This window comes from Azoarcus indigens (genome assembly GCF_004361735.1).
Lineage (GTDB): Bacteria > Pseudomonadota > Gammaproteobacteria > Burkholderiales > Rhodocyclaceae > Azoarcus > Azoarcus indigens.
Genome location: NZ_SNVV01000029.1, coordinates 1 through 57,671 on the forward strand (window position 1 = coordinate 1; position 57,671 = coordinate 57,671).

General features: G+C 70.7%; 42 protein-coding genes and 1 riboswitch (1 of these 43 running past the window's edge). Of the genes, 15 read left to right on the forward strand and 27 right to left on the reverse strand.

Features of this window, described 5'->3' with window-relative positions:
- Positions 1-337: hypothetical protein (locus C7389_RS25205; protein ID WP_211342531.1), on the reverse strand; the 337-nt coding region annotated here is incomplete at its 3' end.
- Between the two features lie 439 nt (positions 338-776).
- Here C7389_RS25205 and C7389_RS22050 point away from each other — a divergent pair.
- The gene (locus tag C7389_RS22050) at positions 777-1,349 is read left to right on the forward strand and encodes a hypothetical protein (RefSeq protein WP_133594826.1); all 573 of its coding nucleotides are present in this window, start codon (positions 777-779) and stop codon (positions 1,347-1,349) included.
- A gap of 251 nt (positions 1,350-1,600) precedes the next feature.
- Here the strand turns inward: C7389_RS22050 and C7389_RS22055 are convergent, their stop codons facing one another.
- Entirely contained in the window at positions 1,601-2,197 is a 597-nt protein-coding gene (locus C7389_RS22055; RefSeq protein ID WP_133594827.1) for a substrate-binding domain-containing protein, read from the reverse strand.
- Between the two features lie 47 nt (positions 2,198-2,244).
- Complete coding sequence (locus tag C7389_RS22060; RefSeq protein ID WP_133594828.1) at positions 2,245-2,535, reverse strand: hypothetical protein; 291 nt, start codon at positions 2,533-2,535, stop codon at positions 2,245-2,247.
- A 420-nt stretch (positions 2,536-2,955) separates the two neighbouring features.
- On the opposite strand from C7389_RS22060, the gene C7389_RS22065 reads away from it, so the two are divergent.
- On the forward strand, positions 2,956-4,086 hold the full coding sequence (locus tag C7389_RS22065; RefSeq protein WP_133594829.1) for a GGDEF domain-containing protein: 1,131 nt from the start codon (positions 2,956-2,958) through the stop codon (positions 4,084-4,086).
- Positions 4,087-4,461: 375 nt separating this feature from the next.
- Here the strand turns inward: C7389_RS22065 and recD are convergent, their stop codons facing one another.
- The 4 genes from recD to recC all read right to left on the reverse strand — a co-directional run bounded on the left by recD (position 4,462) and on the right by recC (position 15,068).
- On the reverse strand, positions 4,462-6,381 hold the full coding sequence (gene recD / locus C7389_RS22070; RefSeq protein ID WP_246034929.1) for an exodeoxyribonuclease V subunit alpha: 1,920 nt from the start codon (positions 6,379-6,381) through the stop codon (positions 4,462-4,464).
- Between the two features lie 169 nt (positions 6,382-6,550).
- Positions 6,551-10,336 (reverse strand): exodeoxyribonuclease V subunit beta, encoded by a 3,786-nt coding sequence (gene recB / locus C7389_RS22075; RefSeq protein ID WP_133594830.1) that lies wholly within the window; start codon positions 10,334-10,336, stop codon positions 6,551-6,553.
- A gap of 164 nt (positions 10,337-10,500) precedes the next feature.
- Positions 10,501-11,535 (reverse strand): glycosyltransferase, encoded by a 1,035-nt coding sequence (locus tag C7389_RS22080; RefSeq protein WP_162851810.1) that lies wholly within the window; start codon positions 11,533-11,535, stop codon positions 10,501-10,503.
- Between the two features lie 182 nt (positions 11,536-11,717).
- Positions 11,718-15,068, reverse strand: coding sequence for an exodeoxyribonuclease V subunit gamma (gene recC, locus C7389_RS22085; RefSeq protein ID WP_133594832.1), 3,351 nt, complete (start codon positions 15,066-15,068; stop codon positions 11,718-11,720).
- 165 nt (positions 15,069-15,233) lie between these two features.
- Here recC and C7389_RS22090 point away from each other — a divergent pair, with 165 nt between their 5' ends.
- Together C7389_RS22090 and C7389_RS22095 are read left to right on the forward strand one after the other, a co-directional pair.
- Positions 15,234-16,871 (forward strand): ATP-binding domain-containing protein, encoded by a 1,638-nt coding sequence (locus C7389_RS22090; protein WP_133594833.1) that lies wholly within the window; start codon positions 15,234-15,236, stop codon positions 16,869-16,871.
- 285 nt (positions 16,872-17,156) lie between these two features.
- Positions 17,157-18,203 (forward strand): type VI secretion system-associated FHA domain protein, encoded by a 1,047-nt coding sequence (locus tag C7389_RS22095; protein WP_133594834.1) that lies wholly within the window; start codon positions 17,157-17,159, stop codon positions 18,201-18,203.
- 156 nt (positions 18,204-18,359) lie between these two features.
- On the opposite strand, the gene C7389_RS22100 is transcribed toward C7389_RS22095, so the two are convergent.
- The 11 genes from C7389_RS22100 to C7389_RS22150 form a co-directional block, all read right to left on the reverse strand.
- A complete protein-coding gene (locus C7389_RS22100; protein ID WP_133594835.1) occupies positions 18,360-19,850 on the reverse strand; it encodes a serine/threonine-protein kinase in 1,491 nt (496 codons plus the stop codon).
- Positions 19,851-19,886: 36 nt separating this feature from the next.
- Positions 19,887-20,759 (reverse strand): c-type heme family protein, encoded by an 873-nt coding sequence (locus tag C7389_RS22105; RefSeq protein ID WP_133594836.1) that lies wholly within the window; start codon positions 20,757-20,759, stop codon positions 19,887-19,889.
- 46 nt (positions 20,760-20,805) lie between these two features.
- Entirely contained in the window at positions 20,806-21,681 is an 876-nt protein-coding gene (locus C7389_RS22110) for a FecR family protein (protein WP_133594837.1), read from the reverse strand.
- Positions 21,682-21,809: 128 nt separating this feature from the next.
- Entirely contained in the window at positions 21,810-23,210 is a 1,401-nt protein-coding gene (locus tag C7389_RS22115) for a GTPase/DUF3482 domain-containing protein (RefSeq protein WP_133594838.1), read from the reverse strand.
- Between the two features lie 78 nt (positions 23,211-23,288).
- Complete coding sequence (locus C7389_RS22120; protein WP_211168410.1) at positions 23,289-24,713, reverse strand: DUF2868 domain-containing protein; 1,425 nt, start codon at positions 24,711-24,713, stop codon at positions 23,289-23,291.
- A 40-nt stretch (positions 24,714-24,753) separates the two neighbouring features.
- On the reverse strand, positions 24,754-25,887 hold the full coding sequence (locus C7389_RS22125) for a CobW family GTP-binding protein (RefSeq protein ID WP_133594839.1): 1,134 nt from the start codon (positions 25,885-25,887) through the stop codon (positions 24,754-24,756).
- Entirely contained in the window at positions 25,877-26,305 is a 429-nt protein-coding gene (gene dksA, locus C7389_RS22130; protein WP_133594840.1) for an RNA polymerase-binding protein DksA, read from the reverse strand. Before dksA ends, C7389_RS22125 begins: the two co-directional genes overlap by 11 nt.
- Before the next feature lie 250 nt (positions 26,306-26,555).
- Complete coding sequence (bfr, locus tag C7389_RS22135) at positions 26,556-27,041, reverse strand: bacterioferritin (protein ID WP_133594841.1); 486 nt, start codon at positions 27,039-27,041, stop codon at positions 26,556-26,558.
- 114 nt (positions 27,042-27,155) lie between these two features.
- The gene (gene adeC / locus C7389_RS22140) at positions 27,156-28,550 is read right to left on the reverse strand and encodes an AdeC/AdeK/OprM family multidrug efflux complex outer membrane factor (protein WP_133594842.1); all 1,395 of its coding nucleotides are present in this window, start codon (positions 28,548-28,550) and stop codon (positions 27,156-27,158) included.
- A 1-nt stretch (position 28,551) separates the two neighbouring features.
- Positions 28,552-31,716 carry an efflux RND transporter permease subunit gene (locus C7389_RS22145; RefSeq protein ID WP_133594843.1) on the reverse strand — a complete coding sequence of 1,055 codons (3,165 nt, stop codon included), beginning with the start codon at positions 31,714-31,716 and terminating at the stop codon, positions 28,552-28,554.
- Positions 31,717-31,727: 11 nt separating this feature from the next.
- Positions 31,728-32,921, reverse strand: a complete 1,194-nt coding sequence (locus C7389_RS22150; RefSeq protein WP_133594844.1) for an efflux RND transporter periplasmic adaptor subunit — start codon at positions 32,919-32,921, stop codon at positions 31,728-31,730.
- 191 nt (positions 32,922-33,112) lie between these two features.
- Here C7389_RS22150 and C7389_RS22155 point away from each other — a divergent pair, with 191 nt between their 5' ends.
- Complete coding sequence (locus tag C7389_RS22155) at positions 33,113-33,724, forward strand: TetR/AcrR family transcriptional regulator (protein ID WP_133594845.1); 612 nt, start codon at positions 33,113-33,115, stop codon at positions 33,722-33,724.
- A 49-nt stretch (positions 33,725-33,773) separates the two neighbouring features.
- Positions 33,774-35,054 carry an NAD(P)/FAD-dependent oxidoreductase gene (locus tag C7389_RS22160; RefSeq protein WP_133594846.1) on the forward strand — a complete coding sequence of 427 codons (1,281 nt, stop codon included), beginning with the start codon at positions 33,774-33,776 and terminating at the stop codon, positions 35,052-35,054.
- Between the two features lie 84 nt (positions 35,055-35,138).
- On the opposite strand, the gene C7389_RS22165 is transcribed toward C7389_RS22160, so the two are convergent.
- Positions 35,139-36,137 (reverse strand): AraC-like ligand-binding domain-containing protein, encoded by a 999-nt coding sequence (locus C7389_RS22165; RefSeq protein ID WP_162851811.1) that lies wholly within the window; start codon positions 36,135-36,137, stop codon positions 35,139-35,141.
- Positions 36,138-36,353: 216 nt separating this feature from the next.
- On the opposite strand from C7389_RS22165, the gene C7389_RS22170 reads away from it, so the two are divergent.
- From C7389_RS22170 to C7389_RS22195, 6 genes are all read left to right on the forward strand, one after another.
- Entirely contained in the window at positions 36,354-37,592 is a 1,239-nt protein-coding gene (locus C7389_RS22170; protein WP_133594848.1) for an amino acid ABC transporter substrate-binding protein, read from the forward strand.
- 102 nt (positions 37,593-37,694) lie between these two features.
- Positions 37,695-38,570, forward strand: coding sequence for a branched-chain amino acid ABC transporter permease (locus tag C7389_RS22175; protein ID WP_133594849.1), 876 nt, complete (start codon positions 37,695-37,697; stop codon positions 38,568-38,570).
- Between the two features lie 8 nt (positions 38,571-38,578).
- Complete coding sequence (locus C7389_RS22180; RefSeq protein WP_133594850.1) at positions 38,579-39,553, forward strand: branched-chain amino acid ABC transporter permease; 975 nt, start codon at positions 38,579-38,581, stop codon at positions 39,551-39,553.
- Entirely contained in the window at positions 39,550-40,362 is an 813-nt protein-coding gene (locus C7389_RS22185; protein ID WP_133594851.1) for an ABC transporter ATP-binding protein, read from the forward strand. Before C7389_RS22180 ends, C7389_RS22185 begins: the two co-directional genes overlap by 4 nt.
- Positions 40,355-41,080 (forward strand): ABC transporter ATP-binding protein, encoded by a 726-nt coding sequence (locus C7389_RS22190; RefSeq protein ID WP_133594852.1) that lies wholly within the window; start codon positions 40,355-40,357, stop codon positions 41,078-41,080. The genes C7389_RS22185 and C7389_RS22190 overlap by 8 nt, the downstream gene beginning before the upstream one ends.
- Before the next feature lie 208 nt (positions 41,081-41,288).
- Entirely contained in the window at positions 41,289-42,743 is a 1,455-nt protein-coding gene (locus C7389_RS22195; protein ID WP_133594853.1) for an aldehyde dehydrogenase, read from the forward strand.
- A gap of 98 nt (positions 42,744-42,841) precedes the next feature.
- Here the strand turns inward: C7389_RS22195 and ribB are convergent, their stop codons facing one another.
- A complete protein-coding gene (gene ribB / locus C7389_RS22200) occupies positions 42,842-43,495 on the reverse strand; it encodes a 3,4-dihydroxy-2-butanone-4-phosphate synthase (RefSeq protein WP_133594854.1) in 654 nt (217 codons plus the stop codon).
- Between the two features lie 133 nt (positions 43,496-43,628).
- A riboswitch (FMN riboswitch) is annotated at positions 43,629-43,779 on the reverse strand.
- 152 nt (positions 43,780-43,931) lie between these two features.
- On the opposite strand from ribB, the gene C7389_RS22205 reads away from it, so the two are divergent.
- The 3 genes from C7389_RS22205 to C7389_RS22215 are packed head-to-tail and all read left to right on the forward strand — an operon-like array spanning position 43,932 to position 46,633.
- Complete coding sequence (locus tag C7389_RS22205) at positions 43,932-44,630, forward strand: FadR/GntR family transcriptional regulator (RefSeq protein WP_133594855.1); 699 nt, start codon at positions 43,932-43,934, stop codon at positions 44,628-44,630.
- A 46-nt stretch (positions 44,631-44,676) separates the two neighbouring features.
- Positions 44,677-45,642: an ATP-binding protein gene (locus tag C7389_RS22210; RefSeq protein WP_133594856.1), complete on the forward strand. Its 966-nt coding sequence runs from the start codon at positions 44,677-44,679 to the stop codon at positions 45,640-45,642.
- 16 nt (positions 45,643-45,658) lie between these two features.
- Entirely contained in the window at positions 45,659-46,633 is a 975-nt protein-coding gene (locus C7389_RS22215; RefSeq protein WP_133594857.1) for an HNH endonuclease, read from the forward strand.
- Between the two features lie 50 nt (positions 46,634-46,683).
- Here C7389_RS22215 and C7389_RS22220 read toward each other — a convergent pair whose 3' ends face one another.
- The 7 genes from C7389_RS22220 to C7389_RS25760 all read right to left on the reverse strand — a co-directional run.
- Positions 46,684-47,373 carry a hypothetical protein gene (locus C7389_RS22220; protein ID WP_133594858.1) on the reverse strand — a complete coding sequence of 230 codons (690 nt, stop codon included), beginning with the start codon at positions 47,371-47,373 and terminating at the stop codon, positions 46,684-46,686.
- Between the two features lie 74 nt (positions 47,374-47,447).
- On the reverse strand, positions 47,448-48,755 hold the full coding sequence (locus tag C7389_RS22225) for a coiled-coil domain-containing protein (RefSeq protein ID WP_133594859.1): 1,308 nt from the start codon (positions 48,753-48,755) through the stop codon (positions 47,448-47,450).
- Between the two features lie 24 nt (positions 48,756-48,779).
- Positions 48,780-52,505 (reverse strand): tubulin-like doman-containing protein, encoded by a 3,726-nt coding sequence (locus C7389_RS22230; protein WP_133594860.1) that lies wholly within the window; start codon positions 52,503-52,505, stop codon positions 48,780-48,782.
- Between the two features lie 42 nt (positions 52,506-52,547).
- Complete coding sequence (locus tag C7389_RS22235) at positions 52,548-52,970, reverse strand: hypothetical protein (protein ID WP_211168411.1); 423 nt, start codon at positions 52,968-52,970, stop codon at positions 52,548-52,550.
- 62 nt (positions 52,971-53,032) lie between these two features.
- The gene (locus C7389_RS22240; protein WP_133594861.1) at positions 53,033-54,523 is read right to left on the reverse strand and encodes a hypothetical protein; all 1,491 of its coding nucleotides are present in this window, start codon (positions 54,521-54,523) and stop codon (positions 53,033-53,035) included.
- Positions 54,520-56,004: a hypothetical protein gene (locus C7389_RS22245; protein ID WP_133594862.1), complete on the reverse strand. Its 1,485-nt coding sequence runs from the start codon at positions 56,002-56,004 to the stop codon at positions 54,520-54,522. The genes C7389_RS22240 and C7389_RS22245 overlap by 4 nt, the downstream gene beginning before the upstream one ends.
- 258 nt (positions 56,005-56,262) lie before the next feature.
- On the reverse strand, positions 56,263-57,671 hold the 3' end of the coding sequence (locus C7389_RS25760) for an AAA family ATPase (RefSeq protein WP_133594863.1). The gene runs 1,681 nt beyond the window's last position; only the last 1,409 of its 3,090 coding nucleotides appear in the window; its start codon lies beyond the right edge, outside the window; its stop codon occupies positions 56,263-56,265.

Sequence of the window (57,671 nt, forward strand, 5' to 3'; positions counted from 1 at the left end):
TTGCTCCTGAGATGAATCGACGACGTGGCCTTCCCAGAAGACCACGCCCAACATAGCATCGCGCATGACGGGGAAGAGGAAGGGGATCGGTTTGTTTGGCGACTGCCAATCTACCAACCTCCGAACCGTCAACCACTACTTCCCCCAGATTGCGCGAAGAACCTTTTTTTTGGCTCCCCGATCCGGCAATGCGGAATCGACAGCCTCCGCCGTCGACCTGCAGGCGGTAAAAGGGGCCCTCGCCCAGTTCGGCATCCAGACCCTGGCCGCGCGCCCCTACACCGAACTCTCGGGCGGCGAGCGCCAGCTCGCACCAATCGCCGGGGCGCTGGCGCATCGAACAACGCCTGGCCGCCGACGGCTACGCCATCCTCAAGACCACCCACCACCCGGACCACGCCCTCGCCTGCGCCACCCGGGTCGCGCTGCTGCATGAGGGCCGCATCGAGGCTGACAACCCGCCGGCCGAGGTGCTGTCGCCGGCCGCCATTCGTCGGCTCTACCGCGTCGACGTCGAACTGCTGCAGGCCGGCAGCGGCTGCAGCGCCTTCGTGCCCGCCGGCTGAACGCCCCGTGGGCGCCCATGCCGCCGGGCTGGAACCCACTCCGGGCAGTCCGGTCGACGCCATTCGGCAAAACGGCAGGCGGCCCTCTCATCTTCTACGCTGAAGGTGGAACGACAGTCCGCCGGTTCGCCGGCCAGGTCCACACCAACGGGTGCGACTCACTGCGGCAGGCATGCAGGAGCGACATCCACAGCGAAGAGGAGATAGAAGATGCGAGCGACCATCCCCGCAGGCGACGGCATGGGCAATCTCGAGAACGAGTTCCTGCCGCCCCTGGAAGCTACCTACGACCTCAGCTGGGAGAACCAGATCGACTGCGCCAGCGCCTGGCAGGAGGCTGGCGCCAACACCGACGGCGAGGCCTGCCAGTGGCAGGAGTGCGGCTACCCGACCGGCGAGACGACGGCAACACTGAGCATGCAGACGGTGGTGCGGGTGAACACCCTCAGCCTCGCGCTGCGCGACCGCCTGCTCAAGCTCACCAACGAGCTCTCCAACGTCGCCATCGCCGAGATGGCCCAGCGCAAGAGCGACGGGGAAGCCAGCAGCGATGCGCCCTCGACGCCCGAGCCCCTCAGCGCGGAGGGGCGTCAGCGCTTCGCCGAGTTCGCCCGCAACTGGCACGAATTGCTCGCCGCCGCCCAGGCCGGCATGAGCGCCCTGACCGGCTATGCGCCAATCTCCCTGGGCAGCGCGGCCACCAGCCGGGTGGCGCACTCGCTGGTGGAGCGACGACAACGGGTGGTGAACATCGACTTCGCGGACCGGCGACGGGCTGGGTGACGGGCGGGGGAACCAAGGCCTGCCGCCGGGGAGTGCTGTAGCGCTCACGGCACCTGCAAAGCCGCGGAATCACCGGGACCTGCAAGACCAGACCGCCTCCGGCAACTCACAACGGCACAGCAGAGCACTCCCTCCCCCTCGCGGGGGAGGATCAGGAGAGGGGGCGCATTGCAGGTCCGCGGAACTCACCTCCTCTCCCCCACCCCCTCTTTCGCAAGGGGAGAGAAGAGAAGGGCTGCGCCATCCGGCCTTTACCGCCCCTGCAGCTGGCCGAAAGCCACCGGCAGCGCGCCCACCAAGATGCAGGCGCGCCGCTTCATCGCCAGCTGCAGCACCTGCGGTGGCCGTTCGGTGTCGTCCAGCACCATCCAGTCGGCCGCCGGTGGCAGGCCCATCGCCTCCCAAAGGTGCTGCACGATCTCGTGGCTGCCCTGGTTGCCGGCGGCGAAGAAAGGCGCCCGCGCCTTCTCGATGCGGCGGAAGGCCTCGCTGCCGTCGGCCGCGCCCTTGACCCCGGCGGGGTCCTCCAGCGGGCCGACCACCACATGCTCGTTGTAGCCCCACACCCGCTGCCGGCCGACCAGCCCGGCGCCTTCCAGCGCGTAGCTCTCCCGGCCACCGTGGATCAGCAGCAGGTCGGCACGGCCGGCAGCGAAGTCCGGCACCACGCCGTCCTTGTTGGCGGCGGAAACCACCTCTGCGCGCACGCCGGTAGCGGCTTCCAGGCGCGGCGCCAGCCGATCCCATACACCGCTCATCTTCACCCCGCCTATCACCGCCACCTTCAGTGTTTCCGCTGCCTGCGCCGGCATGCCCCACCAGGCTCCGAGGCACAGGCCGACCAGCACCAGCCAGCAGCTCCACCCCGGCGCCCTGTCCCGCGTTGGTCGCCTTCTCATCGCGGCATGGATTCGCTGAAGCTGTAGAAGGACTGACCCTCGCCCTGATCGCCGACACGGACGATGCGATGGATCAGCCAGCGCTCATCCCGCAGCAGCCAGGCCGTCACCGACTCGCCGTAGGAAGCAGCCGCATAGAACTCCTCGCCGTCATCCGAGCGCACCTCGTGCAGCTGGTAACGGTGGGCGTAGTAGCAAGCCACCCCGTCGGCGTCGTAGCCGAACACCCGCTCCGCTTCCAGTTGGTCCTCGCGGAAGACATCAAAGGACAATGGCGGCAGCGCCATCTCCCGCCATTCGGCGGGAAGCCGCTTCCACCATGGTTGCGTGCCACTGTCGTGAACCCTACGCCTGTCACCGGATTTTATATGAATGTTTGTATATAACACTACGCAAACCCCTCCCGGAAAGTGCGCATTTACGCGACCTTTCCTCACTTTTCCATGCAATTGATCCCTTTTTATCGACTAACCCCGGCCTGAGCCACCACTGAGGGGCCGATTCTCTATATATCCAAGCAAGCAATATGCCGGAGCCCCCCCGTCCCCCCGCCCGTTCCGTGCGCCCGCGGACTGCCAACTTTTTCCGCGCGGGCTCAATTCCGGCGGAGCGGCTAGCACCAAGCCCAATCGTTTGGCGTACGATCACTGTCAATCCCCCACAACATCGGGTCCGGACACCGGCAGGGCATCACGGAGGAGACCTGCGTGAAGAAGACCGAACAGACGCTGCTCGAACAGATGCGCATCAGCGAGTTCGACATCGAGCACCGCAAGGAGCTACTGGCTTTCGGCGAAGAAGACATCGCCGCACTGCTCGCCTGCCGCGCCCTGGTGGAAGCGCACATCGACAACCTGGTCGACGAGTTCTACAAGGTGCAGACCAACATCGCCGAGATCGCCCTGCTGATCGGCGACGCCGACACCCTGGAACGCCTGCGCAACGTGCAGCGCCGCTACATCCTCGACCTCTTCGGCGGCGTCTATGACATCGAGTATGTGAACAACCGTCTGCGCATCGGCATGGTGCACAAGCGCATCGGCGTCGAACCCAAGCTCTATCTCTCTGCCATCCAGATGCTGCGCGAGTTGCTGGTCGGCGTGATCGAGGACAGCGGCGACGACGCCAAGTTGATCCGCAAGCGCTTGAAGGCGCTGGAGAAGCTGTTCTATTTCGACATCACGCTGGTGTTCGAGACCTACATCCGCAGCCTGGTTTCCGAGATCGAGACCGCCAAGAACAAGTCCGACCAGTACGCCCGCTCGCTGGAAGAGAAGGTGAGCCTGCGCACCCGCCAGTTGGAAGAGTGGATGCGCACCGACCCGCTCACCGGCGTGCTCAACCGCCGCTTCTTCGAGGAGACCGTGACCCGCGCCATGCGCGCCGCCGAGCGTCGCGACGAGCCGCTGACGGTGGTCTATCTCGACATCGACGACTTCAAGCTGATCAACGACCGCGAAGGCCACAAGCATGGCGACGAGGTGCTGCGCGCCGTGGGCGAGGCCCTGGGCGCCGCCTGCCGCAGCGAGGACAGCTGCTTCCGCTACGGTGGCGACGAGTTCTGCATCGTGCTGCCGAACTGCACCGCCAGCGAGGCGCGCTCCGGTTTCTGCCGGCGGCTGAACGAAACCACCGACCCGCGCCTGGCCGGCATCCGCTTCAGCGTCGGCATCGCCCAGAGCGGCCCCGGCGAGTACCACGACCCGCAGGAACTGGTCTCCCGCGCCGACGCCGACATGTACCGCGACAAGCAGAAGGCCCACGGCCACCTGGCGGAGCACAGCCTGAGCGTGGTACCGGATACGCCGCTGCCCAAGGACAAGCCGGAGGCGGCTTGAGGGGTGATCCAAGATGGATAAGCTGAAGTGGCTGGCTTGAGCCTGCCTATTCGCTGGTAGCGGAACCCGAGGTAACGATGACCAGCGGCGCCCATCAGCCGCAATTCCGTCCAGATGAGCAATGACGTCCGGGAGGCGTCCTCCCTCCCTCTCGCGGGGCGCCCGGCAAGGGGCGGCTACCTTGCAGTCCCACGGACCGTGCCCTCTCCCCAGCCGCTCTCCCATAAGGGAAGTAAAAGCCAGCCGCTGCACAAGCAGAGCAGCATCGGGGCGGAGCCTCTGCCTCCACGCTCAGCTTGGGCAGCAAGCGCAAGGCCCTCTCAGCCTCTCCACCCTCGCCCACCTCCAGCCCCCCGCCTCAAACCGCCAGACCGCTCAGCAGGACGCCCCCTGCTCCTCCAACCGTGCCGCCAGGCCCGACCAGCGCCGCGTCGGCTGGGCGCAGGCGGCGGCGAACACCGCGCCTGCGCCTATCAGCTGCAAGCGACGGGCGGCGCGGGTGACGCCGGTGTAGAGCAGTTCCCGGCTCAGCACCGGCGACGGCCTGGCCGGCAGCAGCAGCGCCACCTCCTCGAACTCCGAGCCCTGGCTCTTGTGCACCGTGAGGACGAAGGCGGTGTCGTGGGCGGGCAGGCGCAGCGGCGCCACGCTGCGGAAGCCACCGCCGGCGGCGGGGAAGAACACCGCCAGCGCACCGTCCGCGTCCGGCAGGCACAAACCGACGTCGCCGTTGTAGAGCCCGAGCAAGGCGTCGTTGCGCAGCACGATCACCGGCCGGCCGGGGTACCAGGGCGAGGCGGCGCCCCTGTCCTGCGCATGGCCCAGCGCGGCCCGCAGCCAGCGGGCGAGATGCGCGTTCAGCGCCGCCAGCCCGCGCGGGCCTTCGTGCAGCGCAGCCAGCACGCGGAAGCGGTCGAAGGCGGCGAACAGCGCAGCTACGTCCGCCTCGCCGGCCAGCGCCCGCCTCAAGCTTTCCAGGTAGGGCACGTAACCGGCCTCCAGCCGCGCCAGGGTGGCGGCAGCCGGCTGGGTGGCGGCGTCCTCCAGCCAGTGCACCGCGTCATCCTCGTTGGCACGCAACCAGAGCAAGGCACGCTCGCCCTCGCCCTGGTTGATGTCGGCTGCCAGGCGGCCGATGCCGGAATCGCGGCTGAAGCGGCGGCTCTCGCTCAGCCAGGCGACGCAGTCGGCCAGCGCCGGCGCCGGTCCGCTGCCGGCCGCAAGCGGGGCCTCCGCCGCCATGCCGGCCAGCGTCGCCAGCGCGGCGGCAGTCGCCGGCCGCAACAGCCGGCGGGCGGAGAGGTCGGCGAATACCGCGCCGGCTTCTACCGCCGCCAGCTGGTCCTTGTCGCCGAGCAGGATCACCCGCGCCCCCGGCGGCACCGCGTCGAACAGGCGGGCAGCTAGCGCCAGATCCAGCATGGAGGCCTCGTCCACCACCAGCACATCCACCGCCAGCGGATTGCCTGCGTGGTGGCGGAAGCGGCCGGGCTCCGGGGTGACGCCCAGCAGGCGGTGCACCGTGTGCGCCGCTTCCGGCAGCTTGCCGCGCAGCCTGGGCGGCAGGCCGGCGGCGCGGGCGCGCAGCGCTTCCAGCATGCGGGCGGCGGCCTTGCCGGTGGGGGCGGCCAGCGCGATGCGCAGCGCCGGCTCCACCGTCAGCAAGCAGCCGAGCAGGGCGGCGACGGTGGTGGTCTTGCCGGTGCCGGGGCCGCCGGAGATCACCATCAGCCGGCTCAGCAGCGCCTGGGCGACGGCCAGCTTCTGGCCATCCGGCAGGCCGTCGTCGCGGGCCGGGAAGAGCTTGTCCAGCAGGGCGCCGACGCGCTCGCGCAGGGCGGCGGCGTCCGCCGGCAGCGCTGGCTGCGCCAGCGCGCGGAGACGTCCGGCGAGGCGGCTTTCGAGATCGAAATGGCGGCGCAGATAGAGGCGGTCGCCGCCATCCAGCACCAGCGGATGGGCGCCGGCAGGCAAGGCGGGCGCTGCGGCGGCCACCACGCTGCTGGCGAGCAGTTGCATGCGCAGGGCCGCCACCGCCTCCACGCCGCCAGCCGCGGCCGGGTCTTCGCTCTCTTCGATCAAGGCCGCCAGCGGCAGGCAGACGTGGCCCTGGGCGCTTGCCAGCGTCAGCCGCAGCGCCGCGTCCCGCAGCGCCGGCAGCACCTCGGCCGGCGCGCCATCGGCGCGCGCCCAGGCTTCGACGTGCAGGGCGAAGCCGAGGGCGAGGTCGCGCTGCGCCGGCGCCTCGCCGGCCAGCGGCAGGGCGCTGCCCAGGGAGTGCACGGTGGCGTTCATCGGGCGGCCCCCCGTTCATTGCGGAAGGCCGGGAGGGCTGCATGCCGGCGGCGAGGAAGGTAGCGGCCGACGGCATCCAGCCCTGGCGGCCCCGCTCCCTCGCCCAGCCCGGGCAGCTCACGCGCGGCGGAGAGGAAGGCGCCGACGGCGCCAAGACGGACGCCGCCGCTCATGCCAGCACTCCCAGCCCGCGCTCCGCCGGTTGGCGGCCGGCCAGCAGGGCGTCCAGTTCCTGCACCACCGCCAGCGCCGGCCGGTGGCTGTAGACGCCGGCGGGTCGAGGACCTTCTGCGCCGGCCACCTCCCAGCCCGGCCGCACGCCGCGAACGAAGAGGTAGCGGGTGCCGCCGAAATGGCGCTCGTAGTCGTAGCCGGGCAGGCTGAGGCCAAGGTGCCGGTGCAGGGCAACGGTGTAGAGCAGGTGCTGGAGGTGGTAGCCGTGGGCCTGCATCGCCGCCTCCAGCCGCGGGCCGGCATAGTCCTGCGGGCGGTCGCCGAGGTGGTTGGACTTCCAGTCCAGCAGGTAGAAGCGGCCCTGGTGTTCGAATACCAGGTCGATGAAGCCCTTGAGGTAGCCGGCCAGTCCGGCAAAGGCCAGCCGCGGCACGCCGTAGCCCTGGGCGGCCAGCCAGCGGTTGAGGCCGGCGGCGTCCAGCGCCGGCGCCGGCAGGTGGAAGGCGAGCTCGGTGAGGCGGCGCGACAGCGGCAGCTGCGCCAGCTGCAGGCCCTCGCCCAGCGGCGCGGCGATGACGTCGGCCAGCAGGCGGCGCAGCATGCGCGGCAGCCGGCGGGCGGACTCCTCTTCGCTCACGCCGGCCAGGCGCTGCGGATGCGCTTGCAGCGCGGCGGCGATGGCGGCGTCCCAGCCGCGCTCGTCGGTGAAGTCGATGCGCTCGAACACCGCATGCAGACAGTCGCCGGCGGCCGGGCCGCGGGGAAAGCGCAGGATGTCGTCGGCGGCGAGGGCGGGCGCGGCCTCCAGCCCTTCGCCAGCCTCCTCGCCTTCTCCCTCTTCCGGTGCCAGCGTGCGGGCGTCGTGGTCCTGCGCCGCCTGCTCGTGGGTGGCACCGAAGATCAGCGCGCTGAAGCTGCCGATGCGCCAGCCGGCGGGGATGGGCGGCGGCCGCAGCGCGCGCGGGCTGGCGTCGCCGTGGTCCGGCGGCGGCAGGGCGACCGCGGCGCCGTCCGGCAGGTCGGCCAGCGCCATCGTGGGCTCGCCGCTGCGCTGGGCGGCGGCCACCAGCTGGCGCCAGCGGGCGTCGATCTCGGCCGGCGTCATCTTGTGCTCGCGCCAGGCGGTGGTGTCCAGACCGCCGCCGGCCACCATCCAGTTGAGCAGGCTGCGGCCGCTTTCGCTGTAGCTGGGGCGGCCGAAGGACAGGGTGGCATAGCAGCCGACCACCAGGTAGCAGCGATACACCGCGCGGGTGAGGGCGACGTAGACCAGGCGCAGGTCTTCCGCCTGCCGCTCCAGCTTCTGGCGGGCGAGGATGTCCTTGTCCTCTTCGGCGGCCAGCGTGGAACGGCGGCGGTAGTCCAGCACCAGCCGGCCGTCGTCCTCGTGCCAGCTGCGCATGGCGCCGCCGTCGTCGCGGCCGGGGTAGCCGTCGAACAGGAAGGGGCAGAAGACGATGCCGTACTCCAGGCCCTTGGAACGGTGGATGGTGACGATCTGCACCAGGTTGCGGTCGGACTCCAGCCGCAGCTGGGCGGCCTCGCCGCCGCCGCTGTCGGCGCGGCGGCTGGCCAGGGCGCGCAGCAGCACTTCCGGCGAGGCCTCGCCGGCGGCCTGCTGCAGCAGTTCGGCCAGGTGCATCAGGTTGGTGAGCCGGCGTTCGCCGTCGGCGCGGGCGAGCAGGCGGGCGGCGACGCGCTCGTCGGCCATCCATTGCCGCAGCATCACGCCGAAGCCGCGCGCCAGCCAGGTGTCGCGCCAGCGGGCAAAGCGGTCCAGGATGTCCAGCAGCGCCGCTTCGTCGCCGGCCAGGCGGGCGAGCGCGGCGGCATCGCGGCCCATGGCGGCGCCCGCCAGCGCGGCCAGCACCCGCGGCTGGCGCGCCGGCTCGGCGATGGCGAGCAGGATGCGCTCCAGCTCTTCGGCGTCTTCGGTGTGGAACACGCTGGCCTGGGACAGCTCGACGCTGCCCACGCCCACCGCCGCCAGCGCCTGGCGCATGCGCGCGCCCTGGCCGTGGCTGCGCACCAGCACCGCGATGTCGGCCGGCGCCAGCGGGCGTTCGCCGATGCGGACTTCGCCGGCCGCGGCGGCAGCGAGCAGGCGGGCGATCTCGGCGGCGCTGGCGGCGGCGGCGCGCTGCAGGGCGACGCCGCGCGGCAGGCGGTCGCCGCCCTCCTCGCCTTCCAGCGCTTCGTCCTTGGGAATGCGCCACAGCCGCAGCGCGGCCGGGCCGGCGCTGGCGGTGAGGTCCACCAGCGGCGGGCGCGGCCGTTCGCCGGCCTCCACCCGCTCGTAATCCAGCCCCGGCAGCATGAACACCCGGCCGTTGGCGCCGAACAGGCGGTTGCAGGCTTCGATCAGCGCCGGCGCCGAGCGCTGGTTGCGGCGCAGGGTGTAGCGGCTGTCGGCGCGCTCGCGGGCGGCGAGGTAGGTGTGGAGATCGGCGCTGCGGAAGCTGTAGATGGCCTGCTTGGGGTCACCGACGAGGAAGAGGCTGCCGTGGCGGCCCTCGCCGCGGTAGATGCGGTCGAAGATGGCGAACTGCAGCGGGTCGGTATCCTGGAACTCGTCGATCAGCGCCGCCGGGAAGCGGGCGTGCAGCGCGGCGGCGAGCCAGGGCTGGCGGCCGCCGGCAAGCGCCTCGTAGGCGTTCCACAGGATGTCGTCGAAGGCGATCTGGCGCTGCTCGCGCTTGCGCCTGCGCAGCTCGGCGGCGGCCTCGTCGAGGAAGCCGCGCAGCAGGGCGAGGCGGGCGCTTTCCAGCTGGCCGTCCAGCGCGGCGCGGGCGGCGAGCAGGGTGTCGGCAGCGTCGCAGAAGGCGTGGCCGGGCGTGCTGCCGCCCTTGTTGGTCTTCTCCGCCAGGGTGGCGGCGCACAGCAGGCCGAGCTTGCTGTCCTTGTCCGCCGGCAGCGGCGCGCGGGCGTCGCCGGTGGCGAACCAGTCCGCCCATTGGCGCTGGGCGCGGGCGACGGCTTCCGGCTTGTAGCTGTTCTTGTTGAGGCTGGCAGCGGCGTCGTTCACCCGCGCCAGCACCTGGGCGCCATCGCCCTGCCAGCACGCGGCCGCCTCGGCGTAGGCGCGCGCCAGTTCGGCGCCGGCGGCGTCCAGTGCGGCACCGGCCGCGGTCGGGTCAGTGGCCAGTACCTCCGCGTCCCAGCGGCGTTCGGCCAGCGGCTTGGCCATGTCGGCCTTCAGCGTTTCCGCCCAGGTTTCGGGGCAGTCGCCGTTCTGCGCCAGCAGGTCGGCCAGCGCCGCCGGCAGCGCGCCGCCGATGATGGCGCGGCGCCAGAAGTCCTGCGCCACTTCGAGGCGCAGCGCGCTGTCGTCTTCGGCCAGTTGCAGCGCGTAGGGCAGGCCGGCGGCGAAGGGCGAGTCGGCCAGCGCACGCTGGCAGAAGCTGTGAATGGTGAAGATGGCGGCTTCGTCGAAGGTCTGCAGCGCATGGCGCAGGCGCTTGCTCATTTCCGCGCGGGCGATGCCGGTCTGCTCCACCCGCGCGATCAGCTGCGGCACGAAGGGGTCGCCGCCGGCCGCGCCGCCGTCCAGCACCCGCAGGGTGTCGACGATGCGGTCGCGGATGCGGGTGGACAGTTCGGCGGTGGCGGCCTTGGTGAAGGTGACGACGAGCAGGGATTCGACCGCCAGCCCGCGCTCCAGCAGCAGGCGCAGGTAGAGGCCGCAGATGTTCCAGGTCTTGCCGGTGCCGGCGGAGGCTTCGACGAGGTGGATGCCGTCTAGCGGGCAGGCGAAGACGTCGAGATCGGTGGAAGCGGCCATCGGCGGATGGTAGCGGCGGGGCGCGGGGCGGGCAATGGACGGCGCGGCGCGGACGGCGGACCGCCGCGAGAGGGCGGGCTGGTGGCGCTGCGGGCGAGTCGGCGGTGACCATTCCCTCGGCAAAGAACGCCCGCAAGCCGTGCGGGCCTAGACCTTCACCCGCCTCAGGCCTGCTGCAGCAGCGCCGGTGGCGTGCACTCGTCCAGGATGGCCTGCAGCGCCTGACCGCCGGCGGCGAAGGTGTAGTGGGTCAGCGCCCGCTCGCGCGCACGGCGGCCGAGTTCGGCGCGGCGGGCGTCGTCGTTCCACAGCGACAGGATGGCGGCGCGCAGGGCGGCGGCGTCGCCCGCCGGCACCAGCAGGGCGTCGGTGCCGTCCTCCACGTAGTCCTGGGTGCCGACGCAGCGGGTGGCGACAAGCGCGCAGCCGCGCATCATGGCTTCGATCAGCGTGACCTGGCCGGAGGGGTTGGCGGCATCCTGCAACGGCACGAGATTGAGGCGGGCGCCGCGGGCGAGGCGGTGGCACTCCGCCAGCGCCACACCGCTGCGGAAGCGCACCTCCGGCGGCGGCGCGATGTGCCGGGTGCGGTGCTCGCCGGCGACGATGAGGGTGGAGATGCCGGTGCCGGCCACCGCCGCGGCCAGGGTGTCGTAATCGCGGTTGGCGGTACCGAGGGCGACGATGTAGGGCGACTCCCCATCGGCACCGGCGGGCACTTCATCCTCCGCCGGCAGCGCCACGCTCAGCGGCACGAACTGGAAGCGGGATTCCGGCAGCCTCAGCCAGCGGCTGTAGAGCGGAATCTCGGCGCGCGAATGGACGACGAACACATCCACCCCGGCCAGCGCGAAGCGCGCCACCGCGCCCTTGAGGCCACCGTAGGTGCGGCCGAGGTTGAAGCTCCAGGCCACGACGACGAGGTCGGAGCGCAGCAGCAGCCGTTTCAGCAACCCGGCCAGCGCGGCAAGCTGGGGAAAGACGGTGATCAGGCCCTGTGCGCGGCCGCCGGCGGCGCGGCGCAGGGCTTCCCGCACGTGGCGGTAGTAGTCCGCCCACTCCTGGCGGCCTGAAACCGGCCGGGAGCGGTCATGGGCGTAGCCGGCGGGCACTACCTCCACCTCATGGCCCACCACGTCCTTGACGATCCAGCTCGAGGTCGTGCCGCGGGTGAACGGCGAAAGCAGGAGGAAGCGCATGGACGACTCCACGGTTCGCGCCCGACGGAAGATATCCCCGCGCGGAGAGGCGGGCTCAGGCGGACAGAATGACTTCAGTATGGAGAGCGAAGCGCGCCCACGCCCCGGCCGACCACCCCAAACGGGCATTCTTGCGCGAAGCTGAAGCCAGGCCGCCGGGGCCGTGGCGGACGAAGCCGCCCTCAGCCCAGCCGCGGATCGTCCAGCGCCGCCAGCAAGGGCTGCAGCACCGTCCGGGCGATGTGCTGGAAATCCTCGCCCAGCGGATCGGCGACGCCGCGCAGTGCCAGCCGGTAGGCGGGGTCGGCGCGCTCGCCGTAGGCCGGGCGGTTGCCACCGGTCCATTTCGCCAGCGCCTTGCCGTAACCGCCGCCGGGCGCGGCCAGCGCCCAGGCGGCCTTGGGATAGAAGGGCAGCGGCTGCTGCAGCCCCTGGCGGTACAGCTCCAGCAGTTCGGCCAGGTGCTGGCGCGCCTGCGCCGGTGGCAGCGGCCGGTAGCCGCAGCGGCCGTCGCGCGACACCAGCCGGGTCTGCGGCGCTACGCCGGCCGGCGGCGCGGCGCACAGGGCGAGGTGGGAGATCCAGCCGGCGAGGTAATCCACCGGCCGGGTGTCGTCGTAGCGGTGGCGCACCTGGCCCTGCGGCCGCAGGTCGCCGAAGGCGGCGGCGAGGTGCCAGTCTTCATCGCCCAGGGTGAAAGCCAGCCGCGGCACATGGGCGGGCAGTGGCGCGCCCTGGCGCTGCTCCGCCACCTCGGCGGCGAAGCGGCGCAGGCGCTCCAGCTCGCGCGCCAGTTCCGCCTCGCCGGCCGCACCTGCCGGGTATTCGCCGCCGGCGCGGGCCAGCGCCAGCGGATCGGTGGCGGCCTGCTCGCCCAGCAGCACCGGCAGCAGGCGCGCGGCCAGGGCCTGGCGCGCCGGCCAGTCGGGCAGGAAGGCTTCCACGTCGGCCAGTTCTTCGTCGCCCTCCGGCAGTTCCAGGCCGAGGCGTTCGCGCAGCAGGTAGCGGCAGGGCTGGCGGAAGAAGCGGATGAGCTGGTCCAGCCCGACCTCGCGCCAGTCCTCGCCGGCCGGCGGCAGCGGCTGGGGGAAGAAGGGCGCGCCGGCGGCGTCGGCGAAGGCGTCGTCCTCGCCCGCCTCTTCCGCAAGCTCATCGCCGGCGGCCACCACCTGCAGCGGCGCGCGCAGGCGGGCGGCGAGCGCGGCGGCGTATTCGGCCTGGTAGCTGGCGAGGCGGCGGTCCTGGCCGGCGCCGGGCAGGAAGTAGTCGGCGGAGAAGGGCTGCAGCGGATGGACCACGGTGAGGCGCGCCCGCGCCGCCGCCAGCGCGTCCGGCTGCAGCGGGTCGTCGGCGCAGGCTTCGGCCAGGGTGTCCAGCAACTCGTCCACCAATACCGAGGGCGGCAGCTCGCTGCCGTCGCGCACGCTGCGACCGGTGTAGGAGAGGTGCAGCACGTCGCGCGCGGCCAGCACCAGGTCGAGGAAGAGGTTGCGGTCGTCGTCGCGGCGCTGGCGGTCGCCCTTCTGCGGCCGGGCGGCCATCAGGTCGAACTCGGCGGGGCGGTCGCTACCGGGGAAGGCGCTGCGGTCCAGGCCGATGACGCAGACCACCCGGTAGGGCAGGTTGCGCAGGCTGGAGAGCGCCGAGAAGGTGACGGTGCCGCCGGGCACGCCGCCGCGGGCGGGGTCGTCCAGCGCCGCCGTCAGCGCCGGGTGCAGCACCGCCAGCGGGATGGCCTGGCGCAGCTCGCCGGCGGCCATGTCCTCGGTGAGCGCGGCGATGGCGGCACGCACCTCGCGCAGCTCTTCGGCCCAGTCGGGCGCGTCGCCCACCAGCCGGTCCAGCGCCTCGTTGAGCAGGCGGCGCCAGCCGGGCGCGTCCTGCGGCTGCAGCAGCTGGCTGCGCAGATGGCCCAGGGTCTGGGCGTAGCGCCACAGCCGGCCCAGCGCCAGCGCGGCGCCCCCTTCCGGATGGGCGGCACCGACGTAGCCGGCCAGCGGCGCCGCGTCCGCCGCCTCACCCGCCGACCAGGCGAGGAAGAGGCGGTGCAGGCCGTGCTCCAGGGTGTGCGCCGCGTCTCCGCCCAGGCCCAGGCCTGCGCGCTGGGCGGCGTCCAGCCCCCAGCGCACGCCGGCTTCGCGCAGCCAGCCGTGGATGGCTTCCAGATCGGCGCCTTCCAGCTCGAAGCGGCGCGCCACCGCCGGCTGCTGCAGCAGATCGAACAGGCGGCTGGCGGGGAAGCGGCCGGCGGCCAGGGTGAGGACGAGGTCCAGCACCCGCGCCACCGGGTTGTCCCGGGTGTGGCCGAGGCCGGTGATGCGCCAGGGGATGCGGCGGGCCGGCGGCGCGGTGCCGAACACCGCCTCGATCAGCGGCGCGGTGGCGTCCAGGTCGGGCATCAGCACTACGATCTCGTCCGGCCGTGGCGGGTTGGGCGACTTGAACAGGCCGAGCAAGCGGTCCTGCAGCACTTCCAGCTCGCGGGTGCGGGAGTGGCAGACGTGCACTTCGATGCTGCGGTCGCCGGCGGCCAGGGCGACGCCGCCGGGCGGCAGCTCGTCCAGCACCAGCATGGCGTTCTGCAGTTGCGCCAGCAGGTGTTCGGCCGGGTGCGGCACGAAGAGGGCGTCTTCCACCACCTCGTTCTCGCCCTCGAACAGCAGGCCGATGTGGGCCTGGGTCTGCCGCCCCCAGGCGGCGAGCAGGCGGTTGCCGGTCTCGTGGAACAGGTCGGACTGGCGCGAGGCCAGCCAGGACAGGCGGCGCGGGTCCACGATCTCGAACCAGAACTCGCCGCAGGGGTTCAGGGTGTACAGCCGCACCTCGACCTGGCGCGCCAGCTGGCGCAGCACTTCCAGGTAGAGCGGCGGCAGCGTCGGCAGGCCGAACACGTGCACCGTCTCCGGCAGGCCGAGGGCGGCGAGTCCGGCGGCGTCCATGGCGGCGATCTGGCGCAGGAAGACGGCGGTGGGATGCTCGCGGCGCACGCCCAGGCCGGCGTGGATGCGCCGCCACAGCTCCGCCTGCCAGGCCTCGTCCGCGCGCTCCGCCTCGGTGGCGCCCAGCAGCCGGGCGGGACGGCCGGCGGCCCAGTCCTCCAGCCATTCGGGGCGATAGGTGAGGTAGTGGTCCATCACCCGGGCGATGCGGCCGGCCAACTCGTAGCGCATCGCCGGATCGGCGCCGGCGAGGTAGTTCGCCAGCCGCGGATGCGCGTCTATCCAGCCCTGCCCGCCTTCTTCCAGCAGGCCGTAGAGCCGCCAGGCCAGCAGCGCGGGCGAGAAGGGCGAGCGCTCCGGTACCGGCACCAGCCGGCCCACCTGCCGCCACAGCCACTGGGCGAGGTAGTCGAAACGCAGATTGACGCAGACGCCCTCGCGCTCGGCCACCGCCAGCTCGATGCGCCGGCGCAGCGCGCTGCTGGGCACGACGACGTGGCGTTCGCCGAAGGGGCCGGGCTGCTCGGCGGCGAGGCGGTCGAGCAGGGTGTCGAGCAGGATCTCGAAGCGGTTGGAGAAGGCGAGGGAAAACATCGCGGCGAATGATGGCGGAGCGCGCGGATTCTGTCACCGCGGACGCGGCGGCCGGCCGCGGCGCCATATGGTCAAGCCGGCTGGCGGATGGTATGAAGAGGGGCCGCGGCTTGCGGCCCGGCCGTGCGGCAGCGCCGGCCTCCTCCCAGCCAACCTGACGACACCATGGCCAGAACCCATCCCGAAGGCTGGCGCCAGCTGCCCGCCAGCGGCGCGCTGGCGCGCGAACTCGCCACCCTCTCCCGCCTCGCCGACGGCCTGCCGGACGACTACGCCATCTACCACGGCCTGCACTGGACGCGGGTGGAGCGCGAGCACACGGTGTTCGGCGAAATCGGCTTCGTCGTGCTCGGGCCGGACGGCAAGCTGCTGCTGATCGAGCAGCAGTCCGGCTTCCTCGACGAGACCGCCGAGGGCCTGCAGCGGCCGCACTCCCGCCGGGCACGCAACATCAGCCTGGAGCTGGCGCGCAACACCGAGGCCCTGCGCGCGCGGCTGAAGCCGCTGCTGGATGGCGCCGAGCCGCAACTGGAAATCCTGCTCTATTGCCCCGACTACCAGGTGCGCCAGCCCGGCACCGCCGGCCTGGACCCGGCGCGCATCGTGGACAGCAGCCGGCGCGAGGCCCTGGTCGCCATCGTCCAGGGGCTGACCCAGCCGGAGCAAGGCTACACGCCCGACGCCACGCGCCAGACCGCGCTGCACCGCTTCCTCGCCGATCTGCTGGAGCTGGTGCCGGACGTGCAGGCGCTGGCTGGCCAGGCCCACGCGCTCACCACCCGGCTGTCCGGCGGCCTGGCCGAATGGGCGCGGCGCATCAGCATGTCGCCCTTCCGCCTGCACGTCACCGGCACTGCCGGCAGCGGCAAGACCCAGCTCGCGCTGGCCGCTTACACCGACGCCCTGGCCGCCGGCCGGCGCCCGCTCTACGTCTGCTACAACCGCCCGCTGGCGGACCACTTCGCCCGCATCGCCCCGGCCGGTGGCGAAATCGCCACCTACCACCAGCTGTGCGACCGCCGCCTGCGCGCCGCCGGCAAGCCGCCGCGCTTCGGCCAGCCGGACACCTTCCGCCGCCTGGAGGCCGACTTCGCCGCCCTGCCGCCCGACCCCACCTGGCGGTTCGACGAGCTCATCGTGGACGAAGGCCAGGACTTCACCGAAGCCTGGCGCGACGCCCTGCTCGCCATGCTGGCGCCGGAAGGCCGCGCCTGGTGGCTGGAAGACCCGATGCAGAACCTGTACGGCCGCGAGCCGGTGGCCCTGCCCGGCTGGACCGGCCTCTGCGCCGACACCAACTACCGCACCCCGGCCGACGTCCTCGCCCTGCTCAACCGCAGCCTGCCGCTGCCCCAGCCCATCGCCGCCGGCAGCCCGGTGGACGGCACCGGCCCGGAGATCCTCAGCTGGCGGGATGCGGACGGCCTGTTCGACGCCACCAAGCGCGCCATCACCCGCGCCATCGGCCTCGGTTTCCGCCGCGAGATGATCGCGCTCATCACCTACCGCGGCCGCGAAAACTCCCGCTTCACCCCGCTGGACCACCTCGGCCCCCACCGCCTGCGCGCCTTCAGCGGCCGCTACGACCTCTTCGGCGAGGCCGAGTACAGCGAGGGCGACCTGCTGATCGACTCGGTCTACCGCTTCAAGGGCCAGGCCGCGCCCTGCGTGATCTTCACCGAGGTGGATTTCCCCGCGCTGGACGCGCTGGCGGTGCGCAAGCTCTTCGTCGGCGCCACCCGGGCGACGATGAAGCTCATCCTGGTCGCCTCCGAGCGCAGCGCGGCAATGCTGGCGGGCTGAAGCCGGGCCACCCACGACCGCATCGCCGCCGTGGGCGAAAGCCGCGCCCGCCCCATTGTGGCCGCCGCCCCGCTGTGGTGGAATCGACCGCCGGCCATCACCAAAGTCTTACCGGCCGGCATGCGGACACCACCGCCTCCCCCGTGCTGCAGGCAATCGGGCCGGCTCACCGCGAGCCTTTCGACAGGCCCCGGCGGAGGCTGACAGGAACTCCGTCGCCGCGCCGGCAAGCGCCCGGGCGGCGGAGGAAAACCGCAGGGGAGCCGAACGAAGGGAGATCCAGGCGTGTTGCGCATCAGAGTCATACAGGTGGGCGGGCAGCCGGCCCAGGCCGCGCTGGTCGGCGAGTTCGGCGGCGAAGGCGGCACCATAGGCCGCGACGCCAGCAACCAGCTCGCCCTGCCCGACCCGGACCGCCACATCTCCCGCGTGCAGGCCAAGGTCGAGTACGACGGCTGCCGCCACACCCTCACCGACTGCGGCAGCAACCCCACCCACCTCAACGGCCAGCCGCTCGGCAAGGGCGCCAGCGCCACCCTGCGCGACGGCGACACCCTGCTGATAGGCGCCTACCGCCTGCGCGTCGAGATCCCCTATTCCGACACCGCCAGCACCAGCAACCTCACCCAGCCCAACGCCGCCAAGCCGGCGCTGGGGCCGGCGCAAGCCGGCGACAACACCCGGCTGTTCGCCGCCCCGCCGCGCAAACGCCCGGCGCCCACGCCCATCCCGCTACAGGACGACCAGGCCCCGCTGCTCGCCGCCTTCCGCCGTGGCCTGGGCAGCGCCGCGCTACCGCCGGGTTTCGAGTTGACGCCGGCCAAGATGGAATTGCTGGGCAGCCTGCTGCGCGAGAGCGTGGGCCTCATCGTCGCCCTGCTGAACGACCGCAGCGACGACAAGCAGGCGATGCGCGCCGACCTCACACAGGCCGGCGACGCGGTGCTGAATCCGCTGAAGGAGGGCGGCGGCGCCGAAGCCGCGCTGGGCCGCCTGCTCGCCGCCGACGACGGCGGCAGCACTGCCCGCCGTGCGCTGAGCGAGGCGCGGCAGGACCTGCAGGGCCACCTCGCCGCCAACACCGCCGGCCTGGGCGCCGCGCTGGCCGACGTGCTGGCCGGCTTCGCCCCGGCCGCGCTCGAAGACCGCCTGGCCGAACGCAAGCTGCTGGATGCGCTGCTGCCGGCCAACCGCAAGGCCAAGCTGTGGGATCTATACGAGCAGCATTTCGACGCCCTCAGCCAGCAGGCCGCGGAAGATTTCCGCGGCCTGCTCGGCCACGCCTTCCTCGACGCCTACCGCCACCACACCACCAAGCGCATCAAGGGCTGAGGCGCGCCCCCTCAATCAGCCGGGGGCAGCCAGGGCGCGAGACACGGTCCGCCATGGCGAAGCTGTGCTGCGGCGCTACATCAGCTGCCGCCACCGCGAAAAAACGAACAAGGGAAAAAACGGGACGGCCGGCGATCGCGGCCCTCCCCTCGGCGCTCAGCCCAGCCCGCCGACCTCGGCGAGGAAGCGGCGGCGTGCATCGTCGTCATCGATGTGTTCGGCCAGCGCCCGGTACAACTCCGCCGGCCCGGCCGCGCTGGCGGCGGCCTTCTTCGCCAGCACCGGCGCAATCGGCCCGAGGTGGCGCGCCAGCGCCCGGCCAGCCTTCTCCACATCGGCCGGCGCCAGCGGCACGGTGGGCGCCGGCGTAGCCTGGGTAGCTTCGCGGACCATGCTGCGCCCCAGGCCGCCGGAGGTGATGCCGGTGCTGCCGAAAGCCTGGCCGCCGGTGCGCATGCCCAGCTTGGTCAGGCCATCGCGCAGGCCGCGGCGGGCCTCCTCGGTGTCCAGCTTGCCTTCCAGCTGGGCGTAGAGCTCGCCCAGATCGTTGGAAGTGCTGGCCGCGCGGCGCACGATCACGCCCGCCAGCGGGCCGATGTAGGCCGCCAGTTGGCGCTCCACCGTTTTCAGCGTGTTTTCCTGCCACTGGGTGGCCTGGGTGCGCGGCGGCGGCTGCCCCCCCAGGCCGGGCGAAACACCGGAGGCGCCCGTCGCCAGCCCGCCGGCGGCGAGGCCGGCCTGGTAGGCGGCAAGGTTGGCGCGCACCGCCTCGGCGGTCAGCACCACGGTTTCCTCCGACACCGCCAGCGCCGGCGGCGCGCTGTAGGCGCGGGCGTAGGCCTCGCGCAGCGCATCGCCGAAGGCGGCGGCATCCGGATAGCGCTCGTCCGGCCGCTTGGCCAGGGCGCGGTCGATGATGTGGTCGAACACCGCCGGCAGGCCAGGAGCGTGAATGGAGGGCGGGCGGTGCGGCTCGTGGCAGACCTGGTAGGCCATCGCCTCCATCGCACCGTTGAAGGGCCGCTTGCCGGCCAGCAGCTCGTAGAACACCACGCCGGCGGAGAACAGATCGGCGCGGTGATCCACCGCCAGGCCGAGGAACTGCTCCGGCGCCATCGCGTTCGGCGTACCGACGATGGAGCCGACCTGGGTGATCTGCGCGGTATCGATGCGGGCGATGCCGAAATCGGTGATCTTGAGCTTGCCTTCCTGGGTGATCAGCAGGTTGGCGGCCTTGATGTCGCGGTGGATCACGCCGCGCTGGTGCACATAGTCCAGCGCCTCCAGCAATTGCAGCATGATGCTGACCACGTCGGCCACCGGCAGGCGCTCGCCGATGCCGAGGTACTGGCCGAGGCCGCAGCCATCGACGAACTCCATTGCGATGTAGGCGACATCGGCATCCTCGCCGAAGTCGTAGATGGCGACGATGGCCGGATGATTGAGCCGGCCGGCGGCGCGCGCCTCGTTGTGGAAGCGCTCCACCATGGCGGCGCCACCGCCGCCGTCGATGAGCTCGCGGCGTATGGTCTTGAGCGCGACCACCCGGTCGATGACCGGATCGCGGGCGCGATACACCGTGCCCATGCCGCCCCGGCCCAGCACGCCCTGGATTTCGTACTTGCCCAGCTTGTGCATCTCAGCCATGTCGGCGGCTCCGGGGAAGGTCCTGCTTCACCGCCCTCAGCTCTCCAGCATCTTCAGCGCATGCACCAGGCTCTTGCGCATGCGGGAGAAGGATTCCGCCAGGGTGGCGATCTCGTCGCGGCCCTTCACGCTGAACTCCTCCGCCTCCATGTCGCCCAGGCTGACGCGGTCGGCCAGGCGCGCCAGGCGGTTCACCGGCCGGACGACCAGGGTGACCAGCAGCACGTTGAGCAGCACGAAGATGAAGGCGACCAGCACCACCAGCAGCGTCATGAACACGCGGAAGGTCTGCTCGGCGCGCTGGATGGGCACCGCCATCGGCACCGACACCACCTGGGCGCCGACGATTTCGTTGGGCTGCCAGCCGAAGCCGTTGGCGCTGCCGTAGCGGGCGATCATGGACGGCGGCGCCGCGTCCGGCACGCTGTGGCAGCGCAGACAGGCGCCATCCTTGATCTGGATGGGGCGGGCGAGGAAGAGCGCGCGGCCGGCCGGGGTATCGCGTTCGCCGGAGATCTCGGTCTGGCCGGCGACGTTGCGGAAGCTCTGCACGATGTCCGCCTCCCAGTCCGCCGCGCGGTTGCGCGGGTTGGTCGGGTTCAGCGTGGCTTCCTTGTAGGTGTAGTCCGGGTAGTGCTTGCGCAGCTCGCCGAAGTACTCGGCGGCGGCGTAAGCGGCCACCGACTGCGGCAGGAATTCGTAGTTGAGCTGGGTCTGCAGCAGCGGCGACACCTGGCTGTTGGTGTAGCCGCGCGCGGCCAGCGCGCCCTGCATCATGATGCTGGCGTGCTGCAGCACCTCTTCCCGCGCATTGCGCTGCAGCAGTTCATGGGACACATAGCCAGCGCCGCCCAGGCCGACGAGGCACACCAGCAGCAGCACGAGATTGAATTTGACGAGCAGTTTCATGGGAGTCGTTCAGTTCTCTGGTCGGGAGGCGAAGCCCGCGGCGCCCTCAATGGCCTGCCGGCGCTGCAGGCGCCGGCCGCGGCCGGTATTTTTCCGGGAAAACCACCCGGTCCCATTCGGGATGGGCTTTCATGCTGGCCGCCAGCTCGCGCCGGAAACCGGCGTCCGCCAGCCTCGGGGTGAAGCGGGCCACGAGGCCGCCGCGCCAGAAGCGCGGGCCCTGCAACCAGGGCGCCACGTCGGCGTAGGCCACCTCGGCGCCACCCTTGGGCGCGCTGCCATCGCCGAAGCGACTGCGCAGCGCGGGGAAAGGATCGCGGAAGGGACGGGGCAGCGCGGCGACGAAATCCTCCGCTGGCCGGGGCTGGACGCTGAGCTTGCGCTGGGCGGATACCGCAGCGGAATTGCCGCGCTTCAGCGTGGTCGCCGCGCCGCTGGTTCGGCCCTCCGCGTTCAGCAAGGTGCTGCTCGCCTCGCCGAACTCGGCGAAGGCGGTGCTGCCTTCCGCAGTAACGCGGGCGATCACGTTGGCGTTGCGCCAGTTCGCGCGCTGCCAGGGGGTATCCAGTTGCCATGCAGCCTTGCCACCCTCGGACTTCAGCCAGCCGCTGAGCAGGGCCAGCTCGCCCGGCGTGTCGCCGGCCTTGTCGGCATCCGGCGGCAGCACCTTCAGCATCAGCCGCGACTCGCCGCCGAGCGCGACCCGGCTGCCATCGGCGAATTCCAGGATGGCGAAGCCACCGCTGCCGGTTTCCAGCAGGTCCGTCGCCGCCAGCGCCAGACCGGCGGTGGCGGGATACACCCGGGTGTCGTGCACCACCCGCGCGCCGCCGTTCACGAAGGTGAGCACCGCCGGCGACTGCGCCAGCGCCGCGGCGGACGGCAGCAGGGCAAGGGCAAGGAGGCGGAGCAACTGGCGCATGGGAGGGGCGGGGGAGCGGACAAAAAGAAACGCGGCTTGCCAAGGGCATCCCGGCAAGCCAGCGGTTTAACCCGATGATAGTAGGTTGAGCGCCGAAAGGCTGTCAAACCTTGGTTGCGCGTGTGGAATTACACGCTGGCGCCATTGCCGCCGCCGCTTTCCGCCTCCTCCTGCAGCAGTCCGGCCAGTTCGGCGGCGGCCGCGGCGCGCTCGTCGCCGCCGTCGGCGCCATCCCATTCGGGATGGGCGCGAGCGCGGCGCAACGGTGCCGGCAGCCGGCCTTCGCGCCAGCGCGCGGCGCCGGCCTGCGGCGCATCCACCCGTATTGGCGCTACCGCCGCATGGCCGCGGCCGGCCAGCGCGGTCAGCAGGCTGAGCTGGCGCAGGGCCACCAGCCGCAGGATGGCGTCATCCACCGTGAGTTCGCGATGGCCGCGCAGCCGGGCCGCCAGGCGGTCGCCGTAGTGGCCCACCGCCTGCCACATGCCGCCGGCCAGCGCGCCCAGGCCGGCGGCCAGGCCCAGCGTGGTGCCGCCGGCGAGCAGATCTATGCCGGCGCCGGCAGCGGCACCGGCCGCGGCGCCGCCGCCCATGCGCAGGCCCATGCGACGCAGGGTTTCGGGATGGAAGAGATCGTCGCGCCAGCGGCCGGCTGCCAGCGGCAGGCCCGCTGCCCGGGCGTCGCCGGGGCGGAAGCGGTAGAGCGCCAGCAGGGCGTCTACGCAGCCTTGCTCGGCGGCGCGCACGGAATCGCGTAGCGCCTCGACCGCCGCGACCAGCGCCGCATCCGAGGTATCGGCCACGCGGTACCGGCGCGCCGCCAGCCGCAGCAGTAGTTCGGCGACCAGCCGGGGGGCGGCCTGCGCGCGGGCCCCGGCTTCGCGCGCGCGGGCAGCGATCAGCGTGGACAGGCCAGCCTTGTGGGCATGGACCAGGGTGGCCAGCGCATCGAACAGGTGGCGCTCGCCGTCCAGCTCCGGCGCCACCGTGTCGAAATCCACCGTGGCATGCAGACCGATGCGGGCCAGCGCCGCGCGCCATTCGTCCTGGCGCGCGCCGGGCGCGGCGACGAAATTGAGCACCGGCAGCAGCGGGCGGCCGCAGGCGGCGAGGATCTCCAGTTCGTCGCGGTGCTTGGCCAGCACCGGATCGCGGGCGTCGATGACGTACAGGCCGGCATCGCTCGCCAGCAGTTGGCGCAGCACCTTGGCCTCCTGCTCGAAGCGGCCGCCGGCCTCGGCGGTAGCGAGGAAGCGGCCCAGGCGCGCCGGGCCGTCCAGGCGCTCGCCGGCGCCGGCGAGGCCATCGAGAAATTCCAGCAGGGCAATGGCGTCCTCCATGCCCGGGGTGTCGAACAGCTCGACCACCGCCTCGCCGTCGGCCAGCAGGCGCACGCCTTCGACATGACGTGTAGTGCCCGGCCGGTCGGCCACCTCGCCGAAGCCGGCGTCGCGCGCCAGCGTGCGCAGCAGCGAGGTCTTGCCGGTGTTGGTGTGGCCGACCACCGCCAGGATCATGGGTGCGGGCATGCCGGCCTCCTCGTTGCGCTTCTTCCTCGCCGCGGCGGGCGAGCACCGCCCGTGGCATGCGGCAAATGTATGCTGGCCCTAGCCCCCATTCGCTTCCCCCTCCAGCCAGGCAAGCGCGGATTCGCCATCCGGGCACAGCGCGGCGCGGTCGAAGCCCTGCTCCGCCAGCGCCGCTTCCCAGGCGCTCCGGCGCGAGGGCCGCAGCGCGTCCGCGCCCTCCTCCCGCACCCAGACGCGGGTTTCCACGGCCCGTGCGGACAACTCTGCGAGCAGGACCAGGCTGCCGCGGTCCGGCGTCACGCGGGCATCCACCACCGCCAGCAGGCGGGAGGGCGGATGCTGCTCGCAGCGCCGCAGGCAGGCGCGACGCTGCTCCCGGCCATCCACCCGCGCAGTGTCCCGTTGCGCCCAGCCGGGCAATGGCCAGGCCAGATCCTCGCCCAGCTCGATGGCGACGGCGAGCGCATGTTCGCCTTGCAGGGGATGCGGTCGCCCACCGCTGCGGCCGGCCGCGGCCGGCGCCGGATCGCGCACGCCCAGGCGCTCGGCCTCCGGCAGCAGGCGGGTGCGCAGGCGGGCGTAGCCCGGCAGGCTGAGGTCCAGCCGCAGCCTGGCACGCGCCCGCGCCCACAGGCCGGCGCAGGCGGCAAGCAACAGCAGGCGCGGCAACAAGCCATAGACCAGCAGGCAGCCCAGCAGCCAGGACGACCACGCACGGCGGCCAGCCTCTCCAGCGCCCGCGGCCTCGCCGCTGGCCACTACCGTGGCCGCGTCCGGTACGCTGAAGCCCAGCGCCGCCGGCAGCCGACCCAGCAGATCGACGAAGGCGACGAAAACATCCGCCGGCAGGATGGTGGTTTCCCAGGCGAAGCCGTAGCGGCGTGTGGCCAGCAGGGCGAGCAGCGCCAGCGCAGCGGCGGCCAGTGCCAGCGCCCACAGTGCGTGGGTGAGCATGCCCAGGCCCCAGCGGGCCAGCGCGCCACCGCCGGACAAGCCAGTCAGCGCCGCAAGTGGCGCCGTCGCCTCCGGCCGCCGGTCCAGCCAGCCGAGCAGGCGCAGCCAGGCGCGGCCCAACAGGCCGCCGGCCGGTGCGGCGGCCGGGCCTGCCGCCATCGCCACCAGCCACAACATCAGGCTGAAAACATGAACGCCCAGCAGGCCGGCCAAGGCCCAGACGATGTTCACACTGCGACTGCCGTCGCCCAGCACGCCCCAGGCCATGCCGCCGCCGGCGACCAGCGCCAATAGCGCCGCCAGCGCGCTGGCAAGGCGGGCGCGGGCCAACCACTGCCGCGGCGCCTGCGCCCAGCCTTCGCGCTCGGCCAGAAACCGGGCACGGGTCAGGATGCGGTCCTCCAGCCCGGCCGGCGCCTGCTGTGCCTCGCTCAGCGCGGCGCTGTCTTCCAGCGGGCCGCTGGCCTCCTCATGGCGGCGGACGATCTCCGCCAGCCAGCGGCTTTCCAGCCGGGAGTACCGAGTGTGGGAAGAGGAAGGCAGCGTCATCGGCAATCCGCGCCCACGCTAGGCGGACGCGCGGCGCGGGTCAGGCCGGCAGGGGATCGACAGGAATGCCGGCGATGCCGAAGAAGATGCTCTCCAGCTCGCTGCGCGGCAGATCGCGGACGATGAAGACCAGCCGGCTGCGCCTGTCGTCGTAGGGCGGCTCGTCCGGCCAGGCCGGCAGGCTGGCGGGCGGATAGGCGACATGCTGCACGCACTGCACCACGCGCGGCAGCGGGTCGCCGGCGATGTTCATCAGCCCTTTCACCCGCAGGATGCGGTCGCCATGGACCTGCAGGATCAGGCCCAGCGCGTCGGAGAAGCCGAACCACGACAGCGGTGCGCTGAAGGTGAAGACGTAGCTGCGCACGTTCTCGTCGTGCCGCGCCACCGGCACGGCCGGCGCCGGCGCAGCTGCGCTGCCCGGCTTGCGCCAGCTCAGCGGCGGCTTGAGCCGCGCCGCCCTCGCCTCCAGGACGCGGGCCTTCTCCTCGCCCAGCCAGGCCGCCACCTCGGCCCGCTTGGCACCGACGTCGTAGAGGCCGCAGCCGAACATCGCAGCGGCGGCAACTTCGCCGCCCTGAACGCGGATCTGCTCCGCCGAGGGGTTCAGTTCGCCCAGCTTCTGCGCCAGCGCATCGAGGGCGCCGGCCTCGGCAAGGTCGCACTTGGTGAGCAGCAGGCGGTCGGCCATCGCCGCCTGGCGCACCGCCTCCCGGTGTTCGCCTAGCTGGCCCAGGCCGTGGGTGGCATCCACCGCGGTGATGACGCCATCGCAGCGGTAGCGCTCGGCGATGAAGGGCTCCTCCATCAGCGTGGATACCACCGGCGCCGGATCGGCCAGGCCGGTGGTTTCGATCAGGATGCGGCTGAGGGGAGGCAGCTCCTTGCGCAGCGCGCGCATGAAGAGATCCTTCAGCGCGCGCACCAGATCGCCCTGGACGCTGCAGCAGATGCAACCGGAGTCGAGCACGACCAGGGTGTCGTCCACCTTGTTGACCAGGTGGTGGTCGACCGCGACTTCGCCGAACTCGTTGATCAGTACCGCCGCACCCGCCATTTCCGGCAGGCGCAGCAGGTGATTCAGCAGGGTGGTCTTACCGGCACCCAGGAAACCGGTCAGGATGGTGACCGGGATGCGCCGATCGGCCGGCGCGGCGGCGGCCTCAGCCGCCATGCATCTTCTTCAGCTTCTCGCGCCGTTCCTGCGCTTCCAGGCTGAGCGTGGCGGTGGGGCGGGCCAGCAGGCGGCCGATGCCGATGGGCTCGCCGGTTTCCTCGCACCAGCCGTAGCTGCCGTCGTCGATGCGGCCCAGGGCCTCCTCGATCTTGCGCAACAGCTTGCGCTCGCGGTCGCGCACGCGCAGTTCCAGCGTGTGCTCTTCCTCGACGCTGGCGCGGTCGGCCGGGTCGGGGGTGGCGACGTTTTCCTGCAGGTGGGTGGTGGTGGCGTGGGCAGCTTCCAGCAGGGCATTCATTTCCTGCTGCAGCCTATGACGGAAGAAAGCCAGCTGACGGGGCGACATGTAGTCGGACTCCGGGGCCTTGAGCAGTTCGGCCTCGGACGGCAGCGGCGGGGAAATCGTATCGTTCATGTCAGCATTCCTCGTGGAACTGGGTTCGATGTGCGCGAAGCGCCCTTCTATCCGGGCGATCTTATATCACCGCCTGCGCCCCAGGGACAGCCTTACGGTATGTGCAGCGCAGCGGGCGCCGCCACAGGCCTCCGGCCTCGGCTGCCATGCGGGCGACACACTCCGGAAACCAGGCGCCAGAACCGCCGCTGGGTGGCGCAGAAATGCGCCGCGCCCCTCGGGCGCGGGCCGGAAAACCAGCGGGCCGGCGTCAGACGCCCGGCGTGCCAGTCTTCATCTGCGACTGCAGGTAGTTGGGCAGGCCGACCATGCCGATCAGGCGCAGCTGCTGTTCCAGCCAGTGGGCGTGGTCTTCCTCGGTATCGGCCAGCATCTTCAGCAGGATGTCGCGGGTCACATAGTCCTGCACTGTTTCACAGAGGGCCATGACCTTGCGCAGGTTGTTCACCACCGAGTATTCGACGGCGAGGTCCTTCTCGAAGATGTCCGGCAGGTCCTTGCCCACGGTGATCTTGGAGGGCGTCATCTTGGGCGTGCCTTCCAGGAACAGGATGCGGGAGATCAGGTCAGCCGCGTGCTGGGTCTCGTCCTCCATTTCGTGGAGGATGCGCTCCGAGGCATGATGCAGGCCCCATTCAGCCAGCATGCGACCGTGGATGAAGTACTGGTCGCGGGCCGCGAGCTCGTCGACCAGCAGCGAGTTCAGGGCGGTGATGACCTTGGCGTTTCCCTTCATGGCGGAGGCTCCAAAAGAGATAGGGAGAAATCGGAAATGGTACGGGGGCGTTCGGTACATCGTCTGTCGTACCGAACGCCCCCGTATTCTAGACCCTTAGCGGGTCCGCAGAGGCTACTGCCAGCCGCCGCCGAAGACCTTGTACAAGTTCACCGTGTTGCTCGCCTGCGCGGCGCGGGCGGCGATCAGCTCCAGCTGGGAGGCATACAGGGTGCGCTGCGCATCCAGCACGCTGAGGTAGCTATCCACCCCGCTGCGGTAGCGGATGTCCGCCAGCTTGAGGCTTTCGGACGAGGCCGCGGTCTGTTCGCCACGAGCGTCCAGGCGCTCACCCAGGGTCGCGCGCTCAGCCAGCACGTCCGCCACTTCGCGGAAGGCGCTCTGCACCGCGCGCTCGTACTGGGCGATGGCGATGTCGCGGTCGGCCTCCGCCACCTCGACGTTGGCGCTGCGGCGCCCCATGTCGAAGATGGGCAGATTGATCTGGGGCATGAAGCTCCAGGTGCCCGAGCCGGACTCGAACAGCCCGCCCAGCGAGGCGCTGGCGGTGCCGGCGCTGCCAGTGAGCGTGATGCTGGGGAAGTAGGCGGCACGCGCCGCGCCGATGTTAGCGTTGGCGGCACGCAGCGAGCGCTCGGACTGGAGGATGTCCGGGCGCTGCTGCAGCAGCTCGGAAGACAGCCCGGCCGGCAGCTCGGCCATGCGGGTGACCTCCAGGCTCAGTTGCTCCGGCAGCAGCCCGGCCGACACTTCGGCGCCGACGATGAGCCGCAGCGCGTTCTGATCCTGCGCCACCTGGGCGGAGTAGGTAGCGACATCCGCCCGGGCGCTCTCCAGCGAGGTGCGCGCCTGCAGCGCATCCTGCGCGGACGACACGCCGGCCTCGAAGCTGCGGCGGGTCAGGTCGTAGGAGGACTTGCGGCTCTCCAGCGTCTCCCGTGCCAGCTTCAGGCGTTCCCGGTCGGCAGCCAGGGTGAACCAGGCGTTGGCGACCTCGGCCACCAGGCTGATGCGGGCGCTGCGCTGCGCCTCCTCGGTGGCGAGGTAGTTCTCCAGCGCGACGTCGCGCAGGCTGCGGATGCGGCCGAAGAAGTCCAGCTCGTAGGAGCTGAAGCCGACACCCACGCTGTACTGGCGGGAGATCGCCGGCTCGCCGGTGGCGGTCAGGTCGCCGGGCAGGCGCTGGGCTGTGCCGCTGCCGGTGATGCCGATGGTGGGGAACAGGTCGGCGCGCTGGATCTGGTACTGGGCGCGGGCGCGCTCGATGTTGAGCGCGGACACGCGCAGGTCGCGGTTGTTCTCCAGCGCCAGGCCCACCAGTTGGCGCAGGCGTTCGTCAGCGAAGAAGTCGCGCCAGGCCACCTGGTCCAGCGTGGCCGCGCCCTGCGCGCCGGGCTGGCCCAGGGTGGCCGGCACCGGCGCCTGCGGACGCTGGTAGTCAGGAGCGAAGCTGACGCAACCGCCCAGCAACAGGGCGGACAGCGCCAGCGAGAGGCTGTGTTTCGTCATATCAGTTGCCCTCCTGCGGGGCGGCAGCGTGCGCAGTCGTCTCCTGCGGCTTCTTGTCCTTGAAGACGCGCTTGATGACGACGTAGAACAGCGGGATGAAGAAGATGCCCAGTACGGTGGCCGCGATGGTACCGCCCAGCACGCCGGTACCGATGGCGTTCTGGCTGCCGGAGCCGGCGCCGGTGCTGATCGCCAGCGGCAGCACGCCGAGGCCGAAGGCCAGCGAGGTCATCAGGATGGGGCGCAGGCGCATGCGCACTGCCTCCAGCGTGGCCTCGATCAGCTCCTTGCCTTCCCGCTCCATCTGCTCCTTGGCGAACTCCACGATCAGGATCGCGTTCTTCGCCGACAGCCCGATGGTGGCCAGCAGGCCGACCTGGAAGTAGACGTCGTTGGACAGCCCGCGGCCAGTCGCGGCCACGATGGCCCCGAGCACGCCCAGCGGCACCACCAGCAAGACCGCGAACGGCACCGACCAGCTCTCATACAGCGCGGCCAGGCAGAGGAAGACCACGACCAGCGACAGCGCATACAGGGCCGGCGCCTGCGAACCGGAGCGGCGCTCCTCGTAGGAGGTGCCGGTCCATTCGTAGCCTATGCCCGGCGGCAGCTTGGCGATGTGCTCCTCCATGGCCGCCATCGCGTCGCCGGAGGAGATGCCTGGCGCGCCCTGGCCCAGGATCTCCACCGCCGGCTGGCCGTTGTAGCGCTCCAGCCGCGGTGAACCGAAAGCCCAGTGGCCAGTGGCGAAGGCGGACATCGGCACCATCTCGCCGGCGCTGTTGCGCACGTACCACTTCTCCAGGTCCTCCGGCCGCATGCGGCCGCCGGCGTCGGATTGCAGGTACACCTTCTTGATGCGGCCGCGGTCGATGAAGTCGTTCACATACACGCCACCCCAGGCGGTGGACAGCGTGGAGTTGATGCTCGCCACCGTCACGCCCAGCGCCCCCGCCTTGGCGTGGTCGATGTTGAGCACGTACTCCTGCATGTCTTCCTGGCCATTCGGTCGCACCGCCACCAGGCGCGTGTCCTGCCCGGCCATGCCCAGCAGCTGGTTGCGGGCGGCTATAAGGGCATCATGGCCAAGGCCGGAGCGGTCCTGCAGCTGCAGGTCGAAGCCGTTGGAGGTGCCCAGTTCGATCACCGCCGGCGGCACGAAGGCGAACACCATGGCTTCCTTGATCTGCGAGAACGCCGCCATGGCCCGCCCTGCCACCGCCTTGACGGAGCCCTGCGCGCCCTTGCGCTCGTCCCAGTCGCGCAGGTGGATGAAGCCGATGGCCATGTTCTGGCCGCTGCCGGCGAAGCTGAAGCCGGCGACGGTGAAGATGGACTTGGCGTAGTCCTTCTGGTCTTCCAGGAAATGCTTCTCCACCTTCTCCAGCACCGCCAGGGTGCGTTCCTGGGTGGCGCCGGCCGGCAGCGTCACCTGGGTGAACATCACGCCCTGATCTTCTTCCGGCAGGAAGGAGGTGGGCATGCGGTGGAACAGGAAGGCCAGCACGCCAAGGATGACGACGTAGATCAGCAGGAAGCGGCCGGTGCGGCGGACGATGCGGCCTACCCCGGATTCGTAGCGCTGGGTGTTGCGCTCGAACATGCGGTTGAACCAGCCGAAGAAGCTGGAGAACCAGCCGCTCTCGGCCGCATGGTGGCCCTTTTCCACCGGCTTCAGCATGGTGGCGCACAGCGCCGGGGTGAACACGATGGCCACCAGCACTGACAGCGCCATCGCCGAGACGATGGTGATGGAGAACTGGCGGTAGATCACGCCGGTGGAGCCGCCGAAGAAGGCCATCGGCACGAACACGGCGGACAGCACCAGGCCGATGCCGACCAGCGCGCTGGTGATCTGGCCCATGGACTTGCGGGTGGCCTCCTTGGGCGGCAGCCCCTCCTCGGTCATGATCCGCTCGACGTTCTCCACCACCACGATGGCGTCATCCACCAGCAGGCCGATGGCGAGCACCACGCCGAACATGGTCAGCGTGTTGATCGAGAAGCCGAAGGCCGCCATCAGGCCGAAGGTGCCCAGCAGTACCACCGGCACCGCGATGGTCGGGATCAGCGTGGCGCGGATGTTCTGCAGGAACAGGAACATCACCAGGAAGACGAGGACGATGGCCTCGGCCAGCGTCTTCACCACCTCCTCGATCGACAGCCGGACGAAAGGCGTAGTGTCGTAAGGCGTGACGATCTCGACCCCGGCGGGGAAGTAATGCGACATGCCGTCCAGCGCTTCACGCACCGCCTTGGCCGTATCCAGCGCATTGGCGCCAGCGGCCAGCTTGATACCGATACCCGCGGCCGGCTGGCCGTTGTAGCGCGCAGTGGTGCCATAACTCTCGGCACCGATCTCCACCCGGGCGACATCGCGCAAGCGCACTTCGCCGCCCTGCGCAGAGGACTTCAGCAGGATGTTCTCGAACTGTTCGACGGTCTGCAGCCGGCTCTGGGCGGTGATCGAGGCAGTGAAGCCCTGGCCCGGTAGAGCCGGAGTGCCGCCGAGCTGGCCGGCGGAGACCTCGGCGTTCTGGGCTTCCAGCGCCGACTCCACATCCGAGGGCATCAGCTTGAAGTTATTGAGCTTTGCCGGATCCAGCCAGATGCGCATCGAATACTGGGAGCCGAACACCTGGACTTCGCCAACACCGGTGACGCGCGACAGCGGATCCTGCACGGTGGAAACCAGGAAGTCGGAGAGGTCGTTCGCGTCCTGGCTGCCATCCTTGGATACGAAGCCCAGCACCAGCAGGAAGTTGCGGGTGGATTTCACCACCTGCACACCCTGCTGCTGCACCGCCTGCGGCAACAATGGCAGCGCCGTCTGCATCTTGTTCTGCACCTGGACCTGCGCGATGTCCGGGTTGGTCCCGGCAATAAAGGTCAGGGTGACGGTGACGCGGCCATAGGAATCGGAGGTCGAGCTCATGTACAGCAGGCCATCCAGGCCGGTCATCTTCTGTTCGATGACCTGGGTGACCGAGTCTTCCACCGCCTTGGCGGTCGCGCCCGGGTAAGTGGCGTTGATGGCGATCTGCGGCGGCGCGATCGCGGGGTATTGGGACACCGGCAGCGCGAGAATCGAGAGCGCGCCGGCAAGCATGATGACGATGGCGACCACCCACGCGAAGATGGGCCGGTCTATGAAGAAGCGGGCCATGGATCAGCTCCTTACTTCGCCGCCGCAGCGGCGGCGGGCGCGGCAGCCGGTGCGGCCGCCACATCCTGCGGCTGGACCGGCGCGCCCGGGCGGACCTTCTGCAGGCCTTCGACGATGACGCGTTCGCCCGCCTTCAGGCCTTCGCTGATCACCCACTGTTCGGACAGCGCACGCTCGGCCTTCACCGGGCGGGCTTCCACCTTGTTCTCGGCATTCACCACCATCACCAGCGCGCCGCCCTTGGCATCGCGGCTCACCGCCGCATGCGGCACCAGGATGGCGTCGCCGCGCACACCCTGCTCGATGCGCGCCCGCACGTACATGCCGGGCAGCAACTCGTTCTTGGCGTTGGGGAACACCGCGCGCAGCACCACGCTGCCGGTGCCTTCGTCCACCGACACTTCGGAGAAGGCCAGCTTGCCCGACGCGGCGTACTCGCTGCCGTCCTCCAGCACCAGCTTCACCGGCACCGACTGGTCGGCATTGCGCTTCAGGTTGCCGGACTCGAACTGGCGGCGCAGGGCCAGCATCTCGGTGCTCGACTGGGTCACGTCCACATAGATGGGATCGAGCTGGCGCACGACGGCCAGCGCGGTTTCCTGATTGGCGGTGACCAGCGCCCCGGCGGTGACGGCGGAGCGGCCGATGCGGCCGCTGACCGGCGCGGTCACCCGGGTGAAGTCGAGGTTGATGCGGGCCGAATCAACCGAAGCGCGGGAAGAGGCCACGTCCGCCTCGGCCTGCTTCAGCGCGGCGATGGCATCGTCGTTGGCCTGGCGGCTCACCGCGTTCACCTTCACCAGGTCGGCGTAGCGCTCGGCCATCAGCTTGGCGGAATAGACATTCGCCTCGGCGCGCGCCAGCGCTGCCTTCGCGCTGTCGTAGGTGGCCTGGTAGGTGGCGGGGTCGATCTGGTAGAGCAGCTCGCCGGCCTTCACCTCGCCGCCTTCGTTGAAGGCGCGCTTCTTCACGATGCCGGTGACCTGCGGGCGCACTTCGGCGATCAGATAGGGGTTGGTGCGGCCTGGCAGTTCGGTGACCAGCGGCACCGACTGCGATTGCACGGTGATGACGCCGACCGGCGTCGCCTGCGGGGCGGCTCCTTGCTGCCCTTGCTGCTGGCCACCACCACACGCCGCAAGAAGGAATGCCCCTGCAAGCGCGGCCGCCAGAGGTTGGTAGAGCCGCTTCCTGTTGATCTGCATCGAAAACCTCTTCGGTTGGGGTCGGGTCAGCCATGGGTCGCACCACCACTTCGGCCATACTCGCGACGGGGAAAATAGAATGACTGTTCTAGATTGAACGCTCATTCTATGTTAAGGTTTGTTGCATCGCAAGAAGCATACGCCCGCCCTTACTCGATTTAACGCAGCACGGCTGCGGCCAGGAGATCCCCATGTCAGCGGATTCCGCTACACCCGCAGACCAGCCACGGGCCGAAGCGCGCCGAGCGCAGATACTCGACGCAGCCTCGGACTGTTTTCATGCCCACGGATTCCACGGCTCCAGCATTTCGCAGATCTCGAAAGCCGCGGGCATGAGCGCTGGCCATATCTACCACTACTTCGAGAACAAGGAAGCGATCATCGCCGCCATCGTCGAACAGGACATCGAGCGCCTGCAGGAGATGACCGACGACATGCGCGCCGCCGAGAATCCACTCGAAGCGATGATGGAGAGCATAGACGCCGCGGTGGCCGAGCATATGCAGCCGGACCATGCGCCGCTCAAGCTGGAGATCGTCGCCGAGGCCGGCCGCAACCCCCACATCGCCGCCGCGGTGCACGCCGCCGACGCCAAGATCATGGGTGCCTTCGAGGAAACCATAGGCCTGATCCGCCGGGCCGGCGGCCATCAGGACGACAGCCGCGAGATCCGCGGCCGCACCGAGATCATCTCCGCGCTGTTCGAGGGCCTGATCGCCCGCAGCATCCGCAATCCGGATATCGATAAAGAAACCACACTGCGCATTTTCCGGCAGATCGTCCGCGACCTCTTGCAGCGATAATGCGGGCAGCCGGGGACGCCGTCCCCCTTCGCGGAAAACTAGACCAATCATGCATTTCGACATCGTGATCGTCGGCGGCGGCGCCGGCGGACTGGAACTTGCTGCCCAGCTGGGCCGCAAGCTGGGCGCCCGACAGGGGCGCGAGCGCATCCTGCTGGTGGATCGCTCGGTATTCCACATCTGGAAGCCGACGCTGCACGAGGTGGCTGCCGGCACGCTGGACGCCCACCAGGAAGGCCTCTCCTACACCGTGCTGGCGCGGCGCAACCACTTCAGCTTCGCCCTCGGCGACGTCACCTCGCTGGACACCACCCGCCGCCTCGTCACCTTGGCGGAGATCCGCGACGACCACGGCAAGACGCTGGTGCCCGAACGCACCGTGAGCTTCACCCGCGCGGTGCTGGCGCTGGGCAGCGGCTCCAACTCCTTCGGCACGCCCGGCGCCGACAATGCCTACGTGCTGGAACAGGCGAGCGACGCCCAGCGCTTCCACAACAGCCTGCTGAGCGCCTTCGCCCGCGCCTCCTTCTCCGCCACCAAGGCGCTGGGCATTGCCATCGTCGGCGGCGGCGCCACCGGGGTGGAACTGTCCGCCGAGCTGATCGAGGCCCATAGCGAGCTGCTGGAGAGCCTGGGCAACGAACAGCGCTTCCGCCTGGACATCACCCTGGTCGAAGCCGGCCCGCGCATCCTCGGCGGCCTGCCGGAGAAGATCTCCGCCCAGGCGCGCGTCGCCCTGGAGCGCAAGAACGTGCGGGTGCTCACCAACACCAAGGTCACCGAGGTGCGGCCGGATGCGCTGGTGATCAACAGCGGCGAGATCCAGGCCGACATGATCGTCTGGGCCGCCGGCATCAAGGCCTCGGACAACAACCGCAACTTCGGCCTCGAAACCAACCGCATCAACCAGTTCGTGGTGAACGACAGGCTGGAGACCTCCGCCAGCGGCGTCTATGCGCTGGGCGACTGCGCCGCCTGTCGCTGGCACGGCGACCAGTTCGTGCCCGCGCGCGCCCAGGCGGCCCACCAGCAGGCTGACTACCTGGGCAAGGTGCTGCTGGCGGCGCTGCGGGAGAAGGTGTACGACGCGCCCTTCGTCTATCGCGACTTCGGCTCGCTGGTGTCGCTGGGCGAGAACAAGGGCATCGGCAACCTGATGGGCGGCCTGGCCGGGCGCAATTTCTTCGTCGAAGGCCTGATCGCCAAGTGGATGTACATGTCGCTGCACCTGAACCACCACCGCGCCATCCTCGGCACCGGCAAGACGGCGGTGCTGGCGCTGGCGCGGCTGCTGCAGCAGCGGGTTTCCGGCCGGCTCAAACTGCACTGAGTTTGCCCTGAAGCGACACGGAGCCGGACAACCCGGCTCCGCCTATGGCGCCCTGCCGCCGCCCCCTCCCCACTCGCCAACGATCTACTGCCGATACGGCTGCGCCGCCGCTTCGGCCTCCACCATCATCCCGCCCAGGCCGGCATCCCGGTAATGGCTGGGCGGCACGCCATAGCATTCGCGGAAGGCGCGGCTGAAGTGGGTCGGGCTGTTGAAGCCCCAGGCCAGCGCGATGGCGGTGATGGACTCGCCGCGCAGCGCCGGGTTGTCCAGGTCTGCCCGGCAGCGCGCCAGGCGCTGGCGCCAGATGTAGTCGCTGATCGTCATCCCCTCGTCGCGGAACACCATGTGCACGCTGCGCTTGCTGCAACCGCAGGCGGTGGCGATGCGCTCTATCGACAGTCCGGGATCGCGCAGATTGGCCGCCACATGGCGCTTGATGCGGTCGCGCAGGCCTTCGGCCAGCGCCAGGTCGCCGGCCCGGCCGCTGCCCTCCAGCAGCGCCAGCCGCATCAGCGCGGCGATGGAATCCGCCACCCCGCGGCCGCCGTCGCCGCCGCAGTTGGGCAGTTCCTGGAAGGTGGCGTCGATGAGCTGGCAGGCCAGGCGGCCGACCCCGCGTGTCGCCGAGTAGCGCCGCACCATCAGCGGTGCCGGGTCGAACTCGCCGGTGGCGATGCACTCCCGGGGCAACAGCAGCACCATCTGCTCCACCGCCTTGTCGTTGCTCACCGAGTAGGCGCGCATGGTGTCGTAGATGCTCCACTCGCCGGGCGACAGCTGCACCCGGCGGCCGTCCTGCTCGAAGGTGGCGCAGCCGCGCACCTGGATCACCATTTTGTAGTAACCGCGGTCGTCCAGCCGGATGAGCTGGGGGGTGCGCATGACGCGGTGGCGGCTGGCGGCCAGCCGGCACAGGCGCAGGTCGCCCAGGTCGCCGTATTCCAGGTGGCCGCGGAAGGTCTCGTCGCCCTCGGTGGTGGAGCGCAGGCGGCCGAGCAGCTGCCACACCATCTCGCCCCACAGGGCCAGCCTTTCCTCCCGGGGCACCGGGTCGGTGGACGCGATCGCGAGCGTGGCCATGTCTGTCTCCTCGGTGGGCGGCTTTGAATTTATTGCGTTTTTCGTATCACGATAGCAGACAAGCCCGGCGCGGGGCATCGTGCGCCGCAACGCTGCGCCCTCGAGCAAGCCGGCTGCGCTATGGAGCAAGCCGGCGGCGGCGGCGCTGCCTAAGCTCCTTCTCCAGGCTCCGCTCATCGCGGCGACCGACAGAAAAAAAGAGGAAGGAGACGAACGATGAACACCCGACGCAGTTTTCTGCGGCGGAGCGCGCTGCTGACCGCTTCCGCCGCCAGCCTGGCCTTCGCCACCCTCGCCGCCGGCCCTGCCGCCGCCCAGGCCGGCCCGGACAAGATCCGCATCGGCTGGGCGGTGGCCAAGACCGGCCCCAACGCGCCCGGCGTCGCCACCACCGTGCTGCCCAACTACAAGCTGTGGGTGGAAGAGATCAACGCTGCCGGCGGCATCCAGCTGAAGTCCGGCAAGCGGGTGCCGGTGGAGGTGGTGGAGTACGACGACCGCTCCAGCTCGGAAGAGGCGGTACGCGCCATCGAGCGGCTGGTCACCCAGGACAAGGTGGATTTCATCCTGCCGCCCTGGGGCACCGGCACCAACCTCGCCGTCGGCCCCACCTTCCACAAGCACGGCTACCCGCTGCTGGCCGCCACCGCGGTCACCGACCGCGCGCCGGACCTGGTCAAGCGCTGGCCCAACGCCTTCTTCTTCCTCGGCACCGGCCACGGCTACGGCGAGGCGCTGGTGAGCTACCTGGAGCAGGAGCGCAAGGCCGGCAAGATCGGCACCAAGGTGGCGATGATGAGCGTGGCCGACGGCTTCGGCGTGGACCTCGGCGGCGCCGCGCGCAAGGTGCTGGCCAAGCACGGCTTCGAACTGGTGTACGACAAGACCTACCCGGTCGGCACCCAGGATCTGTCGCCGATGCTGAACGAGATCAAGGGGCTGGCGCCGGACGTGTTCATCGCCTTCTCCTACCCGCCGGACACGCTGGGCATCACCGACCAGGCCAAGGTCATCGGCTTCAATCCCAAGGTGTTCTATACCGGCGTCGGCACCCAGTTCCCGCTGTACAAGAACAAGTTCGGCGCCAACGTGGACGGCGTCATGAGCCTGGGCGGCATAGACGCCGACGACCCGGCGGTGCAGGCCTACTTCCGCCGCCACAAGGAAGTGACCGGCCAGGAGCCTGACCGCTTCGCCAGCCCCATCGTCTGGGTCAGCCTGCAGATGCTGCAGCAGGCCATAGAGCGGGTGGGGGTAGACCGGGCGGCGGTGAGCAAGGAGCTGGCCAGCGGCACCTTCGACACCATCCTCGGCCAGGTCAAGCTGGTGGATCGCCAGTGGCCCAAGCTGTGGTGGGTGGGGCAATGGCAGGACGGCGAGTTCCGCGGCATCGCCCCCACCGATCGCGCGGGCGCCCGTCCGGCGGTGATCCCGAAGCCGGCCTGGAAGCCCTGATCCTCACCTGAGGCGGCGCAGCGCCAGGCACCTTGCGCGCCCGGGCCACACGCCCGCGGCAACCGGCGCGCGCCGCCTCCCCCGCACCGGGAAACCCCCACCATGTTGATCGTCGATGTCCTGCTCGCCGGCTTCACCCTCGGCGGCATGTATGCCCTCATCGCGATGGGGCTGACGCTGCAGTACGGTGTCGCCCGCATCATGAATCTCTCCTACGGCGAAGTGCTGGTGATGTCCGCCTTCGGCACCTGGTTCGCCGTCACCCGGCTGGACTGGAACCCGGTAGCGGTGCTGCTCGCAAGCCTGCCGCTGGGCTACCTCGCCAGCTGGCTCATCTACCGCGTGCTGATGATGCCGCTGGTGCGCCGCAGCGGCGCCGGCCCGGCGCTGGAGGTGGACAGCATCCTCGCCACCTTCGGCCTGCTGTTCCTGCTGCAGGGCGTGCTGCTGCTCGCCTTCGGCGGCAACTACTACAGCTACTCCTACCTGTCGCAGCCGGTGGACATCCTCGGCAGCCAGGTGGCCGCCAACCGCCTGGTGGTGCTCGGCTTCGCCGCCGCCATCGGCCTCGGCCTCTACCTGTTGCTCACCCGCAGCCGCCTCGGCACCGCAGTGCGCGCGGTGGCGGTGGCGCCGCGCTTCGCCCCGCTGGTGGGCATAGACGTGTGGCGGCTGTCGGCCATCGCCTTCGGCATCGGCGGCGCGCTGGTGGCCGGCGGCGGCACCCTGCTCAGCATGTTCCTGCCCTTCAGCGCCACCATGGGCGTGGTGTTCGCGATGAAGGCGCTGGTGGTGGTGATCATGGGCGGCGTCGGCAACCTGCTCGGCTGCCTGGTGGCCGGGCTGATGCTGGGCTTCGCCGAAACCCTGGTCGCCCGCTTCGTCGACCCCGGCCTCACGCTGGCGGTCAATTTCGCCCTCTTCCTGCTGGTGCTGCTGCTGCGGCCGGCAGGCCTGTTCGGGAGGGTCGCACGGTGAGATCGAGCATGAACGCATTGCCTTCCCCCGCCGCAGCCGGAAACTCCACCGGCGCCGGCCGGCTCGCACTGCAGGCGCTGGCGGTGGCCGGGCTCGCCCTGCTCGCCGCGCTGCCCTGGCTGGGCGCGGACGACTACCTGATCGCGGTCGGCATCAACATCCTGCAGTACGGCGTGCTCGCCACCGCCTGGGCGCTGTTCTCCGGGCCGACGCGCTATGTGTCGCTCGCCACCGTGGCCTTCTTCGGCATCGGCGCCTACACCGCGGCGGTGTTCGGCGAGACGCTGCCGTGGCCGGCGGTGCTGGCGGCGGCGCTGGGGGTCAGCCTGGTGCTGGCGCTGATCGTCGGCCTGGCGACGCTGCGGCTGTCGGGCGTGCATTTCGTCATCTTCACCTTCGGCCTCGCCGAGCTGGTGCACCAGCTGGTGAACTGGTACGAGGTGAACGTGACCCGCACCCTGGGCCGCTACCTCTTCGTCGACATCAGCCAGGTGCAGATCTACTGGCAGCTGCTGGCGCTGCTGGTGGCGGTGCTGGCCACCGGCTGGGCGATACGGCGCTCGCGGCTGGGGCTGGCGCTGCAGGTGATAGGCGACGACGAAGTGGTGGCGCGCCATGTGGGCATAGACACCACCCGCGCCAAGCTGCTGCTGTTCGCCATCAGCGCCGGCTTCATCGGCCTCGCCGGGGCGGCGATGGCGCCGCGCTGGACCTATATCGACCCGGCCATCGCCTTCAACCCGGTGATCTCCTTCCAGGTGCTGATCATGGCCCTACTGGGCGGCGCCAACCGGCTGTTCGGGCCGCTGCTGGGCGTGCTGCCTGTGGCCCTCCTGTTCGAGCTGCTGTCCGGCAGCTTCCCCAACCACTTCATGATCCTGCTCGGGCTGGTGTTCATGGCCATCGTCTATTTCATCCCCAACGGCCTGTTCGGGCTGCTGGAGCGGCGCCGGCAGCGCGCCGGCAAGGAGGGCGGCAAATGAGCGCGCCCCTGCTGAAAGTGACAGGCCTGACCAAGGCCTTCGGCGGCCTGGTAGCGGTGGACAAGCTGGGCTTCGAAGTGGCGCCCGGCGAAGTCATCGGCCTGGTCGGCCCCAACGGCTCCGGCAAGACCACCGCGATGAACCTGATCTCCGGCGCGCTGCGCGCCGACCGCGGCAGCATCCGCCTGGGCGACGCCGAGCTGGTCGGCCTGCGGCCTGACCGCATCGTGCGCCACGGCGTCGCCCGCACCTTCCAGCTGGTGCGGGTGCTGGGCTCGCTGAGCTGCGCCGACAACGTCGCCGCCGGCCTCGCCTTCCACCCGGGCGGCGCCTTCGGCGCGGGCGCGCGGGAGCGCATCGACGCCCTGCTCGCCCGCGTCGGCCTGGGCGGGCGCGAAGCGCTGCCCGCCGGCGAGTTGACCTATATCGACCAGAAGCGGCTGGAGCTGGCCCGCGCGCTGGCGCTGGCGCCGCGCCTGCTGCTGCTGGACGAATGGCTGGCCGGCCTCAATCCCACCGAGCTGCGCGAGGGCATCGCCCTGATCCGCAGCCTGCGTGACGAGGGCCTGACCATGATCCTGGTGGAACACGTGATGGAGGCGGTGCACGCCCTGTGCAACCGCTGCGTGGTGATGAACGCCGGCGTGCTGCTGGCCGACGGACCCACCGCCGAGGTGCTGCGCAACCCGGAAGTGGTGCGCGCCTACCTGGGCGAGGATGTGGAGACGGACGACCTGCCGCCCCCCCATCTGCCCACCGGCGAAGCCCCCACCCAGCTCAACCTGGACGCGGGGGGCCAGCATGCTTGAGATCGCCGGCCTTTCCGTGCGCTACGGCAAGCACCTGGCGCTGGACGACGTCGCCCTCAAGGTCGGGCGCGGCGAAATCGTCGTCATGCTGGGCGCCAACGGCGCCGGCAAATCCTCGCTGCTGAAGGCGGTGGGCGGCATGGTGAAGCGCGAACCCGGCGCCTCCATCCGCCTCGCCGGCACCGAGCTGGCCGGGCTGCCGGCGCACCGCATCGTCGGCGCCGGCCTCGCCCTGGTGCCCGAGGGCCGCGGCGTGTTCGGCGAACTGACGGTGCGGGAAAACCTGGCGCTGGGCGCCTTCCCCCATCGCGGCCGCGCCGCCGAGGCGGACAACTTCGAGCGCGTGCAGAACCTCTTCCCCCGCCTGCGCGAACGCCTGGACCAGGCGGTGCGCACCATGAGCGGCGGCGAGCAGCAGATGGTGGCGGTGGGCAGGGCGCTGATGTCCGCCCCGGCCATCCTGCTGCTGGACGAGCCCTCGCTGGGCCTGTCGCCCCTGATGTGCAAGGAGCTGTTCCAGGCCCTGGCGCGCATCCGTGACGACGGCACCGGCGTGCTGCTGGTGGAGCAGAACGCGCGCCAGAGCCTGGCGATAGGCGACCGCGGCTACCTGCTGGAAGGCGGCCGCGTCGTCGGCAGCGGCAGCGCCGCCGCGCTCGGCGCCGACCCGGCGGTGCGCGCCGCCTACCTGGGCGTGGCCCACGGCGAGGCGGCGTGAAGCCAGTGCGCACAAGCGCGCAGGCAAACCCCGCCGGGCCCCGCCCGGGGCGATGCGCTTCAACCGCGCCGCGGGCACTTCCGGCGTGCAGACTGTCCCACCCCATTCAGGCGGCAGCGTTGCCTCGCGCGGCGCGCCACCTTTTCATCCGACCCACCCCCGGCGCACCCGGCGCCGCTTCCCATCCACTCCCGAGGAGACCAGCCCCATGAACGACATCCAGCTCCTGATCGGCGGCCAACCAGTCGCTGCCAGCGGCGGCGCCACCTTCGAGCGCCGCAACCCGGTCAGCGGCGAAGTCGCCACCCGTGCCGCCGCCGCCAGCGCCGCCGATGCCCGCGCCGCCGCCGATGCCGCCGCCGCCGCCTTCCCCGCCTGGTCGCAGACCACGCCCGGCCAGCGCCGCGCGCTGCTGGCCAAGGCCGCCGACCTGCTGGACGCCCGCACGCCGGACTTCATCGCCCGCATGTGCGCCGAAACCGGCGCCACGCCGGGCTGGGCCGGCTTCAACTGCTTCCTCGCCGCCAACATGCTGCGCGAAGCGGCGGCCGCCACCACCCGCATCGGCGGTGAAGTCATTCCCTCCGACGTGCCTGGCAGCCTGGCGCTGGCGGTGCGCCAGCCGGCCGGCGTGGTGCTGGGCATCGCGCCGTGGAACGCGCCCGTCATCCTCGGCACCCGCGCGCTGGCAATGCCGCTGGCCTGCGGCAACACCGTGGTGCTGAAGGCGTCCGAAGTGTCGCCGGCGGTGCATCACCTGATAGGCGCGGTGCTGCAGGAAGCCGGCCTGCCGCCGGGCGTGGTGAACGTGGTGAGCAACGCCCCGGCCGATGCCGGCGCGGTGGTGGAAGCGCTGATCGCCCATCCGGCGGTGCGCCGCATCAACTTCACCGGCTCCACCCACGTCGGCCGCATCATCGCCCGCACCGCCGCCGAATACCTGAAGCCAGTGCTGCTGGAGCTGGGCGGCAAGGCGCCCTTCCTGGTGCTGGCGGATGCCGACCTGGACGCAGCGGTGGACGCCGCTGCCTTCGGCGCCTTCATGAATCAGGGCCAGATCTGCATGTCCACCGAGCGCATCATCGTCGAGGATGCGGTGGCGGACGAATTCGTCGCCCGGCTGGCGCGCAAGGCCGCCTCGCTGCCCGCCGGCAAGCCGGACGCCGAGGGCATCGTGCTCGGTTCGGTGGTGGATGCCGCCACAGTGGACAAGGTGCAGTCCATGGTGGCCGACGCCGTCGGCAAGGGGGCGAAGCTGGTCGCCGGCGGCAAGGTGGACGGCACGGTGATGGACGCCCATGTGCTGGACGGCGTCACCCGCAGCATGCGCATCTACAGCGAGGAATCCTTCGGCCCCATCGTCGCGGTGATCCGCGCCCGCGACGCCGAAGACGCACTGCGGCTGGCCAACGACAGCGAGTACGGCCTCTCCTCCGCCATCTTCAGCCGCGACGTCGGCCGCGCGCTGGAACTGGCCAAGCGACTGCAAGCCGGCATCTGCCACATCAACGGCCCGACGGTGCACGACGAGGCGCAGATGCCCTTCGGCGGCGTCAAGGACTCCGGCTACGGCCGCTTCGGCGGCCAGGCCGGCATCGAGGCCTTCACCGAGCTGCGCTGGATCACCGTGCAGACCGGCGAGCCGCGGCACTATCCCTTCTGATGGCGGCCAGCACGCCCGGCGGCTGCAACGGCCAGGCGTGCTTCAGAGCGCGGCGTGGCGGCCGGGGCACCCCCGCCCGCCACGCCCCCGTCACCCCATCAAGCCGGGCAACCCGCCGCCGCATGCACCTCCTCCATGCAGCGCACCAGCTCGTCCATTGCCAGCACCGGCAGCCGGTGCTCGCGCGCATAGCGGGCCACCTGCTCGCCGCGCGCCATGGTGCCGTCCGGGTTCATCAGCTCGCACAACACCGCCGCCGGCCGCAGCCCGGCCAGCCGGGCCAGATCCACCGAGCCTTCGGTATGGCCGCGCCGCACCCGCACGCCGCCGTTGCGCGAGCGCAGCGGGAACACATGGCCGGGGCTGACGATGCGGCGATCCTCCGCCGAGGACGCCAGCGCGGCGGCGATGGTGCGCACCCGGTCGGCGGCGGACACGCCGGTGCTCACGCCCTCCGCCGCCTCGATGGAAACGGTGAAGCCGGTGCCGTGGCGGGCGCGGTTGTCCGCCACCATCTGCGGCAGCGCCAAGGCATCCACCGTGGCTTCGTCCAGGCACAGGCAGACGATGCCGCTGCCGTCGCGGATCATCATCACCATGGTGGCAAGGGAGAGGTTCTCCGCCGCGGCGACGAGGTCGGCCTCGTCCTCGCGGTCGGCGTCGTCCAACAACAGCACCGGGCGGCCGGCGCGGTAGGCGGCCAGGGCCGCGGCGACATTGGGGAAACGCTGGAGATCTACGGAAAGAAACATTGAAACGTGCCTCACGCAAAGCGATGAACGAACGTTCCAGGGCTGCAAACACGGCCAGGCGCCGCCATTGCCGCGCTAGTGCGGCGATGGCGGATCGCGCCCCTCCTCGCGGAGCAGCGGCGCCTGTCGGGTACTGCGTCTTCTCTCATCCGGACTGTCACCGTCGGCCCCGGAATCGCACCGGATCTGCTGACCTCCGGCAGCGGCCGGAGCGCTCGCGGGCTGCCCGGCGCGAGCGCCGGATCACCGCCGGTGGGGACTTTCACCCCGCCCTGAAGACCTGGACGCGGCCCGCCGCCGCCCTTCCCGAGCGACACGGCGGCGCCGCGCCACGGCTGCCTGAACCGCCAGCATGCGCTGCCCGCATGGCATTGCGCGCTGGCCGGCACCAAACATCCGATGTTAGGATGATACGCCTGTTGCCGGAAAACCGCCCATGGACACCCCGCCGCTTCCCACCGCCCGCCGCCGCTCCCTGGTCTGCGAGACCATAGAGATCCTGCGCGGCCGGGTGGAGGATGGCACCTGGCGCGTGGGCGACCGCATTCCGCCGGAGGCCGCGCTGGCCGAGGCGCTGGGCGTGGGCCGCAACACCGTGCGCGAAGCGGTGCGGGTGCTGTCCCGCTCGGAGATGCTGGAAGTGCGCCAGGGCGACGGCACCTATGTGCGGCGCGCGGTGGACCCGGCCGAGACCATGGAGCGGCTGAACCGCGCCGACCTGCTGGACAGCATCGCCCTGCACCAGCTGCTGGAAGCCGAGATCGCCCGCTGCGCCGCCGAACGCCGCAGCGAAGCCGACCTCGCCGCCCTGCGCGAGGCCCTCGCCGCCCGCGGCGACTACCGCCCCGGCGACGACCGCGCCGCCTTCCACGCCCGCGACCGCGCCTTCCACCGCTGCGTCGCCGCCGCCGCCCACAACGACGCCCTGGACGCGCTCTACCGCTACTTCGCCAGCAGCATGGAAGTGCGCCTGCACGAGAGCTTCAGCGAGGGCGAGCTCGCCGAACCCACGCTGGCCGAGCATGCCGCCATCGTAGACGCCATCGCCGCCGGCAATGGCGAAGCCGCGGCCGCCGCCGCGCGCGCGGTGCTCGCTGCCCAACTCGAACGCCTGCGCCGCAGCCGCGGCGCCTGACGACCATTCCACCCTTTCACGCCCAACCCCGAACCCGGACCGACCGATGACCACCCGCTCCACGCCCGCCGGCAAGCCCCGCAACCGCAAACCCGCCCAGGCCCCGATCGCCGCCAGCACCACCACGCCCGCCGTTGCCGAGCACACGCTGGGCGCCCTGCTGCACGAGCTGCGGCGCATCGCCGATGCCCTGGAAACCCATGTGCCGCAGGCGACCAGGCCGGACTTCGCCGACGCCCCCGCCTACCACTGGGAGCGGGTCGAGGCCGGCGGCCGCCACGTCGGCCGCCTCAGCCCGGTGCTGCAACCGGCGCTGATCGAGTTCTCCGACCTGCGCAACGTGGACCAGCAGCGCGAGATCATCGAACGCAACACCCGCCAGTTCGTGCAGGGCCGCCCGGCCAACAACGTGCTGCTCACCGGCGCCCGCGGCACCGGCAAATCCTCGCTAGTGAAGGCCTGCCTCGCCGCCTTCCACAAGCAGGGCCTGCGCATCATCGAGATCGACAAGGAGCACCTGAACGACCTGCCGGCGGTCATCGAGCTGGTGCGCGCGCGGCCGCAGAAGTACATCGTGTTCTGCGACGACCTCTCCTTCGAGGAAGGCGAGACCGGCTACAAGGGCCTGAAGACCGCGCTCGATGGCTCCGTCTCCGGCCAGGCCGCCAACATGCTGATCTATGCCACCTCCAACCGCCGCCACCTCATCCCGGACAAGATCTCCGACAACCTGGAGAACAACCGCAGCCAGGACGGCGAACTGCGCCCCGGCGACGCGGTGGAAGAGAAGATCTCGCTGTCCGAACGCTTCGGCATCTGGCTCAGCTTCTACTCCTTCTCCCAGGACGAATACCTGGAAGCGGTGCGGCTGTGGTTGAAGAAATACGGCGTGCCGGCGCGCCGCATCCGCGCCGCCGAGAAGGAAGCCCTGCTGTGGGCGCTGAGCCGCGGCGCCCGCTCCGGCCGCATCGCGGCGCAGTTCGCCAAGGACTACGTGGCGCAGTTGGGCTAGACGCTGCGCCATTTCCATGCGCCCCTCGCCCCTGCAGCGTGATCTCTCGTACTACTGCGAGTGTTTCCGCCTGCTCAAGGTCAACATCGCCCACGGGAGGGCCAGCCCGCACAAGATCTGCATGCTGCTGGCTGTACTGGACCTCGCCCGCGGCGGCGCTCTCACAAGCAATCGCATCGAGTACGCGCCCAGCCTTCTAGAGCGCTATGCAACCTACTTCAACGCGATCAGAGGCGAAGGAGATCATGCCAACCCTTATTTCCCGTTCTTTCATCTGAAAGGCTTCCTGCGCGGCGGCACCCACAGCTTCTGGCATCTACATGCCAAGCCCGGCAGGGAAGAGATCGTTGATCAAATGAGCGGAGCCCGCTCTGCAGGTCAGATCACTAGCAATATCGAATACGCGTCCCTGGACCCCGCCTTATTCGAGCTGCTGCAGCATCCCTTCGCCATAGACGCTCTCAGCACCGAGTTGGCACGGACGTGGTTCGGTCGGGGCTTGCAGGAGCTAGAACGCATCGTTGCAAGCACCCAGGAGATCAGTCGCTACGAGCGCCTGATCCGCGGTCCAGCGGTGCAGGCAACAAAGGTGGCAGAGCTACCACCGCGTTACATCAGAGATCCTGCCTTCCGCCGAGTCGTGCTGGAGTCCTACGACTACCGCTGCACCGCGACCGGTTTAAGGCTTGTGCTTCCGGATGGAACAGCGATGGTTGAAGCGGCCCACATCCATCCTTTCTGCGAAACTGGTGACGACGACCCACGCAATGGTCTGGCACTGACGCCCGATATGCACTGGGCGATGGACCGTAATCTGATCGCTCCCGACATGGATTTTCGCTGGAGGGTCAGCAAGGCGCTGGACTCACGTATCCCAGACCATAGGGCACTTACTTCGCTGGAGGGGAAAGCGCTGTTCCTGCCCCGGGAGCCACACCGTTACCCCAAGCGCGATGCCATCGAATGGAGGCTCTCACTGCTGCAGCGCTGAGAGCAGGGAGCCTGGCTCCTGAAATCCGCCGCCCGCCCCCGCCCAGCAACTCAATCCAGCGCGGCGAGATGCATCAGCCCTTCTTCGCTCACCACCAGTTGCACCCGGTTCGAACTCTCGCGGGCCTTTTCGCCGTTCACATACAGCGCGGTCTTCACGCCGTACACGCCCTGGGAAACGCCCTTGGGGAATTTGAAGTTGAAGGTGTTCTCGTACTGACCGGAGCCGTTTTCGCTGACGACCTTGCTGCTGCGGCGGAACTCCTTGCCGGCGGTATCCACCAGCACCAGCTCTTCCTTCACCTCGGTGATGGGCTGCTTCTGTCCGGCCACCACCGCGATGTTGGAGCTGATGGTGACGTTCTCGCCCGCCGGCACGGCACGGCCGGGTTCGACCTGGGTCTGGTAGGTCAGCACCTGCGGCTGGGCCGGCAGCTGGCCGGCGTTGACGCTGCGGTAATCGCGCTCGACCACCTGGGCGTCCTTCACCTGGCGACTGTGGGCGTTGATCGCCAGGCAGCCTAGGGCGCCGATCGCGGCGCCGGCTGCGGCACCCTTCGCCGTGTTCTTGCCGCCGGCCAGCACGCCGCCTATCACCGCGCCCACCGCACCGGTGATCCAGGGATTGCATTCACCGTCACTGCTGCTGGCGCTGGCACCGCCGCCGGAGGTGGTGGCGCAGGCGCTGAGCGTCAGGGTTACGGCGAGAGCCAGGGCGGAGAGGCGAAGTTTCTGTTCCATCGTCGACGGTATCCGGAGAGAGGTGGGAGGACAGCAGCGGCCGGCCGGGCGCAAACGCCAAACCGGCCGCGCTCTCATTCGATTTCCATGCCGCGCAGGGCGTCCTGCTCGGCACGCTCGGCGCGCTGCAGCAGGCGGCGGGCGGCGGCGTGGTTGGGATCGACCCGCAGCGCGCTGCTGGCCGCGTTCTTGGCCTGGGCGTAGTTCTTCTGCTGCAGGGCGCGCTCGCCATCCTGCAGGAAGCCTTCGACCAGGGCGTCCATGGACGGCACGGCGCGCGGCGCCGGAGCGGGTGCGGCCGCCGGCATGGTCGGCTGCGCTGCCGGGGCGGCGATCGTGCTGCTCTGGCTGCGCTGCTGGCGGGCCTGCATCTCGGCGCGGGCGTCGGCGATCTGCTTGCGCAGCGGCTCGGCACCGGCGGCATCCGCGTCCAGGCGCAGGGCCTGGTCCAGCAGGCTGTCGGCATCGTCGTAGGCATCGGCGCGCAGGCGGCTGCGGGCGCGGTCCACCTGCTGGCGGGCCTCATTCACCGCGGCGGCGGCCTTGCGGCTGAGGTCGGTGTAAGCACGGGCCTGGCAGCCGTTGTGGTTGCGGGTGAGCAGCGCGGCGGCGCGGGCGGCGCGGCCATCGTCCAGCAGTTGTTCCGCCTGGGCTTGGATCTGCTCGCAGCGCAGGGCGCCGGACTTGGCCCGCTCCACGCTGGCGAGCAGCTTGCGCGCCTGGGCCAGTTGCTGGTCTTCGCACACTTCCACCGCTTGCTGGGCGGCCTTGCCGGCGCTGGCGATGTCGCCCGCCGCCAGCGCGGTGCTGGCGGTCTGGCTGGCGGCGGTGCATTGCTCCGCCTTGCGCGCGCTGCCACTGCTGCCGACGTAGTAGCCCAGCGCCATGATGCCGATGAAGAGCAGCCCTATCGTGTAGCAGATGCGGCGTATCCAGCGCACCACGCGCTGCTTGAAGCTCAGCGCGGGCTTGGTGGGCGGCGGCGCGGCTTTCTCCCCGGCCGGCTGCGGCGCGGCCTGAGGCTGGGCGGTGGCTTTCGCGCCGGCCTTGGCCGCGGCCTCCGTCGCCCTGGGAGCGGCCTTGGCTTCCGGCTGCACCGGCGCCTGGAGGGCGGAGCTTGCGCCGACTTCAGCCGCCGTTTCCTTGGCGGCGATGTTGGCCTGCAGCGCCTCGACCGAGCTGTGTTTCTCCGCCGCCGGTGCCACGGCGGGAGCCTGCTCGGCCCCGGCGCTGGTGGCCACGGCCGGCTCCGCCTTGGTCTGGGCGCTGCCGCAATACGGGCAATAGGCCACCGCCGCATACAGCGGCCGGGCGCAGGCCGCGGCCTGGCAGGGCTGCGGCCATTCGGGAGGGGAGGCGGCGGGCTGGGCTTCCTCGGTCATGCCGGGTTCTTCCTGTTTCCTCGGTTACAGCGGCGGCGGGGGCGGAGGCGGCGGCATGCCGGCGGGAGCCGCCGGCGCCTGCAGTTCGGCGCACTGGGACAGCAGCATCCAGCCGGCGAAGCCGTTGCGCCACACCTGGGTCTGGGCCGGGTCGATCTGACCGGCCTGCATCATCTGCAGCACCTGGGCGGCGGGATACGGGCCGTACTGCTGGCCGGCCACCGCCAGGTGGTAGGCGTGCTGCACCACCGGCGGCGGCACACCGGGCGCACCCGGCAGCGGCGGCGGTGCGGCGGTGCCGAAGGCCGGGGCCGGCGCGGCGCCGAAACCGCCGGCCGCCGGGGCCGAGGCCTGGCCGCCGAGCAGGGTGGCAATGGCGGCGGCGGACTGGGCGTCCTGCCGCATCACGAACTTCAGCCGCGGCTGGTTGGCACTTTCCGGCGCGCGCACTTCCCATTCGTAGGCATCGGCATCCGAATCGGGCACCGGTTCGGCCCACTGGCGCAGCACGTCCGGCTCGGTCAGGCGGAATTCAGCCCGCTCCAGTTCGGCGTCGCTGGCGCCCTTGCGCAACGCGCGTTCGCGCAGCTCGCGGGCGGCCTCGGCGGCGATGGCGCTGGCAAAGCCGGTGCGCACCTGCTGGGCACCGGTTTCGTCATCCACCAGCTGGGCGGTGTAGACGGCGGTGGCGTAGTAGCTGGCCAGCGCGGCCAGGGCGCAGCAGCGCGGGCCGTCCACATCGTCCAGCGCCTGCTGCACCCGGCCGACGATCTGCTCGCGGTAAGTGGCGGGCAGGCCGTTGAGGCGGAAAGCGCGCTCGTTGCCGATGCGGCGGACATCGCCGCGGGCGACGGCGAACTGGTACTGCCCCGGCGGCACCACCCGCTGGGTGCTGCGGCTGAGGATGCCGAGCATGACCGCCAGCAGGTAGTACTTGAAGTCGTCCGCCAGCCGGTTCAGCTCATCGGTGCTGGGCGCCAGCGGATGGGAGAAGCGGGTGGAGTCGATATGGGTGTGGGTGGGGATGTTCTCGCTTTCCTTGCGGTAGCTGGTGCGCCAGGCTTCCAGGCCGCGCAGCACCGTCAGCGGAATGCCTGAGAGTTCGGCGTAGCAGACGGCGCGGCCGGGCACGCCGGTTTCGACCACCGCGACCTGGTTGGCGGTGATGCCGGCGCCCGCGGGCACGCAGGTTTCCAGTTCGGCCTTGAACTTGCGCGAGAACTCGTCGGCGCGGGCGACGCCGATGAAGCATTTGTACTGGTCGCTGACCGGGGTGAAGTCGCGGCCGAGGTTGCCGTCCACCCAGGGCATGGCCCGTTGCAGCAGGTCGGAGAAGATGCGCTGGCGCTCGGCCGGCGAGCGCTGCTCCAGCGCTTCGATCAGCGGCTCGCCGGCCTCGCCGCTCTCGCTGCCGGCGATGTCCATCTGCCGCTCGGCCATGCGCACCACCTTGCGCAGCAGCGCTGGGCGGTCGTCCGGGTCGGTGAGCATGGGGAACAGGGCGCGCGAGCCGCCGAGATCCTTGAAGGCTTCGTCCGCCCATTCGCGCAGGGTGCCGGCGGAGGGCGTGGGCAGCGGCCGTTCGGCGGCTTCGATGGCGAGCAGGGTGGCGTGTTCGCTACGCAGGTCCTGGCGCAGGATGGCGACGTCGCGCTCCAGCCGGGCGAGCATGTCCAGCACCGCGTTGCGGCCATCCTGGAATTCGCCGACCAGGCCGTTCCACAGCGGCGCGCCGCTGGCGTCCACGCCAGTCTTCTGCCCCAACCAGCGCGACAGTTCGCGCATCAGCGTGGCGGCTTCGCGGGCGGCCTTGGCGCGCAGGTGGAACTTGAGGCCGTTGGCGATTTCGGTGGCGAGCTGCTCCATCACCATCTGCGCCTGGCGCTCGCCGCCGCCAAGCAGGCCGCCCAGCATGCCGCCGCGGGTTTCGGCGAGGTTGCTCATCAGGCGCTCGTACTCGTAGGTACGCACCGCCTCCTTGATCTCGTCGTAGCGGGCGGCATTGAGGTCCAGCACCGCGCAGATGCCGGTTTCGGCGTTCTCCAGCCTGTCCTTGATCTGCTCGACCAGCGACAGCACGTACTCCAGGCCGCCGTAGTCCTTGTTGTCCAGGTAGGCGAACAGCTGCTGGGCGATGACTTCGCGCGTTTTCTCGAAGATCTCGCGGCGGCGGCGGGCGATCCGGTCTTCGGTGGTGTCGGCGCCGGAATCCTGGTCGCGCATGACGTCGCGCTCAAGCTGGCGCACCGTCTCGCGGATCTGGGTAGGCCATTCCTCGCGGGCGAAGCCGGTCTTGATGTCCTCCAGGCGGGCGTTGACGCGCTGCTGCACGCCGGCCACCAGCATGCCCTGGCGATCCTGCAGCAGTTCCTCGACGACGAAGTAGTCCAGGAACTCGCCGCTGGAGCGCTTCAGCGCCACATCCTTGGAGGAGAACTCGGGGAAATCGCTGAAGGGCGCCGGCCGCAGGTGCATGTGGGTGGCCATGAACTCGTCGCGCTTCTTCTCGGTGGCGCGGTTGGCGCCGATGTCGCTGCCGGCGACGCCGAAGAAGGCCTTGAGCATGGCCGCGGCGAGCGCATGGGCGCGCTCGTCGCGGCGGAACTTGAGCTGGGTGTCGAGCACCGCCTGGCCGAAGGCGGAGTAGGTGCGCGAGTAGGTGAGCTTCATGTCGCCGAAGCGGCCGGCAGGCACCGGCGGGCTGAAGGGCGTGATCTTGTGCTGGCGCTGGTTGACCGCGATGGAGCGCTTCTTGTTGGCGAAGTCGGCAGAGGCGAAGTCCTCGAACAGGGCGTCGGCCACCATGTGGTAGACGTCGTTCATCTTCGCGGTGTGCTGGCGAGCGAGGTTGCCGGAATCGACCAGGTAGACCTCGTCGTAGGGCTTCAGCGGCAAGTCGGGCTTGTCGTAGCTGTCCCACCGCTTCACATAGTCGGAATAGCCGCGCATGGCGGATTCCAGCTCCATCAGCGCGGCATAGCCGTTGGCCTCGGTGCGGTCCTTGTTGGCGCCGGAGAAGCCGGTGGGCATGAACAGCATCAGCTCGACGTCGGCACTGCCGACTTCGTCGCGGGCGATCCAGCCAGCCAGCCAGCCCATGTCGAGGAAGGAGCCGGAGCCGGTGCCGCCGGCCACCGAGCCGACGACGACGATGCGGAACTTGCTCTGGTCCAGCTCCAGGCCGAGCTGCTTCAGCTGCGCGTCGCGCGACAGGCCAGCCTTCAGCGACTTCAGCTTGAGCCGCAGCTTGTCGCGGATCTTGGTGTACTTGTCGAAGAAGTAGAGCCGCGAAATGGAACGGATCTGGCCGGCGCCCTTGGCCGGGTCGATGCCAAGATCGCGGATCTTCTTCGGCGTCAACGGCGACCAGCTCTGGATGTGCGGGAAGCGCGCCAGCGAATCGTCGTCGCGGCTGTACTTCTCGATCTCGAAGGATTCGACCAGCTTCTCGTCGTCGGTGAATTTCACCAGGTCGAACTGCAGGTCTTCCGCCTGCGCCCGGCCGCTGTCGATGACCGCGCCGTGGTCGAGGTCGAGCTGGATGAACTGGGCCACCGGGAAATCCGCCAGGCTGTCCACCCGCACGCCGCCGGCCCACAGCGCGTTCAGCACGCGCCGGCGCACCCGCATCAGCACTTCCATGCCGGTGCCGCCGACGCCGACGAACAGCGTCGGCCGCAGCTTCACCAGTTTCTCTTCCTTGCGCGCGCCGGCGGCCTTCACTCCGTCGGCCTGTTGGGGTTCAGCCATCGGTGGCTCTCCTGCTGGAAATGGAACGGAAACGGGCAGCGTTCAACGCCGGCCCGAGAGCAGCATCAGCACCAGGCCGAGCAGACCGACCACGCCCAGCGGGGCGATGATCAGCGGCGTCATGAACTTGGCGGAGTTCACCGCCGCCAGCACCACGCCGGTGGAAATGCTGGCCAGGAACACGAACAGCCACCAGCCGGCGGCGTTGGCCTTGCCCGGCGGCACCCGCTTGCGCACCAGCATGTTGGCGTAGCCGTTGCGGGCGAAGAAGAAGGCGATCAGCAGCACCAGCAGGATGCCGCCGCCCACCAGCAGGTCGCGCGAGGAGGTGTCCTCGCCGCCAGCGCCGATCTGGATCAGCGGTGCCGGCGCTTGCGGCGCGGCGGTGGCGGGCGCGTTGTCCTGCGTCTGTCCGGGCTGGGGAAGAACGAAGCCGCTGCCGCCCTGCTGTTGTTGATCGGCCATGAGAGCACTCCAAGCGTTGTTGTTTGAGTTGAAGAATGGGGGATGGGGAAACCGTGCGCCGCTCAGCGCTTGCCTAGGGTGATGCTGTGCCCTTCGGCCACCTCGACCACGCTGGGCGCGCCCAGGCCGCGCTTGATGCTGCCGGCGCGATTTCCCTCGGGGTCGCGCAGCTCCAGGCTGCCGAAGGCCTTCAGCGCCACCGTGCGCTTGAAGCCGTCCACCGTGACGTCATAGCGCGCGCTGCGGCCGGCGAGCAGCGCCAGCGCCGCCAGGCCCAGCACCAGCGCGAGCAGGCCGCCGACCACGACCACCACCGGCAGCAGCGGGTACTGGATGCGCAGCAGCACTGGAATATGCGCGGTGGAAGCCTTCAGCCCCTCCGGCGGCAGGAACACTTCCGACAGCGGATCGCCGGGGAACAGCTCGGACAGCGACTGGCGGAAGCCTTCCGCGATGCGCAGCTGCTGGCCGGCGAGGGACACCTCCACCGTGGCCGGCACCAGCACCCGCTTGCCCATGGCGGAGATGGCCGCCGCCGACCAGGGCGACGGCACCTGCGCCACCGGCACCGGCAGCTGCAGCTCCACCTCGGTGGCGGCGCCCGGCGCCAGCCCGCTCAACCGCGCTGGCGCCACCTGCAGCGGCAGGCGCGCGCCGCCGGCGGCCACCATCTCGGCGCGCACCTCCGCATTCACGATCTCGTAGGGGAAGAACAGGTTCTCGAAACCGGCGCGCAGGCTGATGCGCGGCGCAAGCGCGGCGGCGTCGATGTCGAACACCAGCGTGCGGCCGTCAGCCGCCAGCGCCGCCTGCACGTCGGCGGAGTTGCGCACCTCGCGCGGCACCACCCGCAGGCCGTCCTGGTCCAGCGGCTTCAGCCGCGCCGGCGCAGCGGTAAACACCCGCGCCAGCCGGCCCTGCTCCACCAGCGCCTGCAGGTGCTGCGCCGCCGGCTCGCCGTAGGCCAGCGCATAAACCATCAGCCCGGTGGCGCGGTAATGCTTGCCCTGCACCGGCATGCGCAGCGGGAAAGCCAGGGTGCGGGCGATGGAGGGCTCCAGGTGCACCAGGCGGTAGAACTCGCGGTTGCGCTCGGTGGTCTGGGCGTCGTTGTTCGGGCTGTTGCGGTTGTTGGTGAAGATCCAGACGATGCCCGGCTGGGCCTTGAACGGGCCGGTGATGGTGGACACCACCGCTTCCTTGAAGTCGGTATCCGCCATCGCCCCGCCCGGCGCCTTCAGCGCCACGCCCAGCGGTGCCAGCGCCGCCTGCGCATTGCCGGCGCCGCGGCCCTGGTACAGCACTACCGGCGAGGGGTTGCTGGCTGTGCGCTGGTTGAAGGCCTGGATGACGACCTCGTCGCTGGCATCGGTCACCGCGCCCGCCACCGCCGCCACCAGCGGCTTCAGCTGGGAGGCGGAGTCGGCATAGAAAGGCTCCATCCAGCCGGAGTTCTGCACCAGGAAAGCATGCTGCATGGCCCCGGCCAGCGCCGGGCATGCCAGACCGACCAGGGCGCAGGCCAGCCGGGCCCACAAGCGCTTCAAACTCATACGTCCAGTCTCCAACCTTCGATGCGGCTCCACTCGGGGTGATAGAACCAGAGCAGGCCGTCGTGGATGAACACCCGGCCGGCCCAGGGCTGCGCGGCGACGAAGCGCAGCAGCCGCAGGTCGGCATGGTTGTCGGCCTGCACCAGCAGGGTGGCGTGCAGGCGCTCGCGGCTGTCCAGCAGCTCATCCAGGCCACGGTTGAACTCGATTTCGATGCCAAGCACCGCCGCCTCCACTGCCGACTCCAGCAGCGGCAGCACCACCATGCCCTTGCCGCCGTCGTCGCCATGCTCCGGCTCCTGCCACGGCGGTAGCTTCATGCGGGTGGCGACGCGGTAGTTGAGGCTGCCGGTGCTGAAGCGCGGTGTCAGCGCCTCGTAGCGCTCCGGCTGGGGCCGGCCCAATTGCAGGTAGACGTAGGCCTCGCGGCCGGCATCCCAGCACAGCTGCCAGAAGCCGCCGCTGGTGGGCATGAAGGGGCAGCCGAATTCGAAGGCCGGCGTCACGCCGCCGGGCCAGGGCAGCCAGTCTGCCTGCATGCCGCCATCCGGGGTGCGGCTGAGTACCAGCTGGCCGCCATCACCCGGCCAGATCAGCTGGCGTTCGCTACCCACCGGCGGTGCGAAACGGCCGATGCGGGCCAGCGGATCGTCGGTGGCGACTTCGATGACCGCGCCGGCCGCGCCGGACAGCCCCGCCGCCTGCAGCACCAGCGTGCCATCCGCCCTGCGCTGCGGCGCCCAGATGGCGCCGCCCCAGTGCAGCGGCGCGCCGACAGCCTCGCCGCCGCCGATGTAGGCCACTTCGAAGCTCAGCGTCAGCGCGTCCGGCCGCAGGCAGGCGAGACCGGCGGAGGTCGGCAGGAAGATGCGGCTGTCCTCCCCCTCGCCGGCCACTTCGCAGCGCCAGTCCTCCCGCTTCAGCGTGGTTTCGGCGAGGAAGCCACCGCCGCCGTGTGCCAGGGCCAGCCATTGGCCGGCGCCAGCCAGCCACAGGTAAAGCGCACCGGCCACCGGGTCCAGCGCCAGCAGTTCGCCGCCGCGGCTGTTGTAGCGGGATACGATGAATTCATAGTTGCCGCCTGGCGGCAGGGGCAGCATGGCGTCGCCATCGCCGCCCTCAGGGCGGGGCGCCGCGCTCACTTGCAGCGCTTGCGGGGTCAGTCGCAAGCCGCGTACGCCGGGGCGTTCGCCAGCGCTCACATTGCGCTGCCCATAAGGTGGCACCCAGTTCTGTTCGGACGCCGGGGCGGCAGCCGGCAGGCGGGCGCCGCTATCCGGCGAGTAAGCGAATTCCGGGGGAAAGAGGGCGCCGTCCGGGGCCAGGCGGGCGCCGGTGAACCGCGCCAGATCGATCGCGCCCAGCGCGGCATCCACCGCTGCACCGGAGGCCGTTTCGGCCAGTCGATAGCCGCCTGCGTCACGCACCCAGGTCCCGGATGCCAGCGGCCAGCGCTCGTCGATCTGTTCCGACTCCATCATGATCCTCAGCTTCCAAAAAACAAGGCAGGGTCGGAACCGGCCGCTATGTCATATGCACGGGGCCGGCAGCCGAGGCCGCTGGCATCAGCCTCCGAGGTTACCGCGAGGCCTATTGCAGGGGCGCGAATTATTGCACGCACCCACCCCATTCCGGGCATTTTCAGGTCAACCAGGAAGGCCTGTGCCGTGGCCACATGGGCGCATGCAGCGCCGCGGAATGCCGGCCGGATTATTCCGTCGGGAATGCCGGCCGCGACCTCAGACCACGATGCACACGCTGCTGCCGCGCGGCCCCGGCCTGACCTCGATGGCGACGTCGATCTGCTGCTTCATTTCCTCGACATGGGAGATCACGCCCACCAGCCGGCCGCGCTGCTGCAGGTCCACCAGGGTGCGCATCGCCATGTCCAGGGATTCCGGGTCCAGGCTGCCGAAGCCTTCGTCGATGAACAAGGTGTCCAGCTGCACGCCGCCGGCATAGGCCTGGACAACGTCGGACAGGCCCAGCGCCAGCGCCAGCGAGGCCATGAAGCCCTCGCCGCCGGACAGGGTGCCGGCGGGGCGGGCGCGGCCGGTGTATTCGTCCATGACGTCCAGATCGAGGCCGGCGGCGCGGCGGGCGTCGCTGACCTCGGCGCGGCGCTGCAGCAGGTAGCGGCCGCGACTCATCGCCTTCAGCCGCAGCGAGGCGGCGGCGAGCACGTCGTCCAGCAGCGCGGCTAGCACATAGCGCTGGAAGGTCATGTTGTGGCCATTGCGGCCATCGGCGATGTCGGCCAGCTCGCCGGTGTCGCGGTAGCGCGCCTCGATGTCGCCGCCGCGGCGGGCGAGTTCGGCCAGTTGCTGCAGGGTGCGCTGGGTGCTGTCCAGCTCGCCGCGCACCTGGGCCAGCCGCGACACCGTGGCTTCGACCGCTTCCCGCGCGGCGCGGGCGGCAGCCTCGGCGGCGGCGGGGTCGGGGCGCTCCAGCCCGGCCACCGCCTGCCCGGCGCGCAGGCAGCGCTCGGCGGCGGCGGCCTTTTCCTGTTCGAAGCGCTGCAGCCCGGCGGCCAGGGCGTCGATCTCCGCCGCCGGCAGGCGGGCGTCGCGGTAGGCGGCTTCGTCGGCGAAGCCGGCGGCACGCCAGGCGGCGGCGTAGCGCTCGCTGGCAGCGGCGGCGCGCTGGAGGGCGGTGGCGAGCGCCTGGGCAGCGGCGTCCTTGCGGGCATTGGCGGCAGCGGCGGCCTTGCCGGCTTCGCCGTGCGCCGTCTGCGCGGCGGTCCAGGCCCGCTCCAGCGCGTCCCACCGGGCGGTGGCTTCGCGCCTGGCGGCGTCCAGCGCGCCGGACGCGCGCAAGGCTTCAGGCAGGCCGGCGCGGCGTTCGGCGGCCACGCTCTCCGCTGCCTGGGCGGCGGCCCGGGCGCTGGCGAAGTCGTTGCGGCTGCGGCTCTGCGCTTCGACGGCGGCGGTGCGCCGGGCTTCTCGTTGGGCAAGATCGCCGCGCAGCCGCTGCAGTTCGGTGGCGGCGGCGCGGGCCTGCTGCAGCGCTTGCGCCAGCGCCTGGGCGGCTTGCGCGCCCTGCTGCAGTTGGGCAGCCAGCACTGCGTCGGCGGGCAGCTCCAGCTCACGCCGCAGCGCGGCGATCTCCGCCTCCACGCCGGCGCGGGCCTGGGTGGCGGCTTCGCGGG

Bases quoted from the DNA above. Each gene is read 5' to 3' on its own strand.
- C7389_RS22050 (WP_133594826.1), top strand. From the start codon at position 777: ATGCGAGCGACCATCCCCGCAGGCGACGGCATGGGCAATCTCGAGAAC.
- C7389_RS22060 (WP_133594828.1), bottom strand. From the start codon at position 2,535: ATGGCGCTGCCGCCATTGTCCTTTGATGTCTTCCGCGAGGACCAACTG.
- recD (WP_246034929.1), bottom strand. From the start codon at position 6,381: ATGAACGCCACCGTGCACTCCCTGGGCAGCGCCCTGCCGCTGGCCGGC.
- recB (WP_133594830.1), bottom strand. From the start codon at position 10,336: ATGGCCGCTTCCACCGATCTCGACGTCTTCGCCTGCCCGCTAGACGGC.
- C7389_RS22080 (WP_162851810.1), bottom strand. From the start codon at position 11,535: ATGCGCTTCCTCCTGCTTTCGCCGTTCACCCGCGGCACGACCTCGAGC.
- recC (WP_133594832.1), bottom strand. From the start codon at position 15,068: ATGTTTTCCCTCGCCTTCTCCAACCGCTTCGAGATCCTGCTCGACACC.
- C7389_RS22090 (WP_133594833.1), top strand. From the start codon at position 15,234: ATGGCCAGAACCCATCCCGAAGGCTGGCGCCAGCTGCCCGCCAGCGGC.
- C7389_RS22100 (WP_133594835.1), bottom strand. From the start codon at position 19,850: ATGGCTGAGATGCACAAGCTGGGCAAGTACGAAATCCAGGGCGTGCTG.
- C7389_RS22105 (WP_133594836.1), bottom strand. From the start codon at position 20,759: ATGAAACTGCTCGTCAAATTCAATCTCGTGCTGCTGCTGGTGTGCCTC.
- C7389_RS22110 (WP_133594837.1), bottom strand. From the start codon at position 21,681: ATGCGCCAGTTGCTCCGCCTCCTTGCCCTTGCCCTGCTGCCGTCCGCC.
- C7389_RS22115 (WP_133594838.1), bottom strand. From the start codon at position 23,210: ATGCCCGCACCCATGATCCTGGCGGTGGTCGGCCACACCAACACCGGC.
- C7389_RS22120 (WP_211168410.1), bottom strand. From the start codon at position 24,713: ATGACGCTGCCTTCCTCTTCCCACACTCGGTACTCCCGGCTGGAAAGC.
- C7389_RS22125 (WP_133594839.1), bottom strand. From the start codon at position 25,887: ATGGCGGCTGAGGCCGCCGCCGCGCCGGCCGATCGGCGCATCCCGGTC.
- dksA (WP_133594840.1), bottom strand. From the start codon at position 26,305: ATGAACGATACGATTTCCCCGCCGCTGCCGTCCGAGGCCGAACTGCTC.
- bfr (WP_133594841.1), bottom strand. From the start codon at position 27,041: ATGAAGGGAAACGCCAAGGTCATCACCGCCCTGAACTCGCTGCTGGTC.
- adeC (WP_133594842.1), bottom strand. From the start codon at position 28,550: ATGACGAAACACAGCCTCTCGCTGGCGCTGTCCGCCCTGTTGCTGGGC.
- C7389_RS22145 (WP_133594843.1), bottom strand. From the start codon at position 31,716: ATGGCCCGCTTCTTCATAGACCGGCCCATCTTCGCGTGGGTGGTCGCC.
- C7389_RS22150 (WP_133594844.1), bottom strand. From the start codon at position 32,921: ATGCAGATCAACAGGAAGCGGCTCTACCAACCTCTGGCGGCCGCGCTT.
- C7389_RS22155 (WP_133594845.1), top strand. From the start codon at position 33,113: ATGTCAGCGGATTCCGCTACACCCGCAGACCAGCCACGGGCCGAAGCG.
- C7389_RS22160 (WP_133594846.1), top strand. From the start codon at position 33,774: ATGCATTTCGACATCGTGATCGTCGGCGGCGGCGCCGGCGGACTGGAA.
- C7389_RS22165 (WP_162851811.1), bottom strand. From the start codon at position 36,137: ATGGCCACGCTCGCGATCGCGTCCACCGACCCGGTGCCCCGGGAGGAA.
- C7389_RS22170 (WP_133594848.1), top strand. From the start codon at position 36,354: ATGAACACCCGACGCAGTTTTCTGCGGCGGAGCGCGCTGCTGACCGCT.
- C7389_RS22175 (WP_133594849.1), top strand. From the start codon at position 37,695: ATGTTGATCGTCGATGTCCTGCTCGCCGGCTTCACCCTCGGCGGCATG.
- C7389_RS22180 (WP_133594850.1), top strand. From the start codon at position 38,579: ATGAACGCATTGCCTTCCCCCGCCGCAGCCGGAAACTCCACCGGCGCC.
- C7389_RS22185 (WP_133594851.1), top strand. From the start codon at position 39,550: ATGAGCGCGCCCCTGCTGAAAGTGACAGGCCTGACCAAGGCCTTCGGC.
- C7389_RS22190 (WP_133594852.1), top strand. From the start codon at position 40,355: ATGCTTGAGATCGCCGGCCTTTCCGTGCGCTACGGCAAGCACCTGGCG.
- C7389_RS22195 (WP_133594853.1), top strand. From the start codon at position 41,289: ATGAACGACATCCAGCTCCTGATCGGCGGCCAACCAGTCGCTGCCAGC.
- ribB (WP_133594854.1), bottom strand. From the start codon at position 43,495: ATGTTTCTTTCCGTAGATCTCCAGCGTTTCCCCAATGTCGCCGCGGCC.
- C7389_RS22205 (WP_133594855.1), top strand. From the start codon at position 43,932: ATGGACACCCCGCCGCTTCCCACCGCCCGCCGCCGCTCCCTGGTCTGC.
- C7389_RS22210 (WP_133594856.1), top strand. From the start codon at position 44,677: ATGACCACCCGCTCCACGCCCGCCGGCAAGCCCCGCAACCGCAAACCC.
- C7389_RS22215 (WP_133594857.1), top strand. From the start codon at position 45,659: ATGCGCCCCTCGCCCCTGCAGCGTGATCTCTCGTACTACTGCGAGTGT.
- C7389_RS22220 (WP_133594858.1), bottom strand. From the start codon at position 47,373: ATGGAACAGAAACTTCGCCTCTCCGCCCTGGCTCTCGCCGTAACCCTG.
- C7389_RS22225 (WP_133594859.1), bottom strand. From the start codon at position 48,755: ATGACCGAGGAAGCCCAGCCCGCCGCCTCCCCTCCCGAATGGCCGCAG.
- C7389_RS22230 (WP_133594860.1), bottom strand. From the start codon at position 52,505: ATGGCTGAACCCCAACAGGCCGACGGAGTGAAGGCCGCCGGCGCGCGC.
- C7389_RS22235 (WP_211168411.1), bottom strand. From the start codon at position 52,970: ATGGCCGATCAACAACAGCAGGGCGGCAGCGGCTTCGTTCTTCCCCAG.
- C7389_RS22240 (WP_133594861.1), bottom strand. From the start codon at position 54,523: ATGAGTTTGAAGCGCTTGTGGGCCCGGCTGGCCTGCGCCCTGGTCGGT.
- C7389_RS22245 (WP_133594862.1), bottom strand. From the start codon at position 56,004: ATGATGGAGTCGGAACAGATCGACGAGCGCTGGCCGCTGGCATCCGGG.